We start from the raw sequence: 57,671 nt of genomic DNA, 5'->3' as shown, positions 1-57,671 counted from the left end.
CGATCGTAGACCCGGGCCAGCGTCGGCTCGGTGACGGCTCGGGCCCGCTCCGCGCCGGCGGCCAGGATCGCGTCCAGCTGCGCCTTGTCGTCGAGGTACTCGAGCGTCTTCTCCCGGAACGGCGTGACGAACTCGACCACGACCTCGGCCAGGTCCTTCTTGAAGTCGCCGTACCCGCGGCCGGCGTACTCGTCCTCGAGCTCGCTGATCTTCCGGCCGGTCAGCGCCGAGTAGATGGTCAGCAGGTTGGCGACGCCGGCCTTCTGCTCCGGGTCGAAGACCACGTCGCGGCCGGAGTCGGTGACCGCGGAGCGGATCTTCTTCGCGCTCGCCTTCGGGTCGTCGAGCAGGTCGATGATGCCGGCCGGGGACGAGCTGGACTTGCTCATCTTCGCGCCCGGGTCCTGCAGGTCGGAGATCTTCGCGGTCTCCTTGACGATGTACGGCTCGGGCAGCCGGAAGGTCTTGCCGAACCGGTGGTTGAACCGCTGGGCCAGGTCGCGGGTCAGCTCCAGGTGCTGGCGCTGGTCCTCGCCGACCGGGACCCGGTCGGCCTGGTAGATCAGGATGTCGGCGGCCTGCAGGATCGGGTACGTGAACAGGCCGACGGTCGCGCGGTCGGCGCCGCCCTTGGCGGACTTGTCCTTGAACTGCGTCATCCGGCTGGCCTCGCCGAACCCGGTCAGGCAGCCGAGCACCCAGGCGAGCTGGGCGTGCTCGGGGACGTGCGACTGGACGAAGAGCGTGGACCGCTCCGGGTCGATCCCGGCCGCGAGCAGCTGGGCGGCCGAGCGCCGGGTCCGCTCCCGCAGCGCCTTCGGCTCGTAGTCGACGGTGATCGCGTGCAGGTCGACGACGCAGTAGAACGCTTCGTGGTCGTCCTGCAGCGCCACCCACTGCCGCACCGCGCCGAGGTAGTTGCCGAAGTGGAAGGAGTCCGCCGTCGGCTGGATCCCGGACAGCACCCGAGGGCGCCGCTGAGACCCGGCTGCGGAGGGGTCAGACGCAGCATGGGACATGAACCCGATTCTGCCAGCGCCCCAAGTCCAGGGCGCACCCGGGCGGGTCATTCAGCTCATAAAACCGCGGTTATGGCGCTCACCCGAAGAGTTACCAGGACCAGCCGCGGGAGGTTAGTTCTTGTTCTTCTTGCCAGCGCTTCTCTTCGGGGTGCAGGGCCGCGGGGTCGCTCGGCACGCCTGCGAGTTTGCAGGCTTCGTCCAGGAGGTCGTCGTACGCGGCTTCGACCGCCATCAGGCGGTGGGCGCGGGCGTAGACGTTGGGGGTGGACTCCAGGCGGCGGATCTTGGTGGAGAGGTAGCCGAGGCGGGTCTGGATCCAGAGGGTGTCGAAGGGGTCGGGCACAGGAGTACGCCGGCGACGGAACATGCGACGCACGCGCGCCGTCCGGCGGCCCAGAGCCCGGCGCCACCGCGAGGGCGGCGGGTTGGGGAGCAGGAGGTTGAGCAGGGCGCAGAGCATCAGGAACAGAACCAGAACACCCAACCACGCCATCGCCGCACACTCCCTGCTACGAGGGTACGGCGAGCGGGCCAGGACGGCGACCAAGATTTATCCGTTCGTAGCCGGGTTGCCGTCGACGGCGGCGGCGAGCTTGGGGACCAGCTGGTCGAGGACGGTCGGCAGGCTGAGAACCGACACGAAGCTGGTCGCGCCGTACAGCTCGTCGTCGTTGTCCTCCTCGATGAAGATGTCCCGCGCCTGCGTCCGCACCTTCAGGTTCCTGTACAGCGGATCCGCCTTCAGCTTGGCGGTCCCACCCTTCTCCGGGAACCACACCAGCGCCTGGACGTCGAGCAGCCCGATCCGCTCCGCGCTGAGGTTCCCGCCGAACCTGTCGCCGATCACCTTGTCCAGCCCGCCCGGCAGCGAGAACCCGAAGTCGGTCAGCAGCCGCGACCGCGGGTCCTGCGTGCCGTAGACGAAGTACCCCTGGTACGGCGACGCCATCAACGCCGTCCTGCCCTTGAACTCCGGGTGTTCCGACCGCACCGCCGCGAACCGTCCCTCGATCCCCTGCACCAACTCGTCCGCCTCGGGGGCCTTCCCGACCGCCTGCCCGACGGTCCGCGCCACGTCCTGCCACGCCACCCCGTAGTCGGGGACGCCGGCCGGCTGCGCGACCGTCGGCGCGATCGCCGTCAGCTTCCGGTAGTCGTCCGCGGTGATCCCGGAGTACAGCCCGATGATCAGATCCGGCCGCAACGCCGCGATCTTCTCGAACTGCAGCCCGTCCTTGTCGCTCAGCACCTGCGGTACGGCGCCATCCCCGAGCTTCGCCTTCGCCCAGGGAAACAACGCACCCGGCTTCTCCCCGAACCACTCGGTCGTCGCCACCGGTACGACGCCCAGCGCGAGCAGCGCGTCCTGCTCGACCAGCCCTACCGTCACGATCCGCTGCGGCGCTGCCTTCACCACGGTGTCGCCGTACTTGTTCTTGATCGTCACCGGAAACGCCCCGCCGGCGGAGCTTGCGGCCGCGGGCTCGTCCTTCGAGCCACTGCCACAGCCGGTCAGGGCCAGCAACAGCACAGACAGCAGCACCAGCGGGCGCATAGGAACCTCACAGAACCGGGAGTTAGGTTGCCCTAACCTAACAAACCCCTCAGTCCCGGTGGTACTTGGTCACTCCCTGGTCCTGCTTGAGCTTGTCGGCTGCGGCCTGGATCTGGGCCGCCCAGCCTGAGGCCGCCAGGCCGCCGGTCAGGAACTGGCCGGTCGCCGTTGCCGCGGTGGTTGCGAGGTCCGGGTACCAGCTGTCGAAGTACCAGCTGATGACTTGGTCGCCGGCCGCGGTGAGGAGATCCCGGGCCGAGCGCAGTGCCGTGCCGATCTCCAGCCCGTCGGCCGCGCCGCGGACGATCGTGAGCTGATCGGACTCCGAGCTCACCTGCGCGGCCACGTCCTTCGACAGCATCGCCCGGAGATACTCCAGGCCGCCGGCTGCGTTCTTCGCCTTCGCCGGCACCAGCAGCGGAGCGGTCGCTGCGACGTGCAGCCCGCGCGGCAGGGCCGGCGACCCGTCGAGCGGCGGTACGGCGAACATCGTCAGCGCGAAGTCCGCCGGGATCACCTGCTTCATCTCGTTCTCGAGCCAGTTGCCGCACGGCAGCAGCCCGGCCTTGCCCGCGAAGAACCGCTTCTGCGAAGCGATGTGGTCGTACCGCGCGCTCCCGGCCGCGATCAGCCCGCGTTTGCGGAGCTCGCCGACCGCGGTGATCGCCCGGGTGATGCTCTGGTCCTTCCAGGCGCCGTCGTCGAGGTTGTCGATCCGCTTCACCACGTCGTGCCCGCCGCTCTTGGCGGCGAGCGTGAGCACGAGCTCGAGGGCGTAGTACGGATGGGTGCCGGCGTACGTGAACGGGCCGAGTCCGGCCGCCTTCATATCGGTGCCGAGGGCAAGCAGTTGCGGCCAGGTGGCCGGGACTTCCCAGTCGTTGCGCTGGAAGAGGCCGGCCGAGTACCAGAGCCCGTAGACGGTGGCGACGTAGTTGAGCGTCCGCTGCGTGCCGTCGTACCGGCCGAAGTCGAGCATGCCCGGCAGCAACGAGTCCTTCACCGTCGTGCCCTGGTCGTCCCAGGACGGCGCGGCCAGCAGCTGCTGCAGGTCGGTGAGCTGGTCCTCACGGACGAGCCGGCGCAGGTCGAGCGCGTCGTCGCCGGTGTTCAGCAGCACGTCCGGTGGCGTGCCGGTCTGGAACCGCGGCAGCATCGCCTCCGAGAGCTGCGCGGTCACCTTGGGCGTGATCGCGGCGCCCGGATACTTCTTCCGGTACGCCGCCGCCGCGAAGCCGCCGTACTCCTCGCTGACCACCGCGTCGACGGGCAACGTCCCGTCGACGGTGAACGGGTTGCCCGCCGCGGCGGTCGGGCGGGTGTTCGTCGGACCCGAGGAACACCCGCTCACGACCGCACCGACCAGTGCACCCTGGAGCAGCGTCCGCCGTGTCAGCACGACGGCAGGCTATTACTTGACGCCTCCGGCGGTGACGGAGACCTGCAGTTGACGCTGGAAGATGATGTAGACGACCAGCACCGGCGCCACGGTGATCACCACGGCCGCGAACAGGGCGCCGAAGTCGACCGCGTACCCGGCCTGGGACGCGAACGAGGCCATGCCCTGCGAGAGCACGTAGTTCTTCGAGTCGGTGTTCAGCGCGACCGGGAGCAGGAACTGGTTCCACAAACCCAGGAAGTTGAAGATCGCGACCGACGCCATCCCCGGTCGCGCCATCGGCAGCATCACCGAGAAGAACGTGCGCCACTCACCGGCTCCGTCGATCTGCGCCGCCTCGTAGACCTCGCCCGGCAGCGCCTTGAAGAAGCTGTGCAGGAAGAAGACGGTGAACGGCAGCGCGAACGCGACGTACGTGATGATCAGCCCTGGCAGGGTGTTCAGCAGCGAGAGGTTCTTCAGCACGAAGAACAGCGGCACGATCGCCAGGAAGACCGGGAACGTCAGTCCGGCCAGCATCGAGTAGTAGATGATCCGGTTGCCGGGGAACGTGAACCTGGCCAGCACGTACGCACACATGGCGCCGAGGATCATCACCAGCACCAGCGCGGAGCCCACGACGATCACGGTGTTCGCGAAGTAGCGACCGATACCGGCCGTCGTCCAGGCGTGGCTGTAGTTCTCGAACCGCAGCTTGTGCGGCAGTGTCAGCGGGTTGCCCAGGACCTCCTGCGTCGACTTGAACGAGGACAGCAGCGTCCACAGCAGCGGCAGGATCACCAGCAGCGACCACAGGATCAGCGCGATGTGGGCGGTCGTGGCGACGCCCTTGCCCTCCTGGGTCCCCTTGCCGGGTACCGGGGAATCGGCGACCAGGTCGGCCCGGTCGGCGGCAGTGGTTGTCATCGGCGTACCTTCCGCTCACGTCCGCCGGTCAGGGCGTTCACCACGAAGACCAGGAGCGCGAACAGCATCGTCACCGCGGCCAGGATCACGCCCATCGCCGTCGAGTAACCGAACTGTCCCTTGGTGAAGGCAGTGGTGAACAGCTGCTGGGGCATCACCAGGGTCGAGTTCTGCGGCCCGCCGCCGGGGTTCAGCGCCTGCATGTAGACGAAGGCGTCCAGCGCGGCGATCCCGAGGTAGATGTAGGCCGTCTGCACGTTGTCGCGGATCAGCGGCACGGTGAGCGAGATCGCGGTCCGGAACCGGCCGGCGCCGTCGATCCGGGCCGCCTCGAACACCTCGGGGTCGATGCCCCGGATGGCGGCGATGAACAGCACCATGTAGAAGCCGACGAAGCCCCAGATCATCACGAACATCGAGGCCGGCATCGCGGTCCGCGCGTCCCCGAGCCACGCGTAGTTCTCGAACTGGTGCAGCCCGATCTTCGACAGCACCGCGTCCAGGATGCCCGAGCCGGGCGTGAACACCTGGGCCCAGATCAGGCCGATCACGATCGCGGGGATCACGTACGGGAAGAACGAGACGATCCGGTAGTAGCCGGAGTTGCGCAGCCCGCGGACCGTCCCGGTGCCCGAGCCGCCGATCGTCACCAGCGTGGCCAGGGTCAGCGACAGCACGATCGTCACGATCGGTACGACGATCGCGAGCAGCACGTTGTTGCGCACGGCCTTCAGGAAGATGTCGTCGTGGAACAGCCGGACGTAGTTGTCGAAGCCGACGAAGTTCTGCCCCGCGCTGAAACCGGACCAGTCGGTCAGCGAGTAGTACAGCGCCTGCACGAACGGCGACACCACGAAGATCACGAACACCGCCAGCGGCAGGCCGAGGAACACGACCATGAAGCTGACCCGGTCGAACGTCAGCGGCCGGCGGCGCCGGGGGACGGACCGCTGGGGTCCGCCTCCCGGCACAGCCTCTTGCGTACTGGTCACTTGCGCACTGGTCACTTGGTGACCGGGATCTTCTTGACGGAGCTGTCGTTCCGCACCTTGTCGGTGATCTGCTGCAGGCCCTTGGTCAGGCCCGCCGCGTCCAGCTGGCCGGACAGGAACGAGTTCCAGACCACCAGTTGGTCGGTGTTCATGCCGTACAGGCCGAACACCTGGTAGTCGAAGATGTTCGTGCCGGCCGCGTCCAGCATCGCGGTCTGCGACTGCAGCGCGGTCGAACCGAAGCCGTCCGCGGGCACCAGGCCCTTGACGATGGTCGGCGCCAGCCGGGTCTTGGCGAAGTTGGTCGCCGCCTCCTTGGACAGCATCGCCCGCAGCAGCTCCTTGCCGCCGGCAACGTTCTTGCCCTTGGCCGGGACGATGAACGGCTCGCCGGCCGCGCTGCGCAGCGACTCGTACGGCAGCTTCGGGCTGGAGGTCAGCGTCGGCTCCGGGATGCCCTTCATCTTGAAGCCGTCCTTGGTGGCCTTCTTCATCTCGTTCTCGATCCACGAGCCCGAGGGGTAGAGGATGGCCAGCTGGTCGTTGCTCCACTTCGCCTGCGCGGCGGTGAACTGGGTGCCGGCGCCACCGGGGACGAAGTAGCCGTTCTTGACCATGGTCTCCATGGCCTTGAAGACGCCCTGGAGCTGCGGCATCGACCAGCACTTGTCCTTCAGGTTCTCCAGCGCCAGCCGGACCTCGTCGCCACCCTCCTTGATCGCGGAGTCGACGGCCAGGGTGTGGTAGTACGTCGCGGCTTCCTTGCCCCAGACGAACAGGTACTTGCCCTTCGCCTTGGCCTTGGCGCCGAGGTCGAGCAGGTCGTCGTACGTCTTCGGCGGCGTCCACCCGTTCGCCTGGAACAGGCTCTCGGAGTACCACAGGCCGTAGAGGGTGAGCACGTAGTTCATCGCGACGAACTTGCCGTCGAAGGTACCGGGGTTCTTGGCACCCGGGTACAGCGTGTCGGCGATCTTCGTGCCCTCGTAGTTGTTGGCCTCGAAGACGTCGTCCAGCGTCGCCAGGCTGTCCAGGATCGTGTTGAAGCCGATCTGGTTCGCGCCGGAGTTGTCGATCAGGTCCGGCGGGTTGCCGCCGACGAAGCGCGGCTGCAGCTGCTGGGCGATCTGGGTGGACGGGGCGACCTTGACCGTCGAGCCGGACTGCTTCTTCTGCACGATGTCGGCCGCGAACTGCACGTAGTCGTAGCCGTAGCCGCCGTTGAAGATCACGGCGTCGACGGTCGACTTCGCCGCCATGCCGAACGGGTTGTCCGCGGTCTTGTCGGCGCCTCCACCGCCGCTGCTGCTGTTGTCGCTGCCGCCGGCGGCACAGGCGGCCAGCAGCGTGCTGCCGCCGGTCGCCAGCAAGGTGCCGACCGCTGCGCGCTGCAGGAACAGCCGCCGCGACAGGTTGTTGGGAGTGCTCATTGGTCCCGCCTTCCAGGTGGTGATTCAGGCAGTACGCCGGATGCGACCGGCATACCGTGCTTCCAGGGCGTGGTTGTGCTCGTCGCCGCCGGGAATGTTCGCGGACAGGTAGACCGGTGGCGTCTCGCCGGCGTCGGTCATCCGTCGCAGTACCTCGGCGACCAGCATCTGGGCGATCAGCGCGGCGGTGATCGACGACACCGCGCAGACCTTGCCACCACCGTCGGGCAGATCGAGCACGGAGTCACCGTACGGCGCGTGGTTGTCCAGCACCACGTCGGCGAAATCGATCAGTTTCTTGCCGGACGGATGCCGGGACTCCATCCCGCCGGTGTGCTGCAGCGAGGTGATCGCGATCAGCGGGTGGCCGTTCTCCTTGACCACGCTCGCGAGCTCGACGATCGAACCGTTCACACCGGAGTTGGAGGCGATGACGAACAGGTCACCCGCCCGCGCGGCGGACAGCTCGTACAGCTTCCGGGAGTACTGCGGGTCGCGCTCGAGCTCGGCGCTGCGCAGCAGCTCGCGCGGCTCGCCACCCAGCAGCACCAGGTCGCGGAGCGCGATCCGGTTGGACGCGATCAGCCCGCCGGCGCGGCCGGCGATCTCCATCGCGAGCGCCTCGGAGTGGCCGGAACCGAAGGCCTGGATGACGCCGTCCGCGCGGAGCGACGCGGTCATCAGGTCGGCGGCTTCCTGGATCGGGCCGTCGATCTGCGCGGTCACCGCGGACAGGATCGGCATCAATGTCTGCACATAGGTCTGCGCACTCACATTGCCGGTCTCCCCCGTGGTCCTGCTGGCCATCAACGGCCCACCCCTCAGCTGAATTGTTCACAGCGACACTCGTGATGCCGACAAGTGCGCAAGTTTGCGGTTTGCTGGACAGAACTTTTCTCAACTGGCAGCTAAAGTCAAGGCTCATCTCAGTGTTCCGCCCAGATCGGGACCGTTGCGTAACCTTGTTTGCTTGTGCTTGCTAGGACGCTCTTTTGAGCAGTTTGGAGCATTGCCAATGTCGGTCGAACGCCAGCTGCCGGAACCTGCCGAACCAGTGGTCTTGATGCCAGCGACCGCACTGGTCCTCGGCGGCGACCTGGGTGGCACCTCCTCCCGGATCGTGGTCGCGGACGCTGAGGGCAACGTAGTAGGTCGCGGTGCCGCCGCGGGCGGAAATCCGACCAGCCACCCCGCAAGTGCGGCGGCCAACTTCGGTCAGGCGCTTCACGCGGCGCTCGCCGGGCTCGATCCGGCCGCCGTGAAGGCGGGCGTGGTCGGTATGGCGGGCGGGGTCGCACTGGCCCGGCCGGACGTGGCAGCCCAGTTCGAGGCCGCCTGGAAAGGCGCCGGGCTGACTGCCGAACCCGAGTACATCGGCGATCTGGAGGTCGCGTTCGCCTCCGGTACGCCGGAACCGGACGGAACCGTGCTGATTGCGGGCACGGGCAGCAACGCCGGCCTGGTGCAGAACCACCAGTTGATCCGGACCGTCGGCGGGCACGGCTGGCTGCTCGGCGACGACGGCTCCGGATTCTGGCTCGGCCGGGAAGCTGTGCGCAGTCTGCTGCGCGCACTCGATCTGAGGGAGCCGCTCGGCTTGCTCGGCGAAGCGGTCGCACAGGCCCTGGTCCCGCACTTCGACGAGCACGCGACCGCGACCCGTGAAGGGTTCGACGCACTCCGTGATGAGGTCGTTCGCACGGTGAACAGCCGCTCACCCGTGCTGCTCGCCGAGCTGGCTCCCACTGTCATCACGACGTACGAGCAAGGCGACGAGACCTCTGACGCGTTGGTGAAACGCGCAGCCGAGTTGCTCACAGAAACAGTCGCCGGGCTGAAGACAACGTCGGACATGGGCCCCATGGTGCTCGCCGGCAGTGTCGCCGGTGAGTCCTCACCGGTCGGCCGCCTGATCCGGAAGCACTTCGCCGGCGAGGTCCGCACCGCCCGCGACGGCGTCGGGGGTGCCACCTGGCTTGCTCTCGGCACCCTCGACCCCGCCCTCGCCACCCGCGAGAACCACACCCGTCTGGTCAGTTAGAAACCGGGCGCACCTCGACGGCGACGAACTGCGCCTCGGGGATGGTGGCCGCGATCTCTTCGGCGCGCTCGGGGCTCGCGACGTCGATGAGGAAGACGCCGGCGAGCTGTTCCTTCGCCTCGGAGTACGGACCGTCCGTCGTGGCCCGCACGCCCTCGCGGACCCGGACCACCCGGGTCTTCGCCGGCGGATCGAGCGGTACGGCCCTGATCAGCTCACCGGACGCGTTCAGCTCCTTCAGCAGGTCGTTCAACTGTGCCGTGAGCGCCTCGCGCGCCTTCTTCGGCAGCAGCTTGCCCTCCTCGGTGTGCAGGAACGACGGGTGAGCCCAGGTCACCGGGTTGCTGTGAATCAGCAGCAGGTACTTCATGGTCGGACATCCTTTCGGGTTCGGTGGGATCTTCGCAGCGGACGTCGGACACGTCCCGCGACACTCGACATTTCGCCGTTTTTGGCTGCGCGGCCGAACATTCCAAGCAACGGCTTGACATCTCATTCGGCGCGGCGCATATTCCAAGCATGTCTTTGGAAAAGGATCCGCGCCGGTCCCGGCTGCTGAACGATCCGCTGGCCATCCGGGCGATGGCGCATCCGGTGCGGCTGGACCTGCAGTCGTTGCTCGGGCGGGAAGGGCCGATGACCGCGGCCGACGCGGCCCGCCGGCTCGGGATCAGTCAGGCGCTGGCGTCGCACCACCTGCGACAGCTCGCGAAGTACGACTTCGTCGAGCCGGCGCCGGGGAAGGACAACCGGGAGCGGCCGTGGCGGCTGGTGTCGACGTCGCAGTCCTGGCGGGACGCGGCGACGACGCCGGAGGGCGCGGCGGCGGCCGACGTACTCGAGCAGCTGCTGGCTGAGCGGGCGCTCGACTCGCTCAGCCGGTGGCAGCAGCAGCGGGTGTCCGAGGACCCGATCTGGTTCGACCACGCCGGTATCGGGCAGACCGGGTTCTACCTGACCGGCGAGGAGCTCGCCGAGCTCGTCACCCAGATCGAGAACCTGATGCAGCGGTACGTCGACGAGCGGCCGATCGACGACAAGTCCACCCGGCCGCCGGGCAGCCGGTACGTGTCCGTCACCCAGATCGTCACGATCGCACCGGAGGAGTGAAGAGATGAAGGACCTGTGGGGCGTCCTCGTCCGGCAGCGCGACTACCGGCTGATGCTCAGCGCGGGCCTGATCTCGCTGATCGGCGACTGGCTGCTGCGGACCGGGCTCGCGTTCCAGGTGTACATCCTGACCGGCTCCACGCTCGCCTCCGGCGGTCTGCTGCTCGCCTCGTTCCTCCCACCAGTCCTGCTCGGCTCACTGGCCGGCGTCTTCGTCGACCGCTGGGACCGCCGGACCACGATGATCGTGACGAACCTGCTCAACGCGCTCGTCCTGCTGCCGCTGCTCGCGGTGCACGGCAGGAGCACGATCTGGATCGTGTACGGCGTGGTCCTCGCGCAGGCCTGTCTCCAGCAGTTCTTCAGCCCGGCCGAGCAGTCGCTGGTCCCGGTCCTCGTCGACTCCGGCCAACTGGTCACGGCGAACGCGCTGAACAGCCAGATCCGCGACCTCTCCCGGCTGATCGGCGCCGCGCTCGGCGGCATCCTCGCCGCGGCCGGCGGCCTCACGCTGCTCGCGCTCGCGGATGCGGCGACCTTCCTGATCGCGGTCGTGCTGATCCTTGGGATGAAGCACCGGCACGTGCGTCCGGAGGTCGAGGAGCAGACCGCGGGTGGCGCGATCAAACGGCTGAAGGCCGAGTGGACCGAGGGCCTGCGGCTGTGCGTGGCCGGTCCGGCGATGCGGCTGTTCTTCGTGTTCTGCCTGGTGACCGGGGTCGGCGAAGGGATCATGAGCACGCTGTTCGCGCCGTTCGTCAGCGCGGTGCTCGGCGGTGACGGCAAGGCGTACGGCCTGATCGTCTCCTCGCAGGCGATCGGCGGGATCATCGGCGGCCTGGTCGCTGCCGCGATCGGCTCCCGGTTGCCGTCCGCAACGATGTGGGGCATCGGCGCGTTCGTCTTCGGGCTCGTCGACCTCGCGCTGTTCTGCTACCCGCTGATCTCGGACAGCCTGATCCCCGCGTTCGTCTGCATGATCGTGGTCGGGCTGCCCGGCGCGCTCGCCGTCGCCGGCATGATGACGGTCTTCCAGCGGCTCACCACCGACGGCACCCGCGGGCGGATCTTCGGCGCGGTCGGTGCGGCCGAGAGCCTCGCCGTACTGCTCGGGATCGCCGCGGCCGGTTTCCTCGGCGACGCCGTCGGCATCATCCCGGTGCTGGTCTTCCAGGGCCTTGGGTACGTCGTCGGTGGGGCGGTCGTCTTCACTCGACGGAAGGTACTGACTCCTCCACAGGCGAGTCCCCTGCCGGCTTGATCCGGTGCAGGCGGGCCCGCGCGACCCGGCGGCCGTCCATCTCGGTGACGGTCAGCGTGTGACCCTCGATCCGCACCTCGTCGCCGGTCGTCGGCACCTTGCCGAGCCGCGCGGCGAGGAACCCGCCGACCGTCTCGTACGGGCCGTCCGGCAGCTCGATCGTGGTCTCGTCGGCGAAGTCGTCCAGGTTGAGCAGGCCGTCGACCTCGATGTCGCCGCTGCCCAGCCGGGTGGTCTCGGCGGCCTCTTCGTCGTACTCGTCCTTGATGTCGCCGATCAGCTCCTCGACCAGGTCCTCGAGCGTGACGATGCCGGCGGTGCCGCCGTACTCGTCCAGGACGATCGCGAGGTGGGTGCTGCGGCGGCGCATCTCGGTCAGCGTCGGCAGCAGCTTCGCGGTGTCCGGCAGCATCAGCACCTCGCGGGCCAGGTCGCCGACCCGGACCGCGCGGGACGCGACCGCCGGGTCGAACAGGTCCCGGACGTGCACGAAGCCGGCGATGTGGTCGGCCGAGCCATTCATCACCGGGTACCGCGAGTGCGGCCGCTCGGCGGCGAACTTGACCGCCTTGTACGCCGGCATTTCGGCGTCGATGAAGTCCACCTCGGTGCGCGGCAGCATCACCTCGCGGAGCTGCCGGCTGCCGGCCTCGAAGACGTCGTCGACGATCTTGCGCTCTTCCTCGCCGAGCGACTCGTGCGCCGAGACCAGGTCGCGGAGCTCCTCGTCGGTCATCACCTCGCGGTTCGCGTTCGGATCGCCGCCGAGTGCCCGCACCACCAGGTCGGTCGACCGCGAGAGCAGCCAGATCACCGGACGGGCGCCCGAGGCGAGCTTGTCCACCAGCGGGGCCAGGCCGAGCGCGAAGGTCTCGGCCCGCTGCAGCGCGAGCCGCTTGGCCGCGAGCTCACCGATCACGATGGAGACGTAGGAGATCAGGATCGTGATCAGCACCAGCGCGGCGGTGTCGGCCACCGACTCGGGCAGGCCGAGGTTCTGCAGGTGTGGGGACAGGCTGTCGGCCAGCGTCGCGCCACCGAAGGCGGCAGACAGGAAGCCCATCAGGGTCACGCCGATCTGCACGGCGGACAGGAAGCGGTTCGGGTTGGCGGCCACCCGGGCCACCGTCTCGCCGCGCCGACCGCGGTGCGACAGCGACTTGAGCTGGGACTCCCGGAGCGAGACGAGCGCCATCTCAGCTGCGGCGAAGACCCCACCGATCAGCACGAAGACCAGAATCAGGACGATGTTGAGCAGGGTGTCGTTCATGGGTGGTGGGTCCTAGTGTCCCGCAGGCGGTATGCCTCGAACGATAGCGGTGTCCAGGTGCGTGCATCGGTGTGCTTGGGCAGTGGCCTCGATGCGGAGCATCGTGGGCGCTGGCCAAGTGCGCCGAGGTGCGTGCCTGGGCGCCGGTAGCGTCGAGTCATACCGCCTGCGGGACACTCAGCCCTCTCGTGGAATGTCGAGAGGGCGGGCGTTGGGCGTGGTCGTCCATTTTGGAATGCTACCCGCGGGCGGTGCCACCGTGCATGTTCGAACTTGTTGGTTTACGATGATTCCTGGCCGGACGCGTCGTACGGCTGGGAGGGTTGACCCGATGAACACACCCCGCGGCGTGCGGCGTACCGACACCAAACTGTCGGACGGGCGCGACCTGATCTACTACGACCCGGCCGACGCGCCGGTGCGCGTGCCGCTCGAGGACACCCGTGGCCTGCCCGCGCCGGAGCCTCAGGTGGAGCTGCGGACCGACCCGCTCACCGGCGACGTCATCACCTACGCCACCCACCGCAACACCCGGACCTACCTGCCGCCGGCCGACGAGTGCCCGCTGGACGCCAGCAAGCCGGGCCGGCCGACCGAGATCCCGGACCACGACTACAACGTGGTCGTCTTCGAGAACCGGTTCCCGTCCTTCGCCGGCCCCGGCCGGACCGAGGTGGTCTGCTTCACCAGCGACCACAACCGCTCGTTCACCGACCTCTCCCAGGGCCAGGCCCGGCTGGTGGTGGACACCTGGGCCGACCGGACCGCCGACCTGAGCGCCCGCGACGACGTCGAGTTCGTCTTCCCGTTCGAGAACCGCGGCCGCGAGATCGGCGTCACGCTGAGCCATCCGCACGGCCAGATCTACGCCTACCCGTACGTGCCGCCGCGGATGAAGACGCTGCTCGCCCGCGCCCGCGAGCACCAGGAGGTTGCCGGTAGCAACCTGTTTGCCGATGTCCTGGCCGCGGAGCGGAAGGAGGGCACCCGGGTGATCGCCGAGAACGGCAACTGGACCGCGTTCGTGCCCGAGGCCGCGCGCTGGCCGGTCGAGGTGCACCTGTACCCGCACCGCCAGGTGGCCGGTATCGACGAGCTGTCGGTCGGCGAGCGGGACGACTTCGCCGAGCTCTACCTGGACGTGCTCAGCCGCCTCGACGGCCTGTACGGCGACCCGCTGCCCTACATCGCCGCCTGGCACCAGGCGCCGGTCCGGGTGGACCGCGAGCTCGGGTACCTGCACCTGGAGGTGTTGTCGATCCGCCGGGCCAAGGACAAGATCAAGTACCTGGCCGGCTCGGAGTCGGGGATGAACGCGTTCATCAGCGACACCCGGCCGGAGGACGTGGCCGAGACGTTGCGGAAGGTCGGTTCGTGAGCTCCTCTTTCGAAGCAGTGTTCGGGACGGCGCCGGACGGCAGCTGGCGCGCGCCCGGACGGGTCAACCTGATCGGTGAGCACACCGACTACAACGACGGCGTCGTCCTGCCGATCGCCCTGCCGAATCAGATCGTGGTGACAGCGTCCCGGCGTACCGACGCCCGGATCGCGGTCGCCTCCGGGGGGCACGCCGGGGTGACCGAGTTCGCGCTCGACGAGCTCGCACCGCATTCGGTCGGCGACTGGGCGGCATATCCGGCCGGCGCAGCCTGGATCCTGCGCGAGACCGGCTACCCGATAGGCGGCGCGAACCTGCGTTTCGAGTCCACCCTGCCCTCGGGCGCGGGTCTGTCGTCGTCCGCGGCCCTGCTCTGCGCGACCGCGACCGCGCTGCTCGGCCTGGTCAACGCCGAGGTCGACCCGGCCGAGGTCGCCCGGCTCGCCCAGCGCGCCGAGAACCAGTACGTCGGTGCACCGGTCGGCCTGATGGACCAGACCGCGTCGATGTGCTGCACGGCCGGTCACGCGCTGGCCTTCGACATCCGCTCGGGCTCGCTCGAGCAGATCCCGTTCGACCCCGAGGCCGACGGTCTGCGGCTGCTGGTGGTGGACGTGAAGGCACCGCACCGGCACGCCGACGGCGAGTACGCCGCGCGCCGGAAGAGCTGTGAGCAGGCCGCGGCCGCGCTCGGTGTCCCGGCCCTGCGCTCGATCGGGTACAACGAACTCGACGCCGCGCTCGCACGCCTCGACGACGAGGTCGACCGGCGCCGCGTCCGGCACGTGGTGACCGAGATCCGCCGTACCGAGGACGCGATCGCGTTGATGCGCGCCGGCCGGTTGCGCGACGTCGGGCCGCTCTTCACCGCGTCACACGTGTCCCTCCGCGACGACTTCGAGGTCACCGTGCCCGAGCTCGACGTCGCGGTCGACGCGGCACTCGAGGCGGGTGCCCTCGGCGCCCGGATGACCGGCGGCGGCTTCGGCGGCTGCATCATCGCGCTGGTCGAGGCGGCCGCGGCCGACTCGGTGCTGGCCGCGATCGAGAAAGCCTTTGCGGACAACGGCTTCACGGCGCCTAGCGCTCTGGCCGCGACACCGTCGGCAGGAGCGTCGCGGATCTCCTGAGCTCGCGCCGGACGAGCGGGACGAACGCGAGCGTTGCGACCACCTGGACGATGCCCATCACCAGGTACGGCGTCTGCAGTCCGGTGCGGTGGGCCAGGAACCCGGCACCGACCGCGCCGATCGGGGCAGCGCCGATCGCGACCATCCGGTAGACCGAGGTGACGCGGCCGAGGAGCTCCGGCGGGACGATCCGCTGCCGCAGCGAGATGGTCACGACGTTCCACCACGCGCCGCCCCAGCCCATCACCACCGCGGCCGGGATGATGACCGCGAGGCCGCCGGCGATCCCGAACACCAGGACCGCGCCGCCGAGCAGCAGCATCGACACGATCAGGTTGACCTCCATCGAGAACCGCCGGGCCGCGGCGGGCGCCAGCGCGGCGCCGGCCGCCCCGCCGACGGCATAGATCGCGACCAGCCAGCCGAACCACGCCTCCGGCAGGCGCAGCACCTCGAGCACGTAGAGGACCAGGATCGCGACGATGCCCGAGCCGACAGCGTTCGCGACGAGCAGCATCAGGCACAGCGACCGCAGGAGCGTGTTCCGCCAGAGGTACACCAGGCCTTCGCGCAACTCCCGGCCGAGGTGGCGTTCCGCGACCGCCGGACGGGTCGGCTCGGCACGCCGTACGGCGAACACCAGCGCGGACGCCACGGCGAAGGAGAGGGCGTCGATGAGGATCGGCAGGCCATGGTGGACCACGAACAGCAGGGCGCCGACCGGTGGGCCGATCAGGTTCGCCAGCAGCAGCAACGCGGCTTGGTTGTAGCCGTTGGCGCGTTCCAGCCCGGCCGGCGGGACGAGGGTGGGGACGACCACCGACGAAGCGTTGTCGAAGAACGGCGCGAGCATGCCGAGCAGGAAGCCGGTGATCAGCAGCAGCGGGATGCTCTGGTGCCCGAGCAGGACCGCCGCGGCGAATGCTCCGGCCACGACGGCACGGATCGCGTCCACGATCCACATCGTCGACGTACGCCGCCAGCGGTCGACCATCACGCCGGACACCAGGCCGAGCAGCAGCCAGCCGCCCATGCTGAGGGCCTCGCTGAGCGACACGATCCGCGCGTCGTGCGTCATCGACGCGGCGAGCAGCGGGATCGCGCCGAACGTGATGCCGTCGCCGAGGTACGAGACGACGCCTGCGGTCAGGATGACCAGGAACGGCCTGCCCAGCTTCACGAAGCGATGACTAGCTCACACCCGGTGTCCCGCATCGCCTTGCGGGCTGCGCTGGAGAGGCCGTTGTCGGTCACGATCACGTCGAGATCGGCCCAGGTGGCGAACGTGCTCAGGCCGACGGTGCCCCACTTGGTGTGGTCCGCGACCACGACCACCTCACGGCTCGCGGCGATGAACGACCGGTTCGTCTCGGCCTCCATCAGGTTCGGCGTGCTGAGACCGTGCTCGGCGTCGACGCCGTGCGCACCGAGGAACAGCAGGTCCAGGTGCAGCGAGGCGAGCGCCGCGGTCGCGATCGGGCCGACGAGCGCGTCGGACGGGGTCCGGATGCCGCCGATCAGGACGACCGTGCGGTCCGAGCGGCCGTTGCCGTGGAACACGTCGGCGATCCGGGCGCTGTTGGTGACGACGGTCAGGTTCTCGACCCGGAGCAGCTGACGGGCCAGGGCGTACGTCGTCGTACCGGCGCCGATGCCGATCGCGCTGTCCGGCTGCACCCGGGTGGCGGCCTCGGCGGCGATTGCCTGCTTGGCCGCGGACTCCTGCGTCAGCTTGGCGTCGAACCCGGGCTCGTGCGCGCTGCGCAGGCCGACCGAGGTCGCGCCGCCGTGCACCTTGTGCAGCAAGCCACTGGAGTCCAGCGCGTCCAGGTCGCGCCGGATCGTCATGTCCGACACGCCGAACCGGTCGACCAGCTCGGCCACCGTGATCGCGCCCCGACTGTTGACCTCGGCAACGATCGTGGCCTGGCGTTGTGCGGCCAGTTGCCCACCCCGGCCACGCGGCGGCTCTGCTCCGGCTGCGTTCACGGGGTCAGCCTAGTCTCGAAAGCCGTCGCTGTCAGGGAAATGGCGTTGCTCACCGTGGTCGGCGCGCGGCACCCTGGAGCATGCGCTTCCCCGAAGACGTCCCGGTCCTGACCGATGCCGACGTCACGCTGCGTGCCCACCGCCCGGCCGACATCGATCTCGCCTACGCGGGCTGCCAGGACCCGGCGATGGCGGAGTGGACCACGATTCCGCTGCCCTACCTTCGCGAGCACGCCGTCGACTACCTGACCGTGCAGATTCCCGACGGGTGGCGCAACGACACCCAGTACGCCTGGGCGATCGAGGTCGACGGGAAGTACGCCGGGACCGTCGACCTGCGCGACGGCCAGGGCGGTGTCGGCGAAGTCGGGTTCTCGGTGTCGCCGGAGGTCCGCGGACGCGGCGTGATGACGCGGGCGCTCCGACTGGTCCTGCGGTACGCGTTCGACCGGCTGGGATGGGACCGGGTGATCTGGCGCGCGTTCGTGGGCAACTACGCGTCTCGTCGAGTTGCCTGGAAGGCTGGGTTCCGGGGGTTGGTGACGGTGCCGGGTGGTGGGCTGGCTCGTGGGGTGCGGAAGGACGAGTGGGTTGCGACCGTCGGGCGGGACGACGAGCTCGAGCCGCAGGGGCACTGGTGGACGGTGCCGGAGCTCGAGGGTGGCGGGATCCGGTTGCGGGAGTTACGGGACTCGGATGCGCAGCGGGTGCAGGAGGCGTGCAGCGACGAGCGGACGCAGTACTGGCTGAGCGGTATGCCGGCGCCGTACCAGTTGACCGATGCCGAAGGGTTCATCAGGAGCCGGAAGCACGCGCAGGCAAGCGGTGACGCGGTCGCGTGGGCGGCCGTCGACCCGGTGACCGACGAGCTGCTCGGCAATGTCAGCATCTTCGACCTGCAGCACCGGATCGATCGCACCGTCGGCGAGATCGGGTACTGGATGCACCCGGCGGCGCGCGGCCGCAAGGTGATGACCACGGCCGTCGGGCTGGTGATCGCCCACGCGTTCAAGCCCATCGACGAAGGCGGTCTGGGCCGTCGGCGGCTGGTGCTGATGGCTGCCGAGGGCAACACGGCATCGGCCCACGTTGCCGAGGCCAACGGCTTCACACTGGTCGGCACCGAGCGGGCGGCCAGCCCGCGCCGCGACGGCAACTACGACAACCTCCGGATCTACGACCTGCTGGCCACTGACATTTGAGTGGTTTGTCCGCACCCGGCGGCAGGGTGGTGACGGGCTGAAGGCAGGTATTTACGGCGGGTTGGTGTCAAGCGACACCGGTTCCCCTCGCCGTCTTCCGGCCGGGCTGCTTGAATCGACAGGTGAGAGATCGTGAGGAACTCGTCCGCCGCTGGCAGGCCGGGTGGTCCGTCTCGCGGGGCTGGACCACTGTGGAGGACGACAACGAGGGCATCCTGGTCGTCCGCGCGGGTGAGGAGAACCGCGCCACGGAGTACGTCGTCCTGGATGCCGACGACAAACCGGAACGGGTCGAACGCGCGGCCCGGCTGGCCGCGGCCGACGGCGGCGGCCGGGGCTCGGGCTGGATCACCCTGGCCACCGACGACAAGGAAGCCCGGATCGAGCAGCTCGAGGATCTCGGCCTCGAGGTCCAGCAGGACCAGGACTGGCTGATGACGATCCAGCTGTCGGAGCAGCCGGCGCTGAAGCTGCACGAGCGGTACGCGTTGCACACCGAGCTCGAGGACGACCTGATCATCACCCGCGCCACCATCCACGGCGGCGTGGTGTCGAGTGGCCGGATGGCCGTCGTCGGCGAGGACGCGGTCGCGGACCGGATCGAGACCGACCCGGCGCACCGCCGGCGCGGGCTCGGCAGTGCGGTGATGGCCTCGCTGGTCGAGGCAGCCGCGGCACAAGGTGCCAAACGCGGCATCCTGATCGCGTCGATCGACGGCCTGCGGCTGTACCGCAGCCTCGGCTGGAAGGTCGTCGCGGACATCGTCATCGCGCGCTGGCGGTGACCACTGGCAGTCGTTTGAAACGGCTGCGATAGTCAAAGGTTCGTGAAGGGCGGCCTTGGCCAGGAGTCGGCAATCGTTCCCCTGGGCAAGGCTGCACACCATGACGAACCACAAACGGTCACTGGGCAGTGGTGTGGCCGGCCCACTCCTCGCATCGCTGTCGGCCCTGGTCCTGCTGGTGGGCATCGGGTGGTTCGTCGTGCACCAGACCGGCGGCAAGAAGGTGACGAGTCAGGAGACTCCGATCACCTCGGTCCAGCCGGCCGGGGACGATGCCTCGAGCACGCCCTCGGTCACCCCGGTCCGTCCGACGAGTCCGTCGTCCACACCTCGCCGTACGACGCCGACGCCGACTCGTACGACGAAGACCCCGACGCCGACACCGACCCGGTCGACGACGGCGCCGAGCCGGGACAGCACGCGGACGCCGCAGCCGACCAAGACCCGGAAGCCAACGCCGAAGCCCAGCCACACCGCGACTCCGACGCCGACCAGGACCACCAAGCCGGGTGGCAGTTCCGGTCCGGCCGAGTCGCAGGTGCTTGCTCTGACCAACCAGGAGCGTTCGAAGGCGGGCTGTGGACCGCTGCGGACCATCAGCTCGCTGACCAAGGCGGCCGAGGCGCACGCCGCGGACATGGTCGACCAGCACTACTTCGCGCACGACAGTCTGGACGGCCGCAGCCCGTTCGACCGGATGAAGGCGGCCGGGTTCAGCGGCGGCGCGATGGCCGAGAACATTGCCGTCGGTTACTCGAGTGCGGCGGCCGTCGTCGACGGCTGGATGAACAGCCCGGGGCACCGCGCGAACATGCTGAACTGCAGCTACACGATGATCGGTATCGGCTATGACAGCGGGCAGGTGAAGCCCGAGTGGGGCAACGGAAGCTGGGTCCAGGACTTCGGCGGCTGAGCGGTGTCGTACCCGCTCAGGTAAGTCGTTGCCGGACCAACCTTCGGGAATCGTTAAGAGCCACCTCGAATCTGTAACGGTGACCTGTGCCATCGGTTATGGTCACACGTCGGTTACCAGGGGCGACCTGGCTGGAACGACGGGGAACGACGACCCGGCACGAACAAAAGAAGAGGATTCGCCCACCCATGACGGATTCGCCTACCCCCCGGCGGCACCGCGGTAGTAGACGAGCGCCCCGACGGCGCCGTGGCCTGGTCGGCCCGGTGGTCAGCGCGCTGTCGGTGCTGCTCGCGATCGGACCGGTGGTCTGGCTGATGTCCCGCGACCACTCCACGGTCAACGACGCCACCAAGGTGCTGAACGTTTCCGAGGACACCCGCAACGACTCCGGTACCGGCAAGGCAGCCGCGCCGAGCATCACCGTCACCAAGACGCTGGCGAACGGGAAGGTGACGACGGCGGTCGTCGGCCCGCCCGCCGCCGGCTCGGCCGCGACGCCGTCGACGACCTCGGCCAAGCCGTCGGACACCCCGGCCACGACTCCGAGCGGTACGCCGAGCACCACGCCGACGGACCTGCTGACCACGTCGACCGCTCCGACCGTTGGTGTCACCACCATCACGGTCAAGCCGACGTCGACGCGGACCACGCAGGGCCGGCCGGGCCGGCCGAAGCCGTCGACGACCCGGACCACGACGACCACGCCGCGGACCACCGACCCGACGCCGACCCACACCACGTCCGCACCGCCGCCGAGCGGTGGCGGCACCAGCCCGCAGGAGCGCGAGGTGCTGGACCTGACGAACCAGTACCGCGAGCAGAACGGCTGCCGGCCGCTCAAGCTCAACAGCGCACTGGTCGACGCAGCCGGGCGACACGCGTCGGACATGGTCCGGCGGCACTACATGGATCACACCAACCCCGACGGTGAGGACCCGGGCGACCGAATGGCGGATGCCGGGTACCACGGGTCGAGCTGGGGCGAGAACATCGCGGCCGGCTACGACTCGGCGCAGCGGGTGGTCGCAGCCTGGATGCAGAGCGACGGCCACCGGAAGAACATGCTCAACTGCAGGTTCACCGTGATCGGCATCGGGTACGACCCGGGCCAGGTCAGGTCGGACTGGGGACCGGGCAGCTGGGTCCAGGACTTCGGCCGAAGCTGAGCGGGGCCTCGTGGTGCGAAACCGTCGAAGCGCCCGGCCCACAGGCCGGGGCTGTCCAGAAATTGTCATTGTGTCGAACACACCGAGTGCGGCCGGGATGTTGTCTGCGGCCCACAATGTCCGGCCGGTTCCCGGTCGGTCGCGGCGGGTACGTCCTGGGGGCGAGACAGTGAGAGGAACAACGAAATAATGTCCGAGTCCGGAAACGGCCGGTCCAAACCGCGCCGGAAGGCGACTCGAGCGGCAGGCCGCTCGTCGCGGACCGGTAACCGGTCCACTCCGCCCGCGGAACCGAACCCGCCCGCACCACCCGAACCACCGCGCTACGCACCACGCACCAGCGACGAGTCACCGTTCTGGGCCACGGCTCAGTCTGCTGGTGAGGCCAACAAGTCGCCGTTCTGGGCGGACGCCCAGTCGCGGCCGGCGACCCCGCAGTACGCACCACGCGGTGCGCTGCCGAGCTACGCGGCTCCCGAGGAACCGCAGGGCCTGGCGCCGCGGCCGCGGACCGGTGGGCCGTCGTGGGTGGCGCAGTCCATCGCCGGCACGGACCCGGAGCCCGCACCTGCTCCACGGCGAGCTCGCCGTACGTCGGAGCCGCCTGCCCCTGCTGGGTTGGGCGAAACCGCCGGCACTTGGTCGGCTCGCCAGTCCCCCGAGCCGCGGCGCTCCGTCGCGGACGACTGGGCGTCCCTGGCCCCGACGCAGCAGACCCCTGCCGGCCGGACGAATGCGAGCGCCGGCGAGAACGAGCCGCGGACCCAGTACCGCAGTGCAAGCGAAGCAGCCGCCAGCGGCCTCGCAACCGCAGGCGGCCTAGCCGGCCGCGGCACAACCAACCCCACCCCAGACGCGACCGCCAGGGGCGCGACACCACCTGACGCGCCCGGCGCAGCCGGCCGGACCACGCTGGGTGCCACCGGCACCACGACCGGCGTGGGCACCACCGGCAGCATCACCGGCGGCACCACCGGGACTGGAGCAACCGGCCTGGGTTCCACGGCAGCAGCCTCCGGCGGGCACAGCTCCAGCGGACTCGCCTCGGGTGGGCTCGGCTTCGACGGGCACGGCACGAGTGGACTCGGGTCGGGCGGGCTCGGGTCGGGCGGGCTCGGGTCGGGCGGGCTCGGGTCGGGCGGGCTCGGGTCGGGTGCGGGTACTGGGCCTGGTGGGCCTGCCGGGCGTGGGCCGGGTGGGCGTGGGCGTGGGGCTCGGGCGGCGGGGAAGGGGAAGAGCAAGCGGGCGGTGATTGCTATCGCTTCGGTGCTCGTGGTGGTTTCGCCGATTTCGTGGATTCTGCTGCACCAGCCGCAGAACGACGACGCGGATGCTTCGGAGCCGCTGGTGACGCGGACCGACGACACGTACATCACGCCGACGACGAAGCCGGTGATCGCGCCGCCGTCGTCGCGGGTGACCACGACGCCGACCGTGCCGCCGACGGCCACCCCGACCCACACACCGACGAACTCGGCCAGCCCGACCACGACACCGACGACCACGCCGACCGAGCGTACGTCGACGGACGCCCCGACCACCGCTCCCACCGAGGCGCCGACCTCCACCGGCGCGACGAACATCCCCAGCACCACCCAGACACAGACCACCCACCCCCCGGTCCCCACCCAGACGAAGACGACGACGGTCCCACCACCTCCCCCGCCGCCGGCGCGGGACGGTGGGATGAACGGTGACGAGTCCCAGTTGTTCGACATGCTCGACAACGTCCGCCGGCAGAACGGCTGCGCACCGCTCGAGCAGGACCCGAACCTGACCGGCAGCGCCCGCTCGGACGCCCTCAACCGCGCAAGGTCGGGTTCGACCAACAGCACCGGCTCCTCGAAGTCCACCGCCGGTGGCGACGACTGGAGCGCGCAGCAGGCGTACGACCAGATCATGGCCCAGAGCCGGAGCACGGTCCTGAACTGCGGCCTCACCACGCTCGGTGTCGGGCGGAAGACGCACCAGTACTGCAAGTCGCCGGTGCTGGGCTTGTGCCTCGGTGCGACCCCGACCCGCGTCGCCTGGGTGGCGGATTTCTCGTAGGAGCTTTTCGTGGTTGGTGCGACCATGGGGTGAGGCGTGGTCCACCAACCTGCGGGAGGCTGGATGTTTTCCGAGCGCGATGACGTGGACCGGGCGGGGCCGGCGCACTTCGGGATCCATCCGGACGCGCTCGGGGAGGAGCGGCCCGATCCGCGGCCGGACGAGGCGAGGCGGATGGGTCTCAGCCGGCACACCGAGGAAGGCGCGGTGCTGTACTTCGCCTCGAACCTCGACCGCGGCAAGCCCGGTCACCGGATGATCGCCTGGATCCTGCTGATCACGTTCGCCGCGCCCGCTATCTACACCTTGTTCGCGCTGCTGTAGAACTCCTGCCGGTGCCGCTGCGGCGTCGTACCGAGGAGCGCGTTGAAGTGGTGCCGCAACGCGTCCCCGCTCCCGAACCCGCTCTCCGCGGCCACCCGATCGACCGGGTAGTCCGTCGTCTCCAGCAACAATCGCGCCCGGTCGAGCCGTTGCCGCAGCAACCACGCCTGCCCCGAGCTCCCGGTGCGCGCCCGGAACTGCCTAGTGAACGAGCGCCGCGACATCGCCACCGCCGCCGACCACTCGTCGAGCGACACCGGCTGGTCGAGCCGCGACCGCGCCCACACCATCGCCTTCTCGATCACGTCGTCGGCCGGGTCCGGTGGTACCGGGACCGGGATGTACTGCGCCTGAGATCCGCTCCGGTGCGGCGCGACGACGATGTCCCGGGCAACCTTCTCCGCCGCCTCCACGCCGTACTGCGTCCGCACCAGGTGCAGGCAGCAGTCCAGCGAGGACGCGGTACCGGCCGAGGTGATCACGTCGCCGAGATCCGTCCACAGCACATCGGCCCGCACGGTCAACGCGGGATACCGCTCCTGCAGTACGTCGGCCCAGCGCCAGTGCGTCACCACCTCGCGCCCGTCGGCGATCCCGCTCGCCGCGACCAGGAACGACCCGATGCACAGCCCGACCACGACCGCGCCCCGCGCGTGCGCCCGCCGGATCGCGGCGAGCAGTACGGCGGACGGTTCGCGCCGCGGCTCCCAGCTCGGCAGCACGACCACGTCGGCGCGGTCCATCACCTCGAGCCCGTGCTCGACGGTGATCCCGAAGCCGGCGTTGGTCCGCAGCGGTCCCGGCTCCTCGGCGCAGACCAGGACGTCGTACCGCGTCGGCGTACCGCACCGGTCGCCGAGGACCAGGCAGGGCACGGACAGGTGGAACGGGCTCATCCCGTCGAAGGCGAAGACGGCAACGGTGCGCATGGAGACAGTATGGACCCAGTCTGGCCCGATCTTCGGCAACCATGGCTCCCGGGCCAGTGGTATGGCGATCCGCCGGCCAGCAGGATCGTGGCATGAAGATCACGCACATCGGCGGCCCGACCGCCTTCTTCAGCCTCGGCGGGCTGACGTTCCTCACCGACCCGGCCTTCGACGAGCCCCGCGACTACCAGCTGCCCGGACGGGTGATGACCAAGCTGATCGGCCCGGCGCTGCCGGCCGCCGACCTCGGCCCGGTCGACGTGGTCCTGCTCTCCCACGACCAGCACAAGGACAACCTCGACGAGTCGGGCCGGGCACTCCTGCCGTCGATCCCAACCGTTCTCTCGACCCCGGGCGCGGCCGAGCGCATCCCCGGCGTGCGCGGCCTCGCCACCTGGGAGTCGGTCGGGCTCGCAGACGGTACCGTCACCGTGACCGCCGTACCCGCTCTGCACGGCCCGGAAGGCGCCGAGGACGTCCTCGGTGTGGTGACGGGATTCGTCCTGCAGGGCGAGGGGCTGCCGACCGTCTACGTGAGTGGCGACAACGCGTCACTTGGCCTGGTCAAGGAGATTGCGGACCGGTTCGGCCCGGTCGACGTGGCGATCCTGTTCGCGGGCGCGGCGCGGACCCCGCTGATGAACGGCGCGAACCTGACGCTGACGTCCACCGACGCAGCCCAGGCCGCCCAACTGCTGCAGGCGAGCACAGTCGTCCCGGTACACACCGAGGGATGGAAGCACTTCACCGAAGGACCCGACCAGTTCGTCGCGGCCTTCCGGGAGGCCGGCCTGGCCGACCGCGTCACGCTGCTCGAACATGGTGTCGCGACACCCGTTGGTTGAGCCCTTGACGAGCACGGAGCGTGACGAGTAGCGTCTGCGAGCGCCGGGGGGAACCGGCGCTCGCGGGCCGGGGGGATTCGGCCCACTGCCGAAGGGGATTTCTGTGTCTGTACGACGCTTCCGCACGCTCTTTTCCGCCGCCACGGCCACCGTGGTGATGGCCTCCGCCGCGGTACTCGCACCGCTCGATGCGTCGGCGGCCATCACCGTCGTGCTGAGCGGCATCCAGTACGACCCGCCGGGGACCGACACCCGGACCAACGCGCAGATCAACAACGAGTTCTTCACGGTCCGGAACATCAGCTCGCGGCCGATCAACCTGTCCGGCTTCCGGGTCTCGGACGTGGCCAAGCATGTCTTCGTCTTCCCGCGGGGCTACGTGCTGCCCGGCCGGACGACGGTGATCGTCCGCACTGGCAAGAACCGCAACCGCGCGCTGACGCTGTACTGGAACCAGAGCTGGTACGTCTGGAACAACACCGGCGACACCGCCTACTTCCAGACCCCGGCCGGCAAGACCTTCGACACCTGCACCTACAAGGCGGTCACGGGCCGGTACCGCGTCGGTTGCTAACTGAGCGCGTGTGACGCCCAGAACGACGCCGGTGCGCCGGCGGCCTGCGCGGCGGCCCGGAAATCGGCTGGGGTGGACACCCCGTACCAATGGGCCTTCGCGTAGGCCGCCAGCATCCGCGCCATCGCCGGACCGCCGATCACCCGCTCCAGGTCGTGCAGCGCGCACGACCCGTAGGTGTAGACGTAGACGCCGTACGACGTCTGATGGGCACCCCAGTAGCCCATGTCCCGAGTGATTGCGGTCGGCAACGAACCCGGCCAGCAGCCCGGCCGGTGGTCACCGTCGTGCAGGTCGCTCGCGTACGTCGCGAACGCCTCGTCCAGCCACGGGTCGGCGTACTCGTTGTTGCCGACGATCCCGTACCACCACTGGTGCGCGACCTCGTGCACGACCGGACTCTCCGGCGCGATCAGCAGCACGAAGCCCGGGTACTCCATCCCGCTGAAACTCGTCCAGCGATCGTTCACCACCAGGTCGAGCTCGCCGTACGGATAGGCACCGAACCGCCTACTGAAGTCGTCGACCGCGGCCGCCGCTTCCTGGGCGATCCCTGCCACGTTGACCGTTGGCGTTGCCCACGTCCGGATCTTCACACCGTGTGGCGACGTCGACTCCGTGCTCCGGAACGGACCGGCGGCCCAGGCGAAATCCCTGACCTGCTTGGCGATCGTGAGCCCGTCGGTCGTGATCCCGGTCGACGGTACGGCGAGACCGGCCGGATGTTTCAGCCGGACGGCGAAGTTCGCCGCGACCGTGTAGAAGCTCTCACCGATCCCCACATCCGGATCGAGGTGCCAGCCGGCGCCGTCGTGGACCGCGAGCACCGGCAGCGCGTTCCCGAAGAAGCTGAACGCTCCCGACCGCCCGAACCTGTCCTCGCGATAGGGTGCGGTCAGGGTGACGTCGAAGCTGATCGAGGTCCGCTTCCCCGGCGTCAACGGCTCCGGCAGCGCAACCTTCGCCACCGTACAGTCCGACGTCGTGCCGGGAACCTTGACCGCCGAGCAGCCGTGCGCATTGCCCCACAACCGCAGATACACCTCCGGCAACGGCGTCGCCGACGTGTTGGTGAAGGCAACGGTCTCCCTACCGGACCACGTCGTACCGGCTGCGTTGCTGGTCAGCTCGGCCTGGTAGGCGGGCGACCGCTCCACAGTTGCCGGCAGCACCGAAGAAGATGCCAGCAGCAACGAGAGGACCAGGTGCACGAGGCCTCACGCTAGTGCCGGTCAGCGGGCCGGGTCTGTCCCTTCCGGGCTCCATTCGTGTACCAAGATCTCATCGCCCACGTGAATACTGCCGCCCGCCAGCACGGCGGCCTTGATCCCGAAGCTGACGCCACCGCCGTACTCCGGCTCCCGCCGGTACGACGCCAGCGTCCGGGTCGGCTCGGGGCCGGACTTCGCGCCGGTCGCCTGGTCCACGGTCGGCACCGCGCAGCGGATCCCCTTGGCCGAATAGCCGATCTCGACCGCGCCGGCCGACATCCGGACCATCCGGTCCTCGGTGTGCGGCGCGGACCAGCCGGAGATCACCAGGTTCGGCCGGAACCGGTTCATCGGGATCGCGTCGCCACCGCGCTCGACGATCCGCTCGTTCAGGCCGTCGAGCGACGCGAGCGACGTGATCATCAGCGCGTGCGCGTCGCCGAAGCCGGTGAACCCTTCGTACTTGCCCCAGCCGGGCCGCTCGTGCTCGGGCGTCACGCGGACGAGCGCGGCCGGCTTGCCCAGCCGGGCGGTGAACCACTCGGAGGCGGCCGGGTCCTGCTCGACGCCCTGGCCGAACCACTTGTTGAACAGGCTGACGTCCCGGCGCTTCCCGTCGTACCGCACCTCAACCTCGAGCTCCGGCGCGTCGGGGCCGGAGAACCGGAGCAGGTCGCCGTACGGCTCGGCGCGGAGCGTCGCCATCGCCGGCAGGCTGCGCTGGCTGAGGAAGGTGCCGTCGGGCTCGACGAGCATGAACGCGCGATCGTTCAGCAGGCCGGTCGGCCCGACCTCTGCGGACTCGACGGGGATCCCCGCCAGACCCTTGACCGGGTAGTAGGCCAGGGCGGCAACCTTCGCGATCGACATTGCCCCATCCTACCGAAGAGGTTCCCTTGATTTGTTGGATGATGTTGGATTATGTTCGATCACGTGCAGGATGCCGAGGATTTCGCCGCCGCGCTCCACCGGGTACGCCGCCACGCCGGCCTCAGCTACCGCCGGCTGGCCGAGCGGGCCCACTACTCCCACGCCCACCTCATCCGCGCGACCACTGGCAAGCACCTGCCGTCCTGGGACGTGGTTGCCGCGTTCCTCACCGGCTGCGGCGTACCCACCGACCTCCTCCCGGTATGGCGCCGCCGCTGGGAGCAAGCAAGCCGGGGCCCCGAGGACGTCATAGGCCTCCTGGAACGCACCGAATGCACTACAGATCTGGGTCATGCCCTGATGACCCTGACCCGACCACATTCGCTGCGGACGCTGGAGCAGCTCACAGGTATCCCGCGAGCCACCATCCAGGCCTGGCTCCAAGGCACGCGGCTCCCGAGACGAGACCGCCTCGACCAGCTGGTGCAGTCGGTCGGTGCGACAACCGCAGAACGAACCGCTGTCGCCCAGGCAATCGAGCGAATCAGCTCCGGAAGACGGCCGGTGGTGCCTGCGGGGTGATGAAGCCTTCGGCGTCGGTGAGGGGCGCCGACTTCCCGGCGAACTCGGTCAGCGGCATCACGTCGTACGGCGGTTGCGCCCGCCGACCCGCATCGACCAGGTCCGGCACCGGCTGCGGGGACGCGACCAGGATGACGTTGCCGAAGCCCTTGCCGCGCAGCACGCGACGCTCGGCGAGCAGCACACCTGGCCCGACGACCGTCTGCACAGTAGCCGCCGAGCGGCGGATGAACGGCAGCCCGGCCGTCCCGTCAATCAGATTAGCGACCAGCACCCCGGTCGGCCGCAGCACCCGCGCGCACTCGGCGAAGAACTCGGCGGTGACCAGGGTCGCCGGGACGGCCTCGTGCTCGAAGGCGTCCAGGATGACGAGGTCCATCGAGTCGTCGTACAGCTCGGCGATGCCGGCCCGGCCGGTGACCGGGCGGACCTTGATCCCGGCGCGCTTCGGCAGCGGGAGCGCCTCGCGGACGAACTCGGTCAGGTCCTCGTCCGGCTCGAGCACGATCTGCCGCGACCGCGGGCGGGTCGCGGCGACGTACCGCGGCAGGCTGAGCGCCGCCCCGCCGACGTGCGCGACCGCGACCGGCTGACGCCGTGGCGCGAGAGCGTCCACGACGTCGCCGATCCGGCGCATGTACTCGAACGACAGGTTGGTGGCGTCGGCGAGATCGACCTGCGACTGCGGCGACCCGTCGATCCGCAGCACGAACGTCCCGTCGTGCTGCGCCTCGACACTCGCCAGCCCGGAGGCGGTCTGCCGTTCCACTCTCCTATCTTTCCAGGGCTACTTCGCTTCCTTCTCCTCGGCCACCGCGATGTCGGTGTTGTCGGTGAACAGCCCGTCGACACCGGCCGCGCGGTACGCCGCGATCTCGCCGAACAGGTTGCCCGCGTCGGTCGGGTTGGCCGAGCTGTCGAAGTCGGCCGGCAGGAAGGTGTTCTCGACCCGGAACGTGTACGGGTGCACGACCAGGCCGGCCCGGTGCGCGTCCGCGATCAGGCTGGTCGGCTTCGCCAGCTTGCCGGTGGCCGGGTCCAGCGGGATCACCTGGTCCTTGCTCGGCCCGAGGCCCTCGGCGTACGTCGCGACCTCGCGCAGACCCTTGGCGCTGACGATGTCGGCGTACGTGCGCTTGTCGCCGGCGGCCACGAAGTCGTACGGCGCTCCGACCGAGCTGGTGAGCTGCACGAGCGGGACCCGGAGCTGCTTGTGCAGCGCCTTCAGGTTGCCGACCTCGAAGGACTGGACGAAGACCTTCGCGCCCTTCCTGTTCAGGCCGTTGCGGTCGAGGGTCTTGATCAGCTCGGGCTCGAGCGGGAGGCCCTGCTGGCGGAAGTACGTCGGGTGCTTGGTCTCCGGGTAGATGCCGATCGGCCGCCCGAGCTCCTTGGACAGGCGCCTGGTCAGGTCGATGACCTCCTGGAAGGTCGGGATCTGGTAGTGCCCGTCGAAGACCGTGTTGTGCTGCCGGGTCGCCGGGATCCGCTCCTTGGCGCGCAGCGTCTTCAGCTCCGCCAGCGTGAAGTCCTCGGTGAACCAGCCGGTGGTGGCGACGCCGTCGAGCAGCTTGGTCTTCTTGCGGTTGCCGAACTCGGGGTGGCTCGCGACGTCCGTCGTACCACTGATCTCCGGCTCGTGCCGCGCGACCAGCACGTGGTCCTTGGTCGAGACCAGGTCGGGCTCGACATAGTCGGCGCCCATCCGGGCGGCCAGCTCGTACGACGCCAGCGTGTGCTCGGGGCGGTAGCCGGACGCGCCCCGGTGCCCGATGATGACGAAGTCGTCGTGATGGGCCGCCTGGACGGTCGATGGGACCAGGACCGAAGCGGCCAGGGCGAACACCGAGATCGCTACCGGGACGAATCGGCGAGGCAGCACCGTTCGGTTCATGGGGATTCTCCTTACCTGGCAGGAATTGGGGCAACCTTCGGCGATCGCGGCAGCGGACCGACGTACGGTGAGTGGCCGATCGGTGAATGATGTATTGGAGTGTGAGGTAATCGGTGGTCCCCCAGCGTTGGGGTTGACGTGCGGGCTTGCTAGCGTCCGAAGCACACAATCGGATGAGTTGGGAGCGTGTCGTGAGCACTACACCGGTGAAGGTGGCCGTTACCGGGGCCGCGGGTCAGATCGGCTACAGCCTGTTGTTCCGGATCGCGAGCGGCGCGCTGCTCGGCCCGGACACGCCGGTCGAGCTGCGGCTGCTGGAGATCACCCCGGCGCTGAAGGCGCTCGAGGGTGTCGTGATGGAGCTCGACGACTCGGCCTTCCCGGCGCTCGCCGGCGTGGAGATCGGCGACGACCCGAACGTGATCTTCGACGGCGCCAACGTCGCGCTGCTGGTGGGCGCGCGGCCGCGGACCAAGGGGATGGAGCGCGGCGACCTGCTCGAGGCGAACGGCGCGATCTTCACCGTCCAGGGCAAGGCGCTGAACGACCACGCCGCGGACGACATCCGGATCAGCGTCACCGGCAACCCCGCAAACACGAACGCGCTGATCGCGCGGAGCAACGCCCCGGACATCCCGGCCGAGCGGTTCGCGGCGCTGACGCGGCTCGACCACAACCGGGCGCTGGCGCAGCTGGCGAAGAAGACCGGGGTGCACGTGACCGAGCTGAAGAAGATGACGATCTGGGGCAACCACTCCGCGACGCAGTACCCCGACATCTTCCACGCGGAGGTCGCCGGCAAGAACGCGGCCGAGACGGTCAACGACCAGGACTGGCTGGAGAACGACTTCATCCCGACGGTCCAGAAGCGTGGCGCGGCCATCATCGAGGCCCGCGGCGCTTCCTCCGCCGCCTCCGCTGCCGCCGCCACGATCGACCACACCCGCGACTGGCTGAAGGGCTCCCCCGAGGGCGACTGGCTGTCCATGGCCGTCGTCTCCGACGGCTCGTACGGCGTCCCCGAGGGCCTGATCTCCTCCTTCCCGGTCACCACCAAGGACGGCAACTGGGAGATCGTCCAGGGCCTGGACATCAACGACTTCTCCCGCGCCCGCATCGACGCCAGCACCGCCGAACTGGCCGAAGAACGCGACGCAGTCACGTCCCTCGGCCTGATCAGCTGATTCGCGCGATCGAAGGCCCCCGGGGAGCTCGTCCCGGGGGCCTTCGCACGTTCAGCTCACTCGGTAGGCGGCTGTGACGGTTTGCGTGGTCGTGTTGCCGGCCGCGTCAGTTGCTGTTGATTTCAAGGAGATCCAGGCGCCTGCGGGGGTCGGGAAGATAGCTTTTCCGCCGCCTACTGCGGCCGTCTTCCAGGTGGCTCCGGCGTCGTCGGAGTACTGGATGGTCAGAGTCTTCAGCGGACTCCTTGTCCGGAAGGGGAGGACGGTGACGGGCGTGCGTTTCAGGGTGTTGGTGCCGTCGACCGCTGGGTGGTAGCTGACCGTGTGGATGGGGACCGCCGTCTGTTGGGAGCTCGAGGTGAAGGTGGCGGTCAGGGTCACCCCGGTGGAGAACGGGGTGGCGGACTGGGATCCGGTGGAAACGAGCTGGTAGGTCGCCTTGCCGGCCGGGAGACCCGACACGGTGAAGGTGCCGAAGGTGGGGGACGTGCCGATGACCTGGCCGTCGCGGGTAAGGGTGCTTTCGGCCGACAGGTCGCGGGACAGGACAACGCGGTTCCCGGCGTCGGCGGCGGCGCGGATGTCGAAGGTCAGCGTGTCGGCCGAGCGTACGGCGGTGCGGACCGACGGGCTGAAAACGGCCTCGTTCCAGCGCTGGTGGTACGTCCGGCCGGTCTGATACTTCGCCGGCGTCGCCGCCAGGATCCAGTTGCCGACCGGCTCGTCGTCTCCAGACTCGCTGAGCTCCTCGAGCCAGGAGCCGGCGTCGGCGTACACCGCCAGCGTCCGTGGGAGATCGAACGGGACGAGCGGCGCGAAGGTAGCGTCGGTCCCCGGCAACTGCGGCCACAGCGTGAACTGCCCTCGCGGGTCGCTCGTCTTGTTCATCGCCTCGTACACGGTCGCGAGGTCGGACTGCTTCACCTTCCGGTCGAAGCCAGTGGGCAGCTCTCCCGGTTGGTAGTTCGCAATCGAATACAGGTACGGCGTGTTCACCCAGCGCCGCGGTTCGGTCCCCCGCACTGCCCAGTACGACACCACATGCCCGGTCATCTCACCGGCCGGCAGCTTCGGCCCGATGTCCAGCGTGTAGAGCTCGCCGGACAACCCGAAGCCCACCGGACCCGACGACAACAGCCCGGTGCCGTCCGGCGCGTTGCGCTGGTACCCGACGTCCGAGTCCGCCTGCTCCGCCGACGGGTTCGGCGCCGAGGTCGTCACTACCTTGGCCTGCCGCGCGTCGAGGACCACGGTCCGGTCCGCGTCGAGCTGCACGCTCGGGGCAACCAGCTCGTAGAACGCCCAGTCGTCCGGCCCGCGCTCGAACTCCTGGAACTGGTCGAGGATGTACTCGCCCTTCGGCAGCTGAAGCGACACCACACCGTTCTCGTCCGGTGCGTACTGCATGAGTTGACGGCGCGCGATGTCGAACAGGAGCATGGGAAACCCGCCGGTCGACGGCGTACCGTCCGCCATGATCAGCTTGACGGTCAGCGTGTGGGCCTCGACCTGCTTGTCCACGCCGAGTGGTACGACGATCGTCTGGCCGGGGGCGGTGGCGACGACGCGGCCGGAGTACAGGCCGTCGGGGCCGTTGTGGTTGGTGTTGGAGGTGACCTGCACGGATCCTGTGCCGCCGGCCGGTACGGTCAGAGTCGTTGCGCTCAGCGTCAATGCTGCCGACGGTGCCGCCGTACCGTCCGGACCGGTCATCGTGGCGGTCAGGTCGAGCGTGACGGCCTGGTCGCCGACGTTCCGGTAGGTCAGGGTCTTGGTGACCGGCGCGTCGTCGCTGTGCGGGTACGTCGCCAGTCCGAAGGACAGGCTGCCCGGGTCCGCGAGGACCGACTGCTTGATTGCCGTGGTCAGGTCGATCCGGCCCGCGCCCTGCTGGAAGGCGGTCTGGCCGGACGCGACCTTGGCCGAGCCCATCAACGCGCTCTTCAGCTCACCCGGGGTCCACGACGGATGCTCCTGCAGCAGGATCGCTGCCGCACCAGCCGTGTGCGGCGTCGCCATCGACGTACCGGACAGGCGCAGGTACTGATCCCCGACCGGCTCGCCGATCGTCGAGTCCTTCGACTTCGCGGCCACGATGTCGGTGCCGGGCGCGGTGACGTCCGGTTTCATGGCGCTGTCACCGACCCGCGGCCCCTGGCTGGAATCCCACGCCAGCTCGTCCTGCTTCGTCACGTTGCCGACCGTCAGCGCGGCATCAGCACTCCCTGGCGAGCCGACCGTGTGGTCCTTCGGCCCGTCGTTGCCGGCCGCGATCACGAACAGCGTCCCGGTCTGAGCGGTCAGCCGGTTCACGGCCTCCTCGAGCGGGTCGAGGTCCGGGGTGTCGGTGCCGCCGAGGCTCAGGTTGACGATCTTGGCCTTGACGTCAGTGGCCGCCCACTCCATCCCGGCCAGGATCGCGGACTCCGGACATCCGCGCCGCTCGCACACCTTGCCGTCGTACAGCCGGGCATCCGGTGCGACGCCGCGATAGCGGCCACCCGACGCGGCCCCGGTGCCGGCGATCGTCGAGGCGACGTGCGTGCCGTGGCCGACGAGATCCTCGTTCGGCTCGCTGGTGAAGTTCTTCTCGCCGACGACCTGCGTCGCCAGGTCGGGGTGGGTGGCGTCGATCCCGGTGTCCAGGACGGCGACCGAGATGCCCTTGCCGGTGTACCCGGCCTGCCACGCGACTGGTCCCCCGATCTGCGGCACCGACTGGTCGAGTGTCACCTGCCGCTTGCCGTCCAGCCAGACCTTCGCGAACCCTGCCTTCAGGAACCCGGCGGCGCTCGCCTTGTTCACCTTCATCGCCGCTGCGCCGATGGACGGCAGCTGACGGGTCACCTTCGCCCCCGGCGGTACGGCGCGCTTCGCGGAGCCGGCGTACGTCGTCAGCACGGGAATCGTGCTGGTCTGTGCATCGTCGTACCCGTCCCGCACCAACTCGGCGACGTCGAACAGCCGGCTGTCGAGCTGCCCCTTGCCGACCGCGGCTACGGCGTCGGCCGGGATCACGTACGAGTGGTCCTTGGTCCGGAAGGTCCGGAACCCCATGCCGTCCCGTCCCGGCCCCGGCACGGCCGCGACCTTCGCCGGGTCACCGCCACTCAGGACGACGCGGTCACCGGAGATCAACGTGACGCTGACGTCCTTGGCGGCGGGCTGCGGGGCGGCCGCCGGTCCTGCCTGAGCGTGAGCCGCCGGCCTCGCCTGCGCCGCCGGTCCCCCTACGCCGAGCACCAGCCCCGCGGCCGCCACCACGGCGACCGCGGGCCTGGTTCTACGCACATATCTCGTAGCCACTTGAGTCCTCCCCAGCTGTCGGTTGTCCACGCATCGAATGCAACGGGACGACCGGCCTCCGGGGTTGCGTCGGTCAGCCGATTCGATAGGCGTTGAAGGTTGTTTCGGTCGCACCGTTCCCGGCTCGGTCCGTGAGCACCGACCGGAGCGAGACCGTCGACCCGGCCGGCGTCCGGAAGACCGCCGTGTAGCGCTCCCCACCCTTCGGGAAGACCATCGCCCGCTTCCAGGTCCTGCCGCCGTCGCCCGAGAACTCGACCTTCACCGACCGGATCCCGATGACCTTCGCCCCGGGTTGGTGCACGACCGCGAACAGCACCGTGCTGACCGCTGCCCTCCCGACCGCGTTCCGCGCGTCCACCGCCGGCCGGAACTCGACCGACCGCAGCGGCAGCACCTCGGATTTCTCCGAGCTGAACGTCCACACATGGTCGACCCGCGTCCCGAGCTGCATCAGCGGCCGCCGCATCGTCACCTCGAGCCGGCACGGCGCTGTGCCCGCCGGCAGCTGCTCGACTGTCAGGTTCCCCGCCTGCGTCTCGTCGGACGCGACCAGCTTGCCGCTCCGGTAGAGCCGGGTGTACCCGAGGTCGTACGACAGCGCCGTCCCCGCATGCCCGTCCTGGTCGGAGACCGGAAACAGGAACACACTGAGCTCGTTGCCCTTCCGGAACACGCCATCACCGTTGCCGAGCCCCACATTCACCACCGACGCGCCCCAGCGCTCATGCTGCGTGCTCCCTGGTGTGAACGACTGCGGAGCGGTCGTGGCGAGCGACCACGGGTACTCCTCGTCTTCACCGTGCCGGACGATCTGCGTGATGTCCGCGTCCCAGGTGACGTCCTTCGTCTCGACCAGGTGCGTCACCGTCGTCGGTGCGCCGTACACGATCGGGATGCCCGGCATGCTCGCGCCGACCCCGGGCAGCCAGCCGAACCGCTCGTCGGACACCAGCGTCCCCGGCCGGTCCGCGTTGTACTGCGCCACGACCTTGGCGAGGTCGCGATCCTGCACGGTCCGGTGGTAGCCGGAGTAGTAGCTGCCGCGCTTGTACTGCAGCAGGTTGTAGGTCACAGCCTTGCCGACGACCCAGCGGGAATTCGTCCAAGCGAGCATCTCGTCCGCCGGTGCCGGAGCGCCCATCGAGGCGACGAAGAACTTGCTCAGATCGGTCGTCGAGATCGTCCCGTCCACCGCCGGGGTGTTCTCGCCGGCGCGCCAGTACCCGACCTGCGCCTCGACCAACTGGCTGCCCTTGCGCGGCAGGGTCATCGTGATCGGCTTCGCCTGCCGGGCGTCGACCGCGAGAGTCAGGTTGTGGTCGACGTCGAGGTTCGGCCAGACCAGTTGGTAGTTCCGGTCGGCGTCGTCGCCGACCAGGCCGTCGACGAAGTACCGGCCCTTCGGCAACCTGAGCTCTCCGTTGCCCTGGGCATCGGTTGCGACCTCGACGCCGTACTCGCGGTCCATGCTGTAGACGACCGTGTAGTTCTTCTCGGCGCCCTTGCCGTTCGGCAGCAGGTGCTTGAGGGTGACGTCGTAGCTCTCGATCTCCTTGTTCACGGTCAGCGGCGTGCCGACGCTGACGCCGGGCGCGGTGGCGAGGACCCGGCCGTCGTACTGGCCGTCGGGTCCGCCGTGCCGGGTGTCCGACGTGACCGTGACCGAGCCGCTACCGCCGGCCGGGATAGTCAGCGTGGTGGTGCTGAGTTTGAAGGCCTCCGCTGGAGTCGCCTGCAGCGACAGCGTGACCGGCTTCGCGCCGACGTTGCGGTAGGTGAGGACCTTTGCGACCGGCTTGTCGTCCGAGTGCGGCCACTGCGCCGTGCCGAAGCCCAGGCTGCCGGGCACCGGCAGCACCGTGTCGGTGATCGCATGCGCGACGTCGACACGACCCGCACCTTGAGCGTACGTCGCCTGGCCGGGCATCGTCTTCGCCGTACCCATCAACGCCGCCTTGAGCTCAGGCGCCTTCCACGCCGGGTGCTGCTGGAGCAGCAGCGCGGCCGAACCGGCGACGTGCGGGGTCGCCATCGAGGTGCCGTTGAGCGAGAGGTAGTGCTTGCCGACCGGATCGCCGATCTGCGCGTTCTTCGCGCGCGCCGCGACGATGCCGACACCTGGCGCGGTGAGGTCGGGCTTGATCTCGGTGCTGTCCAGCAGCGGACCCCGGCTGCTGAAGTCGGCGAGCGCATCCTTCTTGTCGACGGCGCCGACTGCCAGCGCGGACGCGGCCGAGCCCGGCGACGAGACCGTGCCGGCATCCGGCCCTTCGTTGCCTGCAGCAATGACGAAGAGCGCCCCGGTCCGCGCGGTCAGCCGATTGACCGCGGTCTCGAGCGGGTCAAGGCCCGGCTCGTCAGCGCCGCCGAGGCTCAGGTTGATGACCTGAGCCTTCTGCTGTACGGCGGCCCACTCCATGCCGGCCAGGATCGCGGAGTCCTCACAACCACCGTTGTTGTCGCAGACCTTCGCGTCGACGAGCTCCGCGTCCGGCGCGACGCCCTTGTACTTCCCCTTCGACGCGGCCGCCGTACCCGCGATCGTCGAGGCGACATGCGTGCCGTGACCGAGGCCGTCGCCGGTCGGGTCGGTGGTGAAGTTCTTCGCGGCGACGATCTTCCCCTTGAAGTCCGGGTGCGTCGCGTCGATCCCGGTGTCGACCACGGCGACCCGGATCCCCTTGCCGGTGAAGCCGGCCTTCCAAGCGACCGGTGCGCCGATCTGCGGCACGCTCTGGTCGAGCAGCGGGTGCCGCTTAGCATCGAGCCACAGCCGGCCGGACCGCGCGCCGGCGAAGAACTCGCCGGCCGTGTCCTTGGCGACCTTCAGCGCGGTCACGCCAAGCGCCGGCAGAGCGCGGGCAGCGGTTGCGCCAGGCAACGATCGTCGGGCAGTCGAGTCCACCAGGACCGGGATCGTCCGGACATGCGCATCGTCGTACTGCATCTCCAGCAGACCGGTGACGTCGAACAGCCGCCGGTCGAGCTGTCCCGAGCTCAACGCGCCGCTGACGTCCAGCGGTACGACAGTGAGCCGGCCGTGCGCACGAAGAATGCGGAAGCCGACGTGTTCGCGCCCCTTGCCGGCGTGGACGCTGACCTGTTTGCTGTCGCCGTGCCTCAGCACGACGCGGTCGCCGGTGACCAGCGTGACGACCTGATCTGCCTTGTCCTTGGCGTGTTTCTCCACCGACTGCACCGACTGCACGGACTGCGCCGCCTGCGCGCCGCCGGACAGCGAGAGCGCAAGCACCGCGGCCGTGACGACCGCGGTGCCCGCCAGCACCGAACGCTTTCCCATGGTTCCTCCCCGAGCTCTGCGAGCCTGTTCAGCACGTAGGATGCGCGAGGGGTGGGTTGACGCGATCAGCGCAGCGGATACGCCCCGATCGTGGTCAGGTCGGTAACGTTGCCCCCGGCATCGACCAGGTGTGCCTTCAAGGACACCGCGTTGGCGCCCTTCGGGGTAGCGAAGATCGCCTTGAAGGTCCCGGCCCCGGTCGCTACGACGCCGGCATCGTGCCAGCTCGTCCCGTCGTCACCGGAGACCTGGACCGTCAGCTTCTTTATTCGCGGGACCGTCGCGCCGTCCTGCGCGTCGATGACGACCGGCAGCACGGTCACCGGCTTGCGGTCGGCGACGTTGTGACTGTCCACCGCGGGTTGGTACCGGATGCCGAGCATCGGCAGCTTGGTCTCGTCGGCGGTCGAACCCGAGCTGAACGTCCAGCGCAGGTCCATCCGGGTGCTGAACGTCGAGAACGACTGCCGGGTCTGCGTCGACACGAGCGTGTACGTCGCCTTCTCCGGCGCCAGGTCTTCCGCATAGACATCCCCGAAGAACGGCGACTCGGCCACCACCTTGCCGTCGCGGATCAGCTTGCTCGACTCCGCATCGGTCGCAGTGAACCCACGCTCGCCGGTCGCCGCGGCCAGGTTGTACGTCTGGACGGCCAGGGCGTTCCCGGCGCGTGCGGCGTACCACGGTGCCATCGTGAACGCGGCCGCGTTGAGCACCTCGCGGTACGACGACCCGCCGCGGTACGTCCGGTCCGGCGTCGTGAGCTGCGTGACGAAGCGCGGGAACGGGTTGTTCGGATCGATGCTCGGGATGATCTCCCGGACCTCGGTCTGCCAGACGGCCGGCCCCTGGTCCGCGTACAGCGTCGTGCGCAGCGGTCCCTTCCCGTACTCGAGGATCGGCGAGAACGTCGACGTCATCCCCGGCGCCCGGCCGAGGGCGATCCGCCAGAACCCGCGGTCGCCGGTGGCGTTGGTGGTCTGCCGGACGGTCGCCTGGTCCTTGACCTTGACCGCCCGCACGAACCCGGACGGGTACACCCCCGGGAAGGAGTTCGCCTGGCCGGAGACGTACGGCGACCTGTCGAACGTCCCGTCGGCGTTGGGTTGCGCCCACTGCGAGGTGACGTGACCGGTCAGCTGCGCGGGCGGCAGCGCCGGGCCGAGCTGTCCGATGAACACGTTGCCGAAGTCGCGCAGGCCGGTGCCGGAGCTCAGCGAGTACGTGCCCGCGGAGTTGACCCGGTCGAAACCGATATCAGCGGCCGCGATCTGCGCGCCGGCCTGCGGCACGGTCACCTTGACCCGCTTCGCCTTCCGCGCGTCGAACACCACCGTGGTGTCCTTGGTCAGCTTGATGTCCGGGTGTACCTGGTCGTAGACCTTGTACTTCGAGCCGGGCAGCTCGATGAACTGGGTGAGCTGCGCGAGGTACTCGCCCTTGGTCAACCGGTAGGTGACCGAGTCGCTCCCGTCACCGAAGAACTCGAACAGCTTGCCGTCCAGACTGTCGAGCAGACCGACCGCCGGCGCCGGCTGACCGTCGGGCCCGATCGCCTTCAGTGTGAGGTTGTAGCTCTCGGGTTCCTTGTTCACGCCGACGGCCGAGGTGACCTGGGTGTCGCCGCTGGTCGCGGTGATCCGGCCGGAGTACGGGCCGTCCGGGCCGTTGTTGTTGGTGTTCGAGGTCGCCTGCACGGACGCCGTACCACCTGCTGGGACAGTCACCGTGGTCGCGCTCAGCTGGAACGCGCCGGCCGGTGCCGGGCTGCCGTCGGGTGCGTTGAACGTTGCGGCCAGGTTGAGGGTGACCGGCTGGTCGCCGACGTTCCGGTAGGTCAGCGTCTTGGTGACCGGGGTGTCGTCGCTGTGCGGCCAGACCGCCGTACCGAACGAGACGTTGCCGGGCTCGGCGAAGACGGTCTGCTTGATGCCGCGAGCCACGTCGATCCGGCCGGCGCCCTGCTGGAACGCGGTCTGGCCGGCGGCCGGCTTGGCCGACGCCATCAGCACGCTCTTGAGCTCGGAGGCCTTCCAGTTCGGGTGTTCCTGGGCCAGGATCGCGGCGGCGCCGGCGGTGTGCGGCGTCGCCATCGACGTACCGCTGAGGCGCAGGTAGTACTCGCCGACCGGCTCGCCGATGACCGAGTCCTTCGCCTTCGCGGCCACGATCGAGACGCCGGGCGCGGTCACGTCGGGCTTGAGCGCTCCGTCGCCGACCCGCGGTCCGCGGCTGGAGTCGTAGGCCAACTGGTTCTGCTTGTCGACCGAGCCGACAGTCAGCGCGGCGTCCGCGCTGCCGGGCGAGCCGACCGTGCCGTCGCCGGGACCGTCATTGCCGGCCGCGACCACGAACAGGGTGCCGGTCTCGGCGGTCAGCCGGTTCACGGCTTCTTCGAGCGGGTCGATGCCTGGCGTGTCGGTGCGGCCGAAGCTCATGTTGACGACCTTGGCCTTGACCTCCTTGGCGGCCCATTCCATGCCTCCGAGGACCGAGGAGTCGGAGCAACTGCCGCCGTCGTCGCAGACCTTGCCGTCGTACAGGCGCGCGTCCGGCGCGACACCTTTGTACTTGCCGTTGGAGGCGGCCGCCGTTCCGGCGATGATCGAGGCAACGTGCGTGCCATGGCCGAAGTGGTCACCGTCCGGTGAGTCGGTGAAGTTCTTCCTGGCGACGACCTGGGTGGCGAGGTCCGGGTGCGAGGCGTCGATGCCGGAGTCGAGCACGGCGATCGGGACGCTCTTGCCGGTGTAGCCGGCCTGCCAGGCGGTCGGTGCACCGATCTGCGGGACCGACTGGTCGAGCGTGACCTTGCTCTTGCCGTCCAGCCAGATCTTGTCGATCCCGGACCCACCGGTCAACGAGTGGCCCTTGGCAAGTTTCAGCGCGGCGCCGTTGACGACCGGCAACTGGCGGGTGAGCTTCGCACCCGGTACGGCGGACCGCTTCTGGGCCTTGCCCGTGTACGTCACGATCACCGGGAGCGTGCTGGACGACTTGTCGTCGTACCCGTCTTTGATCAGCTCGGTCACGTCGAACAGGCGGGCGTCCAGCTTGCCGCCCGAGACCTGCTGCCGGACGTCGGCCGGGACGACGTAGAAGTGGCCCTTCTGGCGGTAGGTGCTGAACGCGACGTGCTGCCGGCCGGCGCCGGGGCGGACCGCGGCCTCGGCCGGGTTGCCACCACGCAGTACGACGCGGTCGCCGGTGATCAGCGTGACGCTCTGGTCGGGCTTCTTGGCCGGGACCTTCCCGCTGAGCGGATGCGGTTGAGGTCCGGCGGTTGCATGGCCCGGGGCGGAAAGCCCCAGCCCCAAGGCTGCGACCGAGGCGACGGCGGCTACGCCGAGGCGCCTCGATCGTGGTGTGGATACCACGATGAGTCCCTCCCGATCGTTGTCCTCACATCGGCCGACCGGGCGCGCTTACGGAGCGAAACCGGACGACCACTCGCAGGGAGATGTCCGGACTGGACCGAAAGGTTGCCTGAACCCGCTGCCACGGCACCTTCCTGCCGCGCTGTTGCCCTGCTGGGGCTGCGTTTGTCAGGACGTGGCGGGTGGTGCCACTTGCGCGTCCGGCTGGCCGGAGGCCGCGAGGGAGGCGGCAATGAAGCCGGACTGCTTGAGGTCCTCGATCAGGTCCTGGAGGTAGGCAACCGTCTCCGGCCGCTTGGTCCTCGCGGTACCGACGGCCTGTTCGATCTGCATGAAGCGCTCGTCGATCACGCGGACGTCGGGATGCTCGGCGGCGTACTGCGTGATCGGCTGGCGGATCCCGGCGGCCGCCTCCAGCCCCTCCGCGCGGAACACGTCGGTCCCTTCGTCGCCACGGACGACCGTTGCCTGCTGCAACGTTCTGGTCAGGTAGAGGTCGTACGCCGAGCCCCGCTTCACACCGATCCGGACGCCGGGACGATCGACGTCGGCGACGGTGGTGAGCGCGGAGTCCCGCGGTACGGCGTAGACGCCTTCGATCACGACGTACGGCGCTGTGAACGCGACCTGTTCGGCGCGGGCAGGGTCGATCGCGAGAAAACAGATGTCGGCCTGGCCCGAGGTCATCGCCTCGAAGGACTTGCGGGCAGCGTCGAAGCAAACCAGCTCCAGCGGCAGCTCGAGCCGCCGCGCCAGCTCGCGAGCAATATCGACGGTGACGCCGCCGGGGGCATCCGGCGTCCCCTGAGCCAGCACCGGATTCCCCAGATTGATCGAGGCTCGCACCACTCCGGTCGGGGCCAGGTCTTCCCGCACAGTCGTCATACGGATGACCTTAACGATGGCCTGTGGGTCGGACACTGAACGAATGACGGATCCGGTCAGTCGTTATCGCCCAGGTTGGCAACATCCACGGGCCTCAGTTTTTGCAGAGACATTGTGTAAATCGGGGGAGGGGTCCTACTGTGTGCGCATCAACCGTCCGATGGGGGTGCGATGAGGCGTCGGAGTTTGGGGCTGCTGGTGGCGGCGGCGACGGTCCTTTCAGGAGTGGTCGCCGTACCTGCCGAAGCCCACGACAGCGGGAAACGAGTCGTCGGGTACTACACCAACTGGAGTGGGTACGGCCGGAACTTCCTGGTCAGCGACCTGGTGAAGAGCGGGGCCGCGGCCCGGCTGACCCAGATCAACTACGCGTTCGGATTCTTCGATGCCCAGGGGAACTGCTTCAGCAGCGACACCTGGGCCGACTACCAGCGGCCGTTCAGCGCCGAGCAGAGCGTGGACGGCAAGGCCGACGAGCCCGGTCAGGTGCTCAACGGCAACCTCAACCAGCTCCGCGAGCTCAAGCAGAAGTACCCGAAGCTCCGGATCAGCATCTCGATCGGCGGCTGGACCGGCTCGGCGCACTTCTCCGACGCCGCGCTCACGCCGGCGTCCCGGGCCGCGCACGTGGCGTCCTGCCTGGACCTGTGGCTGAAGGGCAACCTCCCGGGTCTCCCGGCCGGTGCCGCGAAGGGCATCTTCGACGGTGTCGACCTCGACTGGGAGTGGCCGGCGAGCGAGGGCAACGCGGGCAACGTCGTCCGGCCGGAGGACAAGCAGAACTTCACCGCGCTCGTGCACGAGTACCGCACGCAACTCGACCGGCTGTCCTGGCCGCACAAGGGCCGCTACAACCTGACCGCGTTCCTGCCGGCCAACCCGGCGATGATCGACCGCGGGTTCGAGGTCAACAAGCTGTTCAAGGACCTGACCTTCGGGACCACGCAGGGGTACGACTACCACGGCCCGTGGGAGACCATCACCAACCAGCAGTCCGCGCTCGACGGACCCAAGGGCGACCCGACCACGCCGGAGTTCAGCTCGCAGGTGACGATCGACGCGTACCTGTCCCGCGGCGCGCCGCGGAGCAAGCTGGTGATGGGCGTGCCGTTCTACTCGCACGGCTGGACCGGCGTGACGAACGCGAACCACGGCCTGTTCCAGACCTCGACCGGCCCGGCGCCGGCGACGTTCGAGGCCGGAACCGAGGACTACGGGCTGCTCAAGGCCAAGCTGGCCGACTTCACCGTGTACCGCGACCACCGCGCCGGATTCGCCTGGCTCTTCGACGGGACCACGTTCTGGACCTGGGACGACCCGGTCGAGATGGCACGCAAGGCGCAGTACATCTCGCACCGCGACCTGGGCGGGGCGATGATCTGGTCGCTCGACGGTGACACCAGAAACGGGGAGCTGATCTCGGCGTTGCACCGTAACCTTCGGTGAGTGGATCTGAATGCTCTCCTGGACCGGTTCGGCGCGACCAGCGCCGAACCGGTTCTCGTCGGTTTCTCCGCGGCGACGGTCGTCCGCCTCACCCGCGGCCGGGAACGCCTGTATTACAAGACTGATCACAACGCCGCCGGGACTGAGATCGGGACCGGTATCGACCTCGAGGCCGATCGGCTCGCGTGGCTGGGGGCGACCGGGTTTCCGTGTCCGCGGATCGTTGATCGTGGCAACGGCTGGATGCTGACCACTGAGCTCACCGGCCGGGACGCCTCGCAGGACTGGCCGGCCGCGGACCGTCCGGCCGTCCTCGCCGCGATCGCCGACGGACTCCGCCAGCTCGACCAGCTCACCGACTGCCCGTTCCCCACGCCCTTCCCGGCCGAAGGCGACGCCGTCACCCACGGGGACTACGCGGCACCCAACGTCTTCATCGACCCGGAGACCTTGCGTTTCAGCGGCGTGCTCGACCTCAGCCGCCTCGGCGCCGGCGACCGCTACCTCGACCTGGCGCTCATGTTCAAGAGCCTCCGCGGCGGCCTCAACCCGCAGTACGGCGGCCCGCCTGCCGCCCGCCGCTTCGTCGAGCTGTACGGCGGCGACCCGGACGACCCGCGCATCGAGCACTACATCAAACTCGACGACACGGCCTAGACGCCCTGATACGCCCTGCGGTACGCGCTCGGCGTGGTGTGCACCGCGGCCCGGAACCGCCGCCGCAGATTGGTTGCCGACGACAACCCGGTACGCAGCGCGATCGTCTCGACCGGCAGCTCGGTCTCCTCCAGCAGCACCCGCACCCGCGCAATCCGCTGCGCCAGCAGCCATTGCCCTGGCGCCATCCCCAACTGCTCCTGAAACCTGCGCGCCAAGGTCCGCGGCGACACGTTCAACTGCGCCGCGAGATCCTCGACCGCGATCTCCTCGCCCAGCCGCTCCCGCACCCAGTCCAGGACCGGCGCCAGCGAGGTCTCACCGCCGGCTTTGGCGGTCGTCCTGTTGTTTCCCGGTCCTGGGTCTTCGGAGCGGTACTGCCGCTGACCACCTTCGCGATGCGGCGGCATCACCATCCGCCCGGCGACGCGTGCGGCGTACCCCGCCCCCTGATCCCGCCGTACCAACTGCAGACACAGATCGATCCCGGTCCCCGACCCGCCGCTCGTCGCCACATCCCCGTGATCGATGTAGAGCACATCCGGATCGACATCGACAGCAGGGAACCGCGCCTGCAACTCCTCCGCATACCGCCAGTGCGTCGCCACCCGCCGGCCGTCCAGCAACCCGGTCGCCGCCAGTAGATAGGCCCCCGAGCAGATGCTGACCAGCCGAGCTCCCCGCGCGTGGGCCCGCCGCAGCGCTCGCAGTACCCGCGCACTCGGCTCTCGGTTGATCGGCAACCACCCCGGAACAACGATCGTGTCGGCGCGATCCAGCGCCCGCAGCCCTGCTGTGACCACCATCTCGAAACCCTCGGTGGTAGGGACCGCACCGGGCTCCTCCGCACACACGCCGAACCGGTACGGCGCCTCGCGGAACACCGCCGCCGCACAGCCGAGCTCGAAACTCGCCTGCGGCGCACTCACCAACGCGACCACCCGATGCATGGCAAGAAAGTACCTGATCGGGACTATCCAGACACTGGGTTCAGCTCGTCAGGACGGTGAGGATCGGAGCCATGCAGAACTACGAGTGGGCGTCCCTGGCCGACGCACCGGTCCGCGAGCTCTTCCCCGGCATCCGATTGAGACCGCTGTGGTCCGGCGAGGTCGCGAAAGCGTTCGTCCTGCAGATGGACCCCGGCTCGACCTGGGAAGGTATCGACGTCCACGACCCCGGCCCGGAGGAGGTCTTCGTCGTCGACGGCGTCTTCAACGACGGACAGCGCGACTACCCGGCCGGCTCTTTCATCCACGCCCCGGCCGGGTCCTCACACATACCTCAGTCAGCCCAGGGCTGCACGCTGTTCTTGTTCTATCCCGAAGGTTAGTTCTCGGTACTGCGTAGCTCGGTGGGGGCGCCGTGGACGGCGGGGATCGAACCGAGCTTGCCGGCCTGGAAGTCCTCGAAGGCCTGGACCACCTCGGCGCGGGTGTTCATGACGAACGGGCCGGCCATGGCGATCGGCTCGCGGATCGGGCGGCCGCCGATGATCAGTACGTCGAGGTTCGGCTCGGCCTGCGGCTGGGTCGGCGCGGCCTGGGCGCGGATCGTGTCGCCGGGGCCGAAGACGGCGAGCTGGCCCTTGCGGAACGGGCGCCGCTCGGCGCCGACCGTACCCTGACCGGCGAGGACGTAGACGAGCGCGTTGTACTCCGGCTGCCACGGCAGCACCAGCTCGGCGCCGGGGCTGACCGTCGCGTGGACCAGCGTGATCGGGGTGTGCGTGCTGCCCGGGCCGTCGTGACCGTCGACCGAGCCGGCGATGACGCGGATCAGCGCGCCGCCGTCCGCGGTGGAGAGCAGGGCCGCGTCGCCACCACGGATGTCCTGGTAGCGCGGCGGCGCCCACTTCTGCGCCTTCGGCAGGTTCACCCAGAGCTGGATGCCGTGGAACAGGCCGCCGCTGAGGACGAGGTGCTCGGGCGGGGTCTCGATGTGCAGTAGGCCGCTGCCGGCGGTCATCCACTGGGTGTCGCCGTTGGAGATGACGCCGCCACCGCCGTTGGAGTCCTGATGCTCCATGATCCCGTCGAGCATGTAGGTGACGGTCTCGAAACCGCGGTGCGGGTGCCAGGGCGTGCCCTTCGGCTCGCCTGGCGCGTACTCGACCTCGCCCATCTGGTCCATGTGGATGAACGGGTCGAGATCGCGGAGGTCGACGCCGGCGAACGCACGACGTACCGGGAAGCCTTCGCCCTCGTAGCCGCTCGGCGCGGACGTCACCGACTTCACCGCGCGCTCCCGCGCGACGGCCGGATCCGGCTGGTGGACGCGGGGCAGGACGGTGATGTCGCTGACGGTCACGGCGGGCATGATGCGCTCCTCAGGCTTGGTAGTTCAAGAATAAACTATCTGCCCGAACCGCGGCAAGCGGGCGAGCATTCCCGGTAGGGCCCCGGCTCCAGGGCCCGGCTCCGGCCCTCGGCTCCCGCTCCCGCTCCCGGTTCCGGTGCCGGGTCCCGCTCCCGGGTCTCGGCTCTCGACTCCCGCTCCTGGGCTGCGGCGACCACCGGCTCCCAGTCGGCGGCCTCGCTTGAGCTTGCCACCGGCAAGTCTGTCGTCGCCATCGGCGGCTTCAGCGGAACGGACGACGCACCGACGCTGGCCCAGTTCAAGCAGTGGGTCGCCGAAGGCAAGATCCCCTACTACCTCGCCGGCGGACAGGCCGGCGGAGGGAGTCGCGCCGGTTCCTCCGCGGCGAGCGAGATCCAGTCCTGGGTCGAGTCGACGTACACCGCGACCACGGTCGGCAACACCACGGTGTACAAACTGACCAGCTAGACCCAGCGCGCCGCAGTACCCACCACCCGCGTGGGTGCTGCGGCGTGGCAGACTCTGGAGCCGTGACAGCGCAGATTCTGGACGGCAAGGCGACGGCGGCGGCGATCAAGGACGAGCTCAAGGTCCGGGTCGCGAAGCTGGCCGAGCAGGGCGTGGTGCCCGGGCTCGGCACGATCCTGGTCGGCGACGACCCGGGGAGCAAGGCGTACGTCGCCGGCAAGCACCGCGACTGCGCGGCGGTCGGCATCGCGTCGATCCAGGTCGAACTGCCCGACACCGCGACCCAGGACGAGATCGCCGCCGCGGTCGAGGAACTGAACGCGAACCCGGAGTGCACCGGCTTCATCGTCCAGCTCCCGCTCCCGAAGCACGTCGACACGAACACGATCCTCGGCCTGATCGACCCCGCGAAGGACGCCGACGGCCTGCACCCGAACAGCCTCGGCAAGCTCGTCCTCGGCCAGGACGGCCCGCTCCCGTGTACGCCGAAGGGCTGCGTCGAGATCCTGCGCCGGTACGACGTACCGATCGCCGGCGCGCACGTCGTGGTCGTCGGCCGTGGCGTCACCGCGGGCCGGCCGATGGGCCTGCTGTTCACGCGCAAGTCCGAGAACGCGACGGTCACCCAGTGCCACACCGGCACGCGCGACCTGGCGTCGGTCGTCCGCACCGGCGACATCGTGATCGCCGCCGCGGGTTCGGCCGGCCTGGTCACCGCAGACATGATCAAGCCCGGCGCAGTCCTCCTGGACGTAGGCACCAGCCGAAGCCCCGAAGGCAAAATCGTCGGCGACATCGCCCCAGAAGCCCGCGAAGCCGCAAGCTGGATCGCCCCCATGCCCGGCGGCATCGGCCCCATGACCCGAGCCATGCTCCTGACCAACGTAGTAGAAGCCGCCGAATCGAGCCTCCCCCAGTGAGCTCCCGGCCGCATGTGGTGAGCCTGGGGAGTGGTGTGGGGACGGTTGGAATGAGTGTGAAGTGCTGATGGCGGGTGAGGCCCAACGTCGGAGCCAGTGGCCGCTGGCGATAACTCTGCTGGTTGCCGCCACCGGGCTGGTGGTCCTCACCTTCTACAACTGGCGCAACGGCGTCTTCATCTTCGCCGCCGCCGTAGGCCTCGGCGGCCTCTTCCGAGCCGCCCTGACCGACACCGCCGCCGGCCTACTCCACGTCCGCGGCCGAGCCTTCGACACCACATTCCTCCTGCTGGCCGCAGCCGCAGTCGCCGTCCTCGGCTTGATCATCCCGAACTAGCCCACCGGTAGGCCGTTCTCGAGATACGCAGTCGCTCCAACCACCCGCACCCGCATCGCCGCCCCCACCCGAGCAAACGCCTCGCTGTCCAACAAACCCTCGGCTTCATCGAGGCTCACAAACCTCGCGCTCCGGATCTCCTCAGCCTGCAACTCAAGCTGACCGCTGCCCGCAATCACCCCTCCATCGAACAAAAACGCCACCACCTCGGTGAACTCCCCCTGCCGCCCCACCCAATCAGCAGCCAGCAAGGCCCCCGGCTCGACAGCCACCCCAAGCTCCTCCAAAACCTCCCGCCGAGCACCCGCCCGCGGCGACTCATCCCGCTCAACCACCCCCCCGGCAGATCCCAGCTGCTCTTGTACGTCGGCTCCACCACCAAGAACCGCCCGCCGGCATCAAACAACAAACAATCAGCAGCCATCCGCTTCCCCGGCAACCCCGCGCTGAAATGCATCCCCTCACCCAACACCAGATCCGCGATCTCTAGTCGGGTTTACCGGGACGGATCGGTCAGCGGCGCACCTGATAGAGCAGGTGAAGTACGCGGTTGCCCTGGATCGTCACGTCGGGATCCTCCAGCAGGTGTTGTGCGTGGAGCGATCCGAAGTAGCGCTTGCCGGAGCCGAACACGACGGGTACGACGTCCATCCGCACCTCGTCGACCAGGCCCGCGGCAAGTACCTGGCCACCGACGTCGCCGGCGGCGACCTCGACCACGCGGTCACCTGCGAGCTCCTGCGCCTTGGCCACGGCCGCCTGGACGCCGTCGACGAAGTGGAACGGCGCCTCGGGGTCCCAGCCGTCGGGCGCCGGCCGGTGCGTCACGACGACCACGTGGTCGATCCCGCCCGGAGGCTTGCCGTCCCAGCCGTCGGTGAGGTCGAAGACGTGGCGGCCGACGACAGTCACCCCGATCTGGTCCCAGTACGGCCGGGTGTAGTCGTACGACGTCTGCGACACCTTCACCTCGCCGCTCTCGTCCAACGCGACGTCACCGTTGGTCAGCCAGTCGAACAGCGGCCCGGGCTGGTCGTTCTCGTCCGCGACGAAGCCGTCCACCGACACCGAGCTGTACAGGACCACCTTGCCCACGGGGCTCTCCTCTGCTTTGGGGTGCCCTCAAATTAGCGTCTCGTGAGCCGTCGCTCTTGTAAGAAATCAATCGGCCGGCAGCGGCCAGCCGTCCATCGCGTGGCCGGGATGTTCGCGCAGGAACCGCCGCCGTACTTCGACGTACCGGGTCGGCGTGAGCCCGGTGAACGCCCGGAACTCGTGACCGAAGTGGGCCTGGTCGAAGTACCCTGCGCCACCGGCGAGGACGCCCCAGTCGATCGGCCCAGCGGGGTCGATCGCGAACACCGTCGCGGCGAAGCGGTACGTGCGCGCCAGCCGCTTCGGCGTGACGCCGACGAGCTCCTTGAACCGCTGTGCCAGATGAGTACTACTGACACCGGCCGCCACGCTCAGATCGCCGATCGCCACCGCCCCGCTGGCCGCCGCGATGACACTGCTCGTATGGCGAACCAGCCCCAAGCCGGCGGTCTCGCACAGCCGACGCATCAGCTCCTCCTCGAGCAGCGTCAGCATCTCCTGCGGTCCGCCCGCCGAGGCCAGCCGATCTTGCAACTCAGCAACGGCGGGCCGACCCCAAACCTGCTCGATCGTCACCGGCCGATCACACAGCTCGGCCGCAGGCATCGACAGGAACGACGCCGGCCCCCACGGCTTGAAGTGCACACCGACGGACCGCGTCCAGAGCGGATAGCCGAACTCCAAGGCGCGGGTGGGGGTCGTGACCACGCAGCCATCGGCGTACTCCACCGCCTCAAGCTCACCGCCGGCGCGAATGCGAAACGGCTCCCCGAGGTTGATGATGAGAAATGCCCCTGGCATCGGCGGCAACGTCAACCGGGCGTACGGCGACACACCCTCCAGGTAGTAAAGGTCATCAATCAGCCCATCCAGCGGCGACCGCGGCACTCTGGACACGTACTCCACACCCAACAGCATCGCCGAGAGCCCACCGACATCGCACGCCGGGATGGTCGAGCCGCACCACCGCCGGCGCCTATCCCGGACGAGCAGCCGGCCGCGGACATTGGTGTTGGTCACGCATGCTGCGTGAGCGAGCGACCTCGTGGAACGCCTTATAGATGTAGTTGTTGGGCGAGTTCGCCGACAGTCGGCCCATCAGCGCTACCGAAGCCACTGCGCATTGTGAAGTGCCGTTTGACTCACGGACGTCCCCCTAGGTAGCCACCCATGAGCGCCGTCCAGCAACCCCGGCGCCGGCCGGAATCACCCGGGCGGCAGCCCGGAAACTGCTCGCGGGTTTCCACGCCACAACCCAACTGCGCTCCGTAAGAGCGTGTCCTCCCCCGACCGCCGCCGAGGATCTGAGATTTCCGGAACATAAATGCCGCCTGGTGACATTTAATTTCCGGAGATCGAGGTGGGTTGAGCCCGCACGAGTGGGAGAGGGCGAAGCGGCCGCGGACGAGCAGTCCAACAACGACGTGCAGCTGCGTAGGACAAGCGGAGCCGACCACCAGCACCGCCCGCCACCAGGCGTCTACTCACGGGCGTCCACCTACGCAGTCACCCGCGAGCGCAGCGAGCAGCACGTGGCGCCAGCCGCAAACCGCGAGCCCAGCGAGCAACCCCGGCACCTGCCGGATGCGCCGGGCGCCAGCCCGGAAACTACGGGTGGGTGGGAGCGCTGCGAAGCACGCGCGGGACCTACCACCAGCACCACTCACCACCAACTCGTCTGCTCGTGGGGCGTCCACCTACGCAGTCACCCGCGAGCGCAGCGAGCAACACGCGGCGCCAGGCGCAAACCGCGAGCGCAGCGAGCAACCCCGGCGGCAGCCGGATGCACCCGGGCGGCAGCCCGGAAACCACCGGGCGGGTGGGAGCGCGTAGCAGCCGCGGACGAGGAGCGCAGCGACGACGTGCGGCTGCGTAGCACGCGTGGGATCGACCACCAGCACCCCTCACCACCCGTCCGTTTCCTCACGGGCGTCCACCTATGCACTCACCCGCGAGCGCAGCGAGCAACCCCGGCGGCAGCCGGATGCACCCGGGCGGCAGCCCGGAAACCACGGGTGGGTGGGAGCGCGCGTAGCAGCCGCGGACGAGGAGCGTAGCGACGGCGTGCGGCTGCGTAGCGTGCGTGGGGGTCTTCAGTTAGTGGAAGAAGTGGCGGGTGTTGGTGAAGTACATGGTGATGCCGGCTTTGGTGGCTGCTTCGATGGCGGCCTCGTCTCGGATGGAGCCGCCGGGCTGGACTACCGCCTTGACGCCGCCTTCGATGAGGACTTCCAGGCCGTCGGGGAACGGGAAGAAGGCGTCGGAGGCTGCGACTGAGCCCACCGCGCGGTCGCCGGCTCGGGAGACGGCAAGGCGGCAGGAGTCGACTCGATTGACCTGGCCCATGCCGACTCCGACCGACGCACCGTCGGAAGCCAGGAGGATTGCGTTGGACTTGACCGCCCGGCACGCCTTCCACGCGAACGCGAGGTCGGCCAGGACCTCCGGGGACGCCGCCGTACCAGCAGCCAACGTCCACGCGGCCGGGTCGTCTCCAGGAGCCTGGAACCGGTCGCGGTGCTGGAGCAGGAGGCCGCCGCTGATCGCCCGCATCTCCACCGGCTCGCCACCGTCAACAGCAGGCGCGACCAGCAGCCGGATGTTCTTCTTCCCCTGCAGTACCTCGACCGCTCCGTCTTCGAACCCAGGCGCGACCAGCACCTCGGTGAAGATCTCCGCGACCTGCTTCGCCAACTCGACGGACACCGGCCGGTTGGTTGCGATCACACCGCCGTACGCCGACACCGGGTCGCACTCGTGCGCGCGCCGATGCGCCTCGGCGATGTCCTTGCCCACAGCAATCCCGCACGGATTCGCGTGCTTGATGATCGCGACAGCCGGCTCACTGAAGTCATACGCCGTACGTCGAGCCGCGTCAGCATCGACGTAGTTGTTGTACGACATCTCCTTACCGTGCAACTGCTCCGCCGACGCCAACCCGCCGCGCCCGTTCACGTACAGGGCGGCCGGCTGATGCGGGTTCTCGCCATACCGCAGTACGGCGGACTTGTCCCAGGCCGAACCGACCCAAGCCGGGAACCCGGACCCCTCGGAGGTGTCCGTCAGCACGGACCCCATCCAGGACGCCACCGCGACGTCGTACTCCGCCGTATGCACAAACGCCTTCACGGCCAGCTGCTGCCGCTCCTCGAGCGAGAACCCGCCCTCGCCCAGCGCCGCAGAAACAGCCGCGTACTGCGAAGGCGACGTCACCACCGCCACGTTCGCGTGGTTCTTCGCCGCGCCCCGGACCATCGACGGCCCGCCGATGTCGATCTGCTCGACGCACTCATCCACCGACGCACCAGACGCCACCGTCTCGGTGAACGGATACAGGTTGCTGACCAGCAGCTCGAACGGCTCGACCCGCATCTCCCGCAGCTGCTCGACGTGCTCATCACGGCGTACGTCGGCCAGCAGCCCGGCGTGCACCATCGGGTGCAGCGTCTTGACCCGCCCGTCCAGGCACTCCGGGAACCCGGTCAGCTCCTCGACCTTCGTCACCGGTACGCCGGCCGCCGCGATCCGTGCCGCGGTGGAACCGGTCGACACCAGCTGGACACCGGCGGCGTGCAGCGCCGAGGCGAGCTCCTCCAGACCGGACTTGTCGTAGACGCTGATCAGCGCCCGGCGGATCGGCCTGCGGTCGGTGCTCACTTCAGTCGAACCTTTCGTCCGGTGATGGTCCAGCCGTTGCGGACCAGGCGGCCGACCCACTCCACCAGCTGGCGGCGCTCGACCTCCTTGATCCGCTCGGTCAGGGTTTCTTCGGTGTCGTCGTCCTCGACGGGTACGGCGACCTGCGCGATGATCGGCCCGGTGTCGACGCCACCGTCGACGAAGAACAGTGTCGCGCCGGCGACCTTCACGCCGTACTCGAGCGCGTCCCGCGGTCCGTGGATGCCGGGAAACGCGGGCAGCAGCGCGTTGTGCGTGTTGATGTACCGGTCGCCGAAGGCCGCGAGGAAGTCGTCGCCGACCAGCTTCAGGAACCCGGCCGACACCACCAGGTCGGGCTCATGAGCAGCCACCGACGCGGTCAGCGCCCGGTCCCACTCGGCCCGCTCGGCGTACTCCTTCACCTTGTGCACGAACGTCGGTACGCCGGCCGCCGCGGCCCGGTCCAGCCCCGCGATCCCGTCGCGGTCCGCGCCGACGGCGACGACGGCAGCGCCGTACGCCGGGTCCGCGCAGGCGTCGAGGAGAGCCTGAAGGTTCGACCCCGACCCGGAGACGAGCACGACAAGCCGCGCGGGTCGATCCTGGAGCACGGGGTCTGTCACGCGCCAGAGCCTATCGTCCGCCCCACGCCCGCCCGTCATCCGGTAGCCGGCAACCGTTCACCGGGTCAGTCCGCGAATCACCGGGTCAGTCCGCGAGCTGGTCCGTCTCGGCCGCGTCGACCAGCGGCCGCCGCGACGCGATCACCGCGGCCGTGACCGCCGCCCCGATCGCCATCCCGGCCGCCAGCACCCCGGCGGCCGGCAGCGCGCCCGGTACGCCGACCGCCGACATCCGCCCCGGCCCGGCCGATCCGCCCGACAACGCCATCAGCGCGAAGAGAATCACGCCGGCCAGCAGCGCCGCGATACATCCCCGCAGCGCATACGCGTCCCACCCGAGCGCGTCCGCGTCCCGCTCGGCGAGCCCACGCCGTACGACGACCAGCCCGGCGACCGCGCCCGCAACCAGGGGGACCACCGCGGTCAGCACCAACAGGTACGACGGAGTGGCGCCGTCGGCAGGTACTGCGGCCAGCAGCGGAAGCGCCGGCAGATTCCCCACGTCGACACCCGTCGGCGCGATCGTCGTACCGGTGCCGAGCTGGAAACCGGGCCCGGCCAGGAACGCGATCACATACACGATCACGTTCGGCACCAGCATCAGGCAGATCGCGAACAACACGACCGACCCGATCACCCCGGCGTCGAGCAGCTCGAGCATGCCGGTCACCCGGGAGAAGTGGATCGCGAGGAGTACGGCGTACAGGATCGAGGCGAACGCGAACACGCTCAGTACTGCGGCGAACGCGGCCGGCACCGTGTCGCGCAGGCCGGCCGGGGTCGCGTCCGCGATGTCCTCCCCGGCGCCGGACTCGACCAGGATCCCCGCCGTACCCGCGATCAAAGCCATCGATGCCGCACCGAGGAACGCGGACAGCGGCGAGACCTTGAGCGCGCCGTCGGAGGTGAGCAGCGCGATCAGGAGCGCGCCGAGGCCGTAAACGAGTGCGAAGGCTCCGGACAGCGCGATCAGGTCCTTGGTCCGATCGGCACCGCTGCTGCGGGCCGCCGACTTGCCGCCGCGATACAGGCACCAGGCCAAGAACAGCGTCAGACCGAGCGGCGCGACGCTGATCGTGCCGCCGCCGATCGTCACCCCGGCCTTGTGCGCAACCAGCCAGGCCGACGCCCCGGCCCGGATCGCGCCGGACGCACCGCCGAACGTCGCCGCCAGCCAGCCGATCACAGCCACCGCAGCGCAGGTCAGCAGGCCGGTGAGCAGGCAGGCGCCCGCCGAGATCACAGCCGAGACGACGAGCGGTTTCGTCCGGGCGGCGATCTCCGACGGGGTGGGCGAATCACCGTCCCGGGTGCCCGGGCGGCTGAGCGTGTCGGTCATCTGACTCCCATGGTCGCTCCGCATCCGGACAGCGCTCGTGCTGACACGCCGGTATGTGGGAGACTCCTCCCGCTCCTGCTCGGTCCGTACCTGTAGCTGGGTGGGAGCGGCATGGATTCACCGGGTACTGTCGGGTGGAATCAGTCAGGAGGTCGAGCTTTGGCCGGTTCCCACCGCGCACCGCGCGGCGGCGGTCGCGCCGCTGCCCGGGAGGCGCGCCGGCAGAAGGCGCGCAAGCGGAACCAGACCATCGCCGCGGGAGCTGCGGTCGTGGTGCTGGTCGGCGGCGGCGGAGTCGCGGCGCTGAACGCGTTCGGCGGCGACAACGACCCGGGTCCGAAGTCGAGCAACGGCCCGAAGGACGACAAGCCGAGCAACTCGAACGTCCTGTCCGACGACAAGGCGCTGCTGGACGCCGCGGGCGCGAAGACGCTCGGCGCGACCGGCGCCTGGACCGTGACGAAGACCGCGGATGGGGATTCGGCGCCGGAGAGCGCATTCGTGTGTCAGGTCCAGCGGTTCGCGGACCCGTCCGGACTGCGGACGTGGGTGCGGACGTTCCAGAACGCGACCACCAAGGAAACGGCTGTTCAGTACGTCGAGGTGTCGAACGACAAGGCGACCGCTTCGAAGACGTACACGTCGGTCGTGCACTGGTTGAGTCAATGCACGGCTGCTCAGACTCAGCTCGCGGCGGGGTACGTCACGAGTGGCGTCGGCGAGCGTGGGGTAATCGCGGTGTTCGGGCAGCCGGCCGGGGCGAAGACGAAGTACAAGACCGTCGCGGTGACGCAGGCCGGGCAGGCGACCATGGTGCTCGAGCACGACACGCTCGCGAGTGCGCCGCCCAAGCCGGCAGCTGTGCTTGCTACCGCTAACGCGGCCGCGAAGAAGATCTGCGAGCAGTCCGGTGGGTGCGGTGGTGGGTCGCCGGCCGCCAATCCTGCGCTGCTGCCGAATACGGACGCCCCTGGGTTCATGGCGTCGGTCGACCTGCCGGTGCTCACCGACGTGAAGAAGCCGTGGGTCGGGGCAGCGGCAAAGCCCGGTGGCACGGCCGGGTGCGAGAAAATCGACTTCAAGAAGGCGAAGGCGACCGGGTTCTCGAGCCAGACCTACGTGATGCCGGAAGCGGACGTGCCGACCGAGTTCGGTCTGGACGACACGGTCGCCAAGTTCGCGAGCGCGGCCGCCGCGACGGCGTTCGTGAACGGCGTCAGGAAGAACGTCGACGGGTGCGAGAAAGCACTCTCCAACGCGAGCGTCTCGTCCACCGGCACGATCTCCGCCGGCACGATCAAGGGCAAGAGCTGGAAGGCGTCGTACGACGCGGGCAACGGCAAGAAGTTCACGTACCGCATCGGGGTGGCCGGGTCCGGGACTCGTGCGGTGTACGTCGTCTTCCCCGTCCTCAAGTCCCTCGACATCACCGACGCCGCCTTCAACCAAACCCTCACCCGAGCTGCCGAACGCGCTGCGGCATACCCGTAAACCGCGTACTGGTAAGTCCGTCCCACGCGTGCTCCCACCCACCCTCCGGCTGACGCCGGCCTTTCTGCCAGCTACCGCTGGCGGGTTGCTCGCTACCGCTCGCGGGTGACTACCCCGGGCTGGCGCACTACTCGTCGTACTGCTGTTGTCGGGTGCTGCTGGTAGTCCCAGCGCGGTGCTACGCACGGCTCCTTCGTCGCCGAGCTACGCGCCGCCCCATCCACCCTGTTTGTTGGGGGCGAGTGCCCCGGTGTTCCCGGCGAGTGCCGGGGGTTCGCTCGCTACGCTCGCGGTGTTGCGAGCTGACGCTCGCGGTTTCCGGCTACCGCCGGGGTTGTGGGCTGTGTCAAGGATCTTGGACAGTTGTGGTGGGTGGTTGGTTAGGCGGCGGGGGTTGTTCGTTGGTGGTTGGTGAGGGCTTCGAACGGGG

At 69.2% G+C, this 57,671-nt stretch carries 50 protein-coding genes (1 of these 50 running past the window's edge); 21 read left to right on the top strand and 29 right to left on the bottom strand.

Features of this window, described 5'->3' with window-relative positions; genetic code table 11:
- The 8 genes from trpS to AB0E69_RS29595 all read right to left on the bottom strand — a co-directional run.
- Positions 1–1,019 carry the 5' portion of a tryptophan--tRNA ligase gene (trpS, locus tag AB0E69_RS29630; RefSeq protein ID WP_360153273.1) on the bottom strand. Its footprint begins 43 nt before the window's first position, so the window shows 1,019 of its 1,062 coding nt (coding positions 1–1,019); its start codon is at positions 1,017–1,019; its stop codon lies beyond the left edge, outside the window.
- Between the two features lie 91 nt (positions 1,020–1,110).
- Complete coding sequence (locus AB0E69_RS29625; protein ID WP_360153270.1) at positions 1,111–1,515, bottom strand: hypothetical protein; 405 nt, start codon at positions 1,513–1,515, stop codon at positions 1,111–1,113.
- A 57-nt stretch (positions 1,516–1,572) separates the two neighbouring features.
- Positions 1,573–2,577, bottom strand: coding sequence for an iron-siderophore ABC transporter substrate-binding protein (locus tag AB0E69_RS29620; protein ID WP_360153267.1), 1,005 nt, complete (start codon positions 2,575–2,577; stop codon positions 1,573–1,575).
- A gap of 49 nt (positions 2,578–2,626) precedes the next feature.
- Positions 2,627–3,976, bottom strand: a complete 1,350-nt coding sequence (ngcE, locus tag AB0E69_RS29615) for an N-acetylglucosamine/diacetylchitobiose ABC transporter substrate-binding protein (protein ID WP_360153264.1) — start codon at positions 3,974–3,976, stop codon at positions 2,627–2,629.
- A 12-nt stretch (positions 3,977–3,988) separates the two neighbouring features.
- A complete protein-coding gene (locus tag AB0E69_RS29610) occupies positions 3,989–4,882 on the bottom strand; it encodes a carbohydrate ABC transporter permease (protein WP_360153261.1) in 894 nt (297 codons plus the stop codon).
- On the bottom strand, positions 4,879–5,874 hold the full coding sequence (locus tag AB0E69_RS29605) for a sugar ABC transporter permease (RefSeq protein WP_360153258.1): 996 nt from the start codon (positions 5,872–5,874) through the stop codon (positions 4,879–4,881). Before AB0E69_RS29605 ends, AB0E69_RS29610 begins: the two co-directional genes overlap by 4 nt.
- A gap of 11 nt (positions 5,875–5,885) precedes the next feature.
- Positions 5,886–7,304, bottom strand: a complete 1,419-nt coding sequence (gene ngcE, locus AB0E69_RS29600) for an N-acetylglucosamine/diacetylchitobiose ABC transporter substrate-binding protein (protein ID WP_360153255.1) — start codon at positions 7,302–7,304, stop codon at positions 5,886–5,888.
- A 24-nt stretch (positions 7,305–7,328) separates the two neighbouring features.
- Positions 7,329–8,111, bottom strand: coding sequence for an SIS domain-containing protein (locus AB0E69_RS29595; RefSeq protein WP_360153252.1), 783 nt, complete (start codon positions 8,109–8,111; stop codon positions 7,329–7,331).
- A 256-nt stretch (positions 8,112–8,367) separates the two neighbouring features.
- On the opposite strand from AB0E69_RS29595, the gene AB0E69_RS29590 reads away from it, so the two are divergent.
- Positions 8,368–9,345: a BadF/BadG/BcrA/BcrD ATPase family protein gene (locus tag AB0E69_RS29590; RefSeq protein ID WP_360153249.1), complete on the top strand. Its 978-nt coding sequence runs from the start codon at positions 8,368–8,370 to the stop codon at positions 9,343–9,345.
- Here the strand turns inward: AB0E69_RS29590 and AB0E69_RS29585 are convergent.
- Entirely contained in the window at positions 9,338–9,715 is a 378-nt protein-coding gene (locus AB0E69_RS29585) for a YciI family protein (protein WP_360153246.1), read from the bottom strand. The two genes, AB0E69_RS29590 and AB0E69_RS29585, sit on opposite strands and share 8 nt — an antisense overlap.
- A 149-nt stretch (positions 9,716–9,864) precedes the next feature.
- On the opposite strand from AB0E69_RS29585, the gene AB0E69_RS29580 reads away from it, so the two are divergent.
- Positions 9,865–10,455 (top strand): helix-turn-helix domain-containing protein, encoded by a 591-nt coding sequence (locus AB0E69_RS29580; RefSeq protein ID WP_360153243.1) that lies wholly within the window; start codon positions 9,865–9,867, stop codon positions 10,453–10,455.
- Positions 10,456–10,459: 4 nt separating this feature from the next.
- Complete coding sequence (locus AB0E69_RS29575) at positions 10,460–11,716, top strand: MFS transporter (RefSeq protein ID WP_360153240.1); 1,257 nt, start codon at positions 10,460–10,462, stop codon at positions 11,714–11,716.
- Here AB0E69_RS29575 and AB0E69_RS29570 read toward each other — a convergent pair.
- The gene (locus tag AB0E69_RS29570; protein WP_360153237.1) at positions 11,664–12,986 is read right to left on the bottom strand and encodes a hemolysin family protein; all 1,323 of its coding nucleotides are present in this window, start codon (positions 12,984–12,986) and stop codon (positions 11,664–11,666) included. The two genes, AB0E69_RS29575 and AB0E69_RS29570, sit on opposite strands and share 53 nt — an antisense overlap.
- 331 nt (positions 12,987–13,317) lie before the next feature.
- Between AB0E69_RS29570 and galT the strand changes: the two genes are divergently transcribed.
- Positions 13,318–14,364, top strand: coding sequence for a galactose-1-phosphate uridylyltransferase (gene galT / locus AB0E69_RS29565; protein ID WP_360153235.1), 1,047 nt, complete (start codon positions 13,318–13,320; stop codon positions 14,362–14,364).
- The gene (galK, locus tag AB0E69_RS29560; RefSeq protein ID WP_360153233.1) at positions 14,361–15,494 is read left to right on the top strand and encodes a galactokinase; all 1,134 of its coding nucleotides are present in this window, start codon (positions 14,361–14,363) and stop codon (positions 15,492–15,494) included. The genes galT and galK overlap by 4 nt, the downstream gene beginning before the upstream one ends.
- Here the strand turns inward: galK and AB0E69_RS29555 are convergent.
- Both AB0E69_RS29555 and AB0E69_RS29550 read right to left on the bottom strand, forming a co-directional pair.
- Positions 15,445–16,674, bottom strand: a complete 1,230-nt coding sequence (locus AB0E69_RS29555) for an MFS transporter (protein ID WP_360153230.1) — start codon at positions 16,672–16,674, stop codon at positions 15,445–15,447. The two genes, galK and AB0E69_RS29555, sit on opposite strands and share 50 nt — an antisense overlap.
- Positions 16,671–17,483 carry a DeoR/GlpR family DNA-binding transcription regulator gene (locus AB0E69_RS29550; RefSeq protein ID WP_360153227.1) on the bottom strand — a complete coding sequence of 271 codons (813 nt, stop codon included), beginning with the start codon at positions 17,481–17,483 and terminating at the stop codon, positions 16,671–16,673. The genes AB0E69_RS29555 and AB0E69_RS29550 overlap by 4 nt, the downstream gene beginning before the upstream one ends.
- A gap of 80 nt (positions 17,484–17,563) precedes the next feature.
- On the opposite strand from AB0E69_RS29550, the gene AB0E69_RS29545 reads away from it, so the two are divergent.
- From AB0E69_RS29545 to AB0E69_RS29520, 6 genes are all read left to right on the top strand, one after another.
- Positions 17,564–18,685, top strand: a complete 1,122-nt coding sequence (locus AB0E69_RS29545) for a GNAT family N-acetyltransferase (protein ID WP_360153224.1) — start codon at positions 17,564–17,566, stop codon at positions 18,683–18,685.
- 122 nt (positions 18,686–18,807) lie between these two features.
- A complete protein-coding gene (locus AB0E69_RS29540; RefSeq protein ID WP_360153221.1) occupies positions 18,808–19,470 on the top strand; it encodes a GNAT family N-acetyltransferase in 663 nt (220 codons plus the stop codon).
- 100 nt (positions 19,471–19,570) lie between these two features.
- A complete protein-coding gene (locus AB0E69_RS29535) occupies positions 19,571–20,383 on the top strand; it encodes a CAP domain-containing protein (RefSeq protein ID WP_360153218.1) in 813 nt (270 codons plus the stop codon).
- Positions 20,384–20,571: 188 nt separating this feature from the next.
- A complete protein-coding gene (locus AB0E69_RS29530; protein WP_360153215.1) occupies positions 20,572–21,552 on the top strand; it encodes a CAP domain-containing protein in 981 nt (326 codons plus the stop codon).
- A 189-nt stretch (positions 21,553–21,741) separates the two neighbouring features.
- Positions 21,742–23,601 (top strand): hypothetical protein, encoded by a 1,860-nt coding sequence (locus AB0E69_RS29525; protein WP_360153212.1) that lies wholly within the window; start codon positions 21,742–21,744, stop codon positions 23,599–23,601.
- A gap of 63 nt (positions 23,602–23,664) precedes the next feature.
- Positions 23,665–23,925, top strand: coding sequence for a hypothetical protein (locus AB0E69_RS29520; RefSeq protein ID WP_360153209.1), 261 nt, complete (start codon positions 23,665–23,667; stop codon positions 23,923–23,925).
- Here the strand turns inward: AB0E69_RS29520 and AB0E69_RS29515 are convergent.
- Positions 23,901–24,854: a helix-turn-helix domain-containing protein gene (locus tag AB0E69_RS29515; RefSeq protein WP_360153206.1), complete on the bottom strand. Its 954-nt coding sequence runs from the start codon at positions 24,852–24,854 to the stop codon at positions 23,901–23,903. The genes AB0E69_RS29520 and AB0E69_RS29515 overlap by 25 nt on opposite strands.
- Positions 24,855–24,946: 92 nt before the next feature.
- On the opposite strand from AB0E69_RS29515, the gene AB0E69_RS29510 reads away from it, so the two are divergent.
- Positions 24,947–25,699 carry an MBL fold metallo-hydrolase gene (locus tag AB0E69_RS29510; protein ID WP_360153203.1) on the top strand — a complete coding sequence of 251 codons (753 nt, stop codon included), beginning with the start codon at positions 24,947–24,949 and terminating at the stop codon, positions 25,697–25,699.
- Positions 25,700–25,802: 103 nt separating this feature from the next.
- A complete protein-coding gene (locus AB0E69_RS29505; protein ID WP_360153200.1) occupies positions 25,803–26,273 on the top strand; it encodes a lamin tail domain-containing protein in 471 nt (156 codons plus the stop codon).
- Here AB0E69_RS29505 and AB0E69_RS29500 read toward each other — a convergent pair.
- Together AB0E69_RS29500 and AB0E69_RS29495 are read right to left on the bottom strand one after the other, a co-directional pair.
- The gene (locus AB0E69_RS29500; protein ID WP_360153197.1) at positions 26,270–27,484 is read right to left on the bottom strand and encodes a M1 family metallopeptidase; all 1,215 of its coding nucleotides are present in this window, start codon (positions 27,482–27,484) and stop codon (positions 26,270–26,272) included. The two genes, AB0E69_RS29505 and AB0E69_RS29500, sit on opposite strands and share 4 nt — an antisense overlap.
- Before the next feature lie 21 nt (positions 27,485–27,505).
- Positions 27,506–28,354: an MOSC N-terminal beta barrel domain-containing protein gene (locus AB0E69_RS29495; protein WP_360153194.1), complete on the bottom strand. Its 849-nt coding sequence runs from the start codon at positions 28,352–28,354 to the stop codon at positions 27,506–27,508.
- A 51-nt stretch (positions 28,355–28,405) separates the two neighbouring features.
- Between AB0E69_RS29495 and AB0E69_RS29490 the strand changes: the two genes are divergently transcribed.
- Positions 28,406–28,936, top strand: coding sequence for a helix-turn-helix transcriptional regulator (locus AB0E69_RS29490; RefSeq protein ID WP_360153191.1), 531 nt, complete (start codon positions 28,406–28,408; stop codon positions 28,934–28,936).
- On the opposite strand, the gene AB0E69_RS29485 is transcribed toward AB0E69_RS29490, so the two are convergent.
- Together AB0E69_RS29485 and AB0E69_RS29480 are read right to left on the bottom strand one after the other, a co-directional pair.
- Positions 28,899–29,705, bottom strand: a complete 807-nt coding sequence (locus tag AB0E69_RS29485) for a fused MFS/spermidine synthase (protein WP_360153188.1) — start codon at positions 29,703–29,705, stop codon at positions 28,899–28,901. The two genes, AB0E69_RS29490 and AB0E69_RS29485, sit on opposite strands and share 38 nt — an antisense overlap.
- 18 nt (positions 29,706–29,723) lie before the next feature.
- On the bottom strand, positions 29,724–30,830 hold the full coding sequence (locus AB0E69_RS29480; RefSeq protein WP_360153185.1) for a glycerophosphodiester phosphodiesterase: 1,107 nt from the start codon (positions 30,828–30,830) through the stop codon (positions 29,724–29,726).
- 191 nt (positions 30,831–31,021) lie between these two features.
- On the opposite strand from AB0E69_RS29480, the gene AB0E69_RS29475 reads away from it, so the two are divergent.
- Entirely contained in the window at positions 31,022–32,014 is a 993-nt protein-coding gene (locus AB0E69_RS29475) for a malate dehydrogenase (RefSeq protein ID WP_360153182.1), read from the top strand.
- Between the two features lie 51 nt (positions 32,015–32,065).
- Here the strand turns inward: AB0E69_RS29475 and AB0E69_RS29470 are convergent, their stop codons facing one another.
- The 4 genes from AB0E69_RS29470 to AB0E69_RS29455 form a co-directional block, all read right to left on the bottom strand.
- Positions 32,066–35,305, bottom strand: a complete 3,240-nt coding sequence (locus AB0E69_RS29470; protein ID WP_360153179.1) for a S8 family peptidase — start codon at positions 35,303–35,305, stop codon at positions 32,066–32,068.
- A gap of 88 nt (positions 35,306–35,393) precedes the next feature.
- Positions 35,394–38,624 carry a S8 family peptidase gene (locus tag AB0E69_RS29465; protein WP_360153176.1) on the bottom strand — a complete coding sequence of 1,077 codons (3,231 nt, stop codon included), beginning with the start codon at positions 38,622–38,624 and terminating at the stop codon, positions 35,394–35,396.
- 65 nt (positions 38,625–38,689) lie between these two features.
- Positions 38,690–42,001, bottom strand: a complete 3,312-nt coding sequence (locus tag AB0E69_RS29460; protein WP_360153174.1) for a S8 family serine peptidase — start codon at positions 41,999–42,001, stop codon at positions 38,690–38,692.
- Positions 42,002–42,169: 168 nt separating this feature from the next.
- A complete protein-coding gene (locus AB0E69_RS29455) occupies positions 42,170–42,886 on the bottom strand; it encodes a transporter substrate-binding domain-containing protein (RefSeq protein ID WP_360153171.1) in 717 nt (238 codons plus the stop codon).
- 171 nt (positions 42,887–43,057) lie between these two features.
- On the opposite strand from AB0E69_RS29455, the gene AB0E69_RS29450 reads away from it, so the two are divergent.
- Together AB0E69_RS29450 and AB0E69_RS29445 are read left to right on the top strand one after the other, a co-directional pair.
- Positions 43,058–44,332, top strand: a complete 1,275-nt coding sequence (locus AB0E69_RS29450) for a glycoside hydrolase family 18 protein (protein WP_360153168.1) — start codon at positions 43,058–43,060, stop codon at positions 44,330–44,332.
- Positions 44,333–44,989, top strand: a complete 657-nt coding sequence (locus AB0E69_RS29445) for a phosphotransferase (protein WP_360153165.1) — start codon at positions 44,333–44,335, stop codon at positions 44,987–44,989.
- Here AB0E69_RS29445 and AB0E69_RS29440 read toward each other — a convergent pair.
- Positions 44,986–45,939 carry a helix-turn-helix domain-containing protein gene (locus AB0E69_RS29440; protein WP_360153162.1) on the bottom strand — a complete coding sequence of 318 codons (954 nt, stop codon included), beginning with the start codon at positions 45,937–45,939 and terminating at the stop codon, positions 44,986–44,988. The two genes, AB0E69_RS29445 and AB0E69_RS29440, sit on opposite strands and share 4 nt — an antisense overlap.
- Before the next feature lie 71 nt (positions 45,940–46,010).
- Between AB0E69_RS29440 and AB0E69_RS29435 the strand changes: the two genes are divergently transcribed.
- Complete coding sequence (locus AB0E69_RS29435) at positions 46,011–46,322, top strand: cupin domain-containing protein (protein ID WP_360153159.1); 312 nt, start codon at positions 46,011–46,013, stop codon at positions 46,320–46,322.
- On the opposite strand, the gene AB0E69_RS29430 is transcribed toward AB0E69_RS29435, so the two are convergent.
- On the bottom strand, positions 46,319–47,308 hold the full coding sequence (locus AB0E69_RS29430) for a pirin family protein (RefSeq protein ID WP_360153156.1): 990 nt from the start codon (positions 47,306–47,308) through the stop codon (positions 46,319–46,321). The two genes, AB0E69_RS29435 and AB0E69_RS29430, sit on opposite strands and share 4 nt — an antisense overlap.
- A 530-nt stretch (positions 47,309–47,838) precedes the next feature.
- Here AB0E69_RS29430 and AB0E69_RS29425 point away from each other — a divergent pair.
- Both AB0E69_RS29425 and AB0E69_RS29420 read left to right on the top strand, forming a co-directional pair.
- Positions 47,839–48,696 carry a bifunctional methylenetetrahydrofolate dehydrogenase/methenyltetrahydrofolate cyclohydrolase gene (locus AB0E69_RS29425; protein WP_360153153.1) on the top strand — a complete coding sequence of 286 codons (858 nt, stop codon included), beginning with the start codon at positions 47,839–47,841 and terminating at the stop codon, positions 48,694–48,696.
- Positions 48,697–48,763: 67 nt separating this feature from the next.
- The gene (locus AB0E69_RS29420) at positions 48,764–49,033 is read left to right on the top strand and encodes a DUF3017 domain-containing protein (RefSeq protein WP_360154181.1); all 270 of its coding nucleotides are present in this window, start codon (positions 48,764–48,766) and stop codon (positions 49,031–49,033) included.
- Here the strand turns inward: AB0E69_RS29420 and AB0E69_RS29415 are convergent.
- From AB0E69_RS29415 to AB0E69_RS29390, 6 genes are all read right to left on the bottom strand, one after another.
- Complete coding sequence (locus AB0E69_RS29415; RefSeq protein WP_360154178.1) at positions 49,030–49,386, bottom strand: NUDIX hydrolase; 357 nt, start codon at positions 49,384–49,386, stop codon at positions 49,030–49,032. The genes AB0E69_RS29420 and AB0E69_RS29415 overlap by 4 nt on opposite strands.
- Before the next feature lie 160 nt (positions 49,387–49,546).
- The gene (locus AB0E69_RS29410; RefSeq protein WP_360153150.1) at positions 49,547–50,128 is read right to left on the bottom strand and encodes a dihydrofolate reductase family protein; all 582 of its coding nucleotides are present in this window, start codon (positions 50,126–50,128) and stop codon (positions 49,547–49,549) included.
- A gap of 66 nt (positions 50,129–50,194) precedes the next feature.
- A complete protein-coding gene (locus AB0E69_RS29405; RefSeq protein WP_360153147.1) occupies positions 50,195–51,148 on the bottom strand; it encodes a helix-turn-helix domain-containing protein in 954 nt (317 codons plus the stop codon).
- A 1,077-nt stretch (positions 51,149–52,225) separates the two neighbouring features.
- The gene (purH, locus tag AB0E69_RS29400) at positions 52,226–53,785 is read right to left on the bottom strand and encodes a bifunctional phosphoribosylaminoimidazolecarboxamide formyltransferase/IMP cyclohydrolase (protein ID WP_360153144.1); all 1,560 of its coding nucleotides are present in this window, start codon (positions 53,783–53,785) and stop codon (positions 52,226–52,228) included.
- On the bottom strand, positions 53,782–54,411 hold the full coding sequence (gene purN, locus AB0E69_RS29395; protein ID WP_360153141.1) for a phosphoribosylglycinamide formyltransferase: 630 nt from the start codon (positions 54,409–54,411) through the stop codon (positions 53,782–53,784). The genes purH and purN overlap by 4 nt, the downstream gene beginning before the upstream one ends.
- An 85-nt stretch (positions 54,412–54,496) precedes the next feature.
- Entirely contained in the window at positions 54,497–55,750 is a 1,254-nt protein-coding gene (locus AB0E69_RS29390; protein WP_360153138.1) for a DUF6350 family protein, read from the bottom strand.
- A gap of 159 nt (positions 55,751–55,909) precedes the next feature.
- Here AB0E69_RS29390 and AB0E69_RS29385 point away from each other — a divergent pair, with 159 nt between their 5' ends.
- A complete protein-coding gene (locus tag AB0E69_RS29385; protein ID WP_360153135.1) occupies positions 55,910–57,241 on the top strand; it encodes a hypothetical protein in 1,332 nt (443 codons plus the stop codon).
- The last annotated feature ends 430 nt before the right edge of the window (positions 57,242–57,671 follow it).

Origin of the sequence: Kribbella sp. NPDC026611 (genome assembly GCF_040638345.1) — a bacterium.
In the GTDB taxonomy this organism is placed as follows: Bacteria; Actinomycetota; Actinomycetes; order Propionibacteriales; family Kribbellaceae; genus Kribbella.
Note: the sequence above shows the minus strand (reverse complement) of the source record. Positions and strands in the feature narration are given on the sequence as shown.

Coding starts and splice junctions, on each gene's coding strand:
- AB0E69_RS29570 (WP_360153237.1), bottom strand. CDS start 12,986: ATGAACGACACCCTGCTCAACATCGTCCTGATTCTGGTCTTCGTGCTG.
- AB0E69_RS29625 (WP_360153270.1), bottom strand. CDS start 1,515: ATGGCGTGGTTGGGTGTTCTGGTTCTGTTCCTGATGCTCTGCGCCCTG.
- AB0E69_RS29430 (WP_360153156.1), bottom strand. CDS start 47,308: ATGCCCGCCGTGACCGTCAGCGACATCACCGTCCTGCCCCGCGTCCAC.
- AB0E69_RS29510 (WP_360153203.1), top strand. CDS start 24,947: ATGAAGATCACGCACATCGGCGGCCCGACCGCCTTCTTCAGCCTCGGC.
- AB0E69_RS29585 (WP_360153246.1), bottom strand. CDS start 9,715: ATGAAGTACCTGCTGCTGATTCACAGCAACCCGGTGACCTGGGCTCAC.
- AB0E69_RS29420 (WP_360154181.1), top strand. CDS start 48,764: ATGGCGGGTGAGGCCCAACGTCGGAGCCAGTGGCCGCTGGCGATAACT.
- AB0E69_RS29610 (WP_360153261.1), bottom strand. CDS start 4,882: ATGACAACCACTGCCGCCGACCGGGCCGACCTGGTCGCCGATTCCCCG.
- AB0E69_RS29480 (WP_360153185.1), bottom strand. CDS start 30,830: ATGAACCGAACGGTGCTGCCTCGCCGATTCGTCCCGGTAGCGATCTCG.
- AB0E69_RS29440 (WP_360153162.1), bottom strand. CDS start 45,939: ATGCATCGGGTGGTCGCGTTGGTGAGTGCGCCGCAGGCGAGTTTCGAG.
- AB0E69_RS29530 (WP_360153215.1), top strand. CDS start 20,572: ATGACGGATTCGCCTACCCCCCGGCGGCACCGCGGTAGTAGACGAGCG.
- AB0E69_RS29535 (WP_360153218.1), top strand. CDS start 19,571: ATGACGAACCACAAACGGTCACTGGGCAGTGGTGTGGCCGGCCCACTC.
- galT (WP_360153235.1), top strand. CDS start 13,318: ATGAACACACCCCGCGGCGTGCGGCGTACCGACACCAAACTGTCGGAC.
- AB0E69_RS29545 (WP_360153224.1), top strand. CDS start 17,564: ATGCGCTTCCCCGAAGACGTCCCGGTCCTGACCGATGCCGACGTCACG.
- AB0E69_RS29525 (WP_360153212.1), top strand. CDS start 21,742: ATGTCCGAGTCCGGAAACGGCCGGTCCAAACCGCGCCGGAAGGCGACT.
- AB0E69_RS29595 (WP_360153252.1), bottom strand. CDS start 8,111: ATGGCCAGCAGGACCACGGGGGAGACCGGCAATGTGAGTGCGCAGACC.
- AB0E69_RS29580 (WP_360153243.1), top strand. CDS start 9,865: ATGTCTTTGGAAAAGGATCCGCGCCGGTCCCGGCTGCTGAACGATCCG.
- AB0E69_RS29520 (WP_360153209.1), top strand. CDS start 23,665: ATGTTTTCCGAGCGCGATGACGTGGACCGGGCGGGGCCGGCGCACTTC.
- AB0E69_RS29465 (WP_360153176.1), bottom strand. CDS start 38,624: ATGGGAAAGCGTTCGGTGCTGGCGGGCACCGCGGTCGTCACGGCCGCG.
- AB0E69_RS29590 (WP_360153249.1), top strand. CDS start 8,368: ATGCCAGCGACCGCACTGGTCCTCGGCGGCGACCTGGGTGGCACCTCC.
- AB0E69_RS29390 (WP_360153138.1), bottom strand. CDS start 55,750: ATGACCGACACGCTCAGCCGCCCGGGCACCCGGGACGGTGATTCGCCC.
- AB0E69_RS29450 (WP_360153168.1), top strand. CDS start 43,058: ATGAGGCGTCGGAGTTTGGGGCTGCTGGTGGCGGCGGCGACGGTCCTT.
- AB0E69_RS29490 (WP_360153191.1), top strand. CDS start 28,406: ATGTTCGATCACGTGCAGGATGCCGAGGATTTCGCCGCCGCGCTCCAC.
- ngcE (WP_360153255.1), bottom strand. CDS start 7,304: ATGAGCACTCCCAACAACCTGTCGCGGCGGCTGTTCCTGCAGCGCGCA.
- AB0E69_RS29575 (WP_360153240.1), top strand. CDS start 10,460: ATGAAGGACCTGTGGGGCGTCCTCGTCCGGCAGCGCGACTACCGGCTG.
- AB0E69_RS29435 (WP_360153159.1), top strand. CDS start 46,011: ATGCAGAACTACGAGTGGGCGTCCCTGGCCGACGCACCGGTCCGCGAG.
- AB0E69_RS29495 (WP_360153194.1), bottom strand. CDS start 28,354: ATGTCGATCGCGAAGGTTGCCGCCCTGGCCTACTACCCGGTCAAGGGT.
- AB0E69_RS29515 (WP_360153206.1), bottom strand. CDS start 24,854: ATGCGCACCGTTGCCGTCTTCGCCTTCGACGGGATGAGCCCGTTCCAC.
- AB0E69_RS29620 (WP_360153267.1), bottom strand. CDS start 2,577: ATGCGCCCGCTGGTGCTGCTGTCTGTGCTGTTGCTGGCCCTGACCGGC.
- AB0E69_RS29455 (WP_360153171.1), bottom strand. CDS start 42,886: ATGACGACTGTGCGGGAAGACCTGGCCCCGACCGGAGTGGTGCGAGCC.